The 57671-nt window shown below is 74.4% G+C and carries 46 protein-coding genes (1 of these 46 only partly in view); 21 read left to right on the top strand and 25 right to left on the bottom strand.

Going from position 1 to position 57671, the window contains the following annotated elements:
• From Sru01_RS18510 to Sru01_RS18500, 3 genes are all read left to right on the top strand, one after another.
• On the top strand, nt 1-586 hold the end of the coding sequence (locus Sru01_RS18510) for a hypothetical protein (protein ID WP_203987709.1). 956 nt of this gene lie to the left of the window's left edge; only the last 586 of its 1542 coding nucleotides appear in the window; the start codon falls outside the window, past its left edge; it ends in the stop codon at nt 584-586.
• A gap of 147 nt (nt 587-733) precedes the next feature.
• The gene (locus Sru01_RS18505) at nt 734-2332 is read left to right on the top strand and encodes a Na+/H+ antiporter (protein ID WP_203987706.1); all 1599 of its coding nucleotides are present in this window, start codon (nt 734-736) and stop codon (nt 2330-2332) included.
• Between the two features lie 158 nt (nt 2333-2490).
• Nucleotides 2491-2856 carry a DUF8711 family protein gene (locus Sru01_RS18500; RefSeq protein ID WP_203987703.1) on the top strand — a complete coding sequence of 122 codons (366 nt, stop codon included), beginning with the start codon at nt 2491-2493 and terminating at the stop codon, nt 2854-2856.
• Nucleotides 2857-2883: 27 nt separating this feature from the next.
• Here Sru01_RS18500 and Sru01_RS18495 read toward each other — a convergent pair whose 3' ends face one another.
• The 3 genes from Sru01_RS18495 to Sru01_RS18485 form a co-directional block, all read right to left on the bottom strand.
• A complete protein-coding gene (locus Sru01_RS18495) occupies nt 2884-3240 on the bottom strand; it encodes a DUF202 domain-containing protein (RefSeq protein WP_203987700.1) in 357 nt (118 codons plus the stop codon).
• A 4-nt stretch (nt 3241-3244) separates the two neighbouring features.
• Nucleotides 3245-3586, bottom strand: coding sequence for a YidH family protein (locus tag Sru01_RS18490; RefSeq protein ID WP_203987697.1), 342 nt, complete (start codon nt 3584-3586; stop codon nt 3245-3247).
• A 72-nt stretch (nt 3587-3658) separates the two neighbouring features.
• Entirely contained in the window at nt 3659-4774 is a 1116-nt protein-coding gene (locus Sru01_RS18485; RefSeq protein ID WP_203987959.1) for a ferritin-like domain-containing protein, read from the bottom strand.
• A gap of 94 nt (nt 4775-4868) precedes the next feature.
• Between Sru01_RS18485 and Sru01_RS18480 the strand changes: the two genes are divergently transcribed.
• On the top strand, nt 4869-5537 hold the full coding sequence (locus tag Sru01_RS18480; protein ID WP_203987694.1) for a TetR/AcrR family transcriptional regulator C-terminal domain-containing protein: 669 nt from the start codon (nt 4869-4871) through the stop codon (nt 5535-5537).
• 74 nt (nt 5538-5611) lie between these two features.
• Here Sru01_RS18480 and Sru01_RS35705 read toward each other — a convergent pair whose 3' ends face one another.
• Nucleotides 5612-6721, bottom strand: coding sequence for an aggregation-promoting factor C-terminal-like domain-containing protein (locus Sru01_RS35705; RefSeq protein WP_239137534.1), 1110 nt, complete (start codon nt 6719-6721; stop codon nt 5612-5614).
• A 411-nt stretch (nt 6722-7132) separates the two neighbouring features.
• On the opposite strand from Sru01_RS35705, the gene Sru01_RS18470 reads away from it, so the two are divergent.
• Complete coding sequence (locus Sru01_RS18470; protein WP_203987691.1) at nt 7133-7621, top strand: glutathione peroxidase; 489 nt, start codon at nt 7133-7135, stop codon at nt 7619-7621.
• A 165-nt stretch (nt 7622-7786) separates the two neighbouring features.
• Here Sru01_RS18470 and Sru01_RS18465 read toward each other — a convergent pair whose 3' ends face one another.
• Nucleotides 7787-8782: a LacI family DNA-binding transcriptional regulator gene (locus Sru01_RS18465; protein ID WP_203987688.1), complete on the bottom strand. Its 996-nt coding sequence runs from the start codon at nt 8780-8782 to the stop codon at nt 7787-7789.
• Between the two features lie 167 nt (nt 8783-8949).
• Here Sru01_RS18465 and Sru01_RS18460 point away from each other — a divergent pair, with 167 nt between their 5' ends.
• From Sru01_RS18460 to Sru01_RS18440, 5 genes are all read left to right on the top strand, one after another.
• Complete coding sequence (locus Sru01_RS18460) at nt 8950-10170, top strand: ABC transporter ATP-binding protein (protein WP_203987685.1); 1221 nt, start codon at nt 8950-8952, stop codon at nt 10168-10170.
• A 216-nt stretch (nt 10171-10386) separates the two neighbouring features.
• Nucleotides 10387-11130: a fibronectin type III domain-containing protein gene (locus Sru01_RS18455; RefSeq protein WP_203987682.1), complete on the top strand. Its 744-nt coding sequence runs from the start codon at nt 10387-10389 to the stop codon at nt 11128-11130.
• Nucleotides 11131-11323: 193 nt separating this feature from the next.
• The gene (locus Sru01_RS18450; protein ID WP_203987679.1) at nt 11324-12484 is read left to right on the top strand and encodes a fibronectin type III domain-containing protein; all 1161 of its coding nucleotides are present in this window, start codon (nt 11324-11326) and stop codon (nt 12482-12484) included.
• The gene (locus tag Sru01_RS36255) at nt 12481-14346 is read left to right on the top strand and encodes a DUF4012 domain-containing protein (protein ID WP_203987664.1); all 1866 of its coding nucleotides are present in this window, start codon (nt 12481-12483) and stop codon (nt 14344-14346) included. Before Sru01_RS18450 ends, Sru01_RS36255 begins: the two co-directional genes overlap by 4 nt.
• 123 nt (nt 14347-14469) lie before the next feature.
• On the top strand, nt 14470-15171 hold the full coding sequence (locus Sru01_RS18440; protein WP_203987661.1) for an arsenate reductase/protein-tyrosine-phosphatase family protein: 702 nt from the start codon (nt 14470-14472) through the stop codon (nt 15169-15171).
• Here the strand turns inward: Sru01_RS18440 and Sru01_RS18435 are convergent.
• Genes Sru01_RS18435 through Sru01_RS18415 form a run of 5 tightly spaced genes read right to left on the bottom strand, consistent with a single transcriptional unit; the run spans nt 15137 to nt 20815 of the window.
• Nucleotides 15137-16534, bottom strand: a complete 1398-nt coding sequence (locus Sru01_RS18435) for a tyrosine-protein kinase domain-containing protein (protein ID WP_203987657.1) — start codon at nt 16532-16534, stop codon at nt 15137-15139. The two genes, Sru01_RS18440 and Sru01_RS18435, sit on opposite strands and share 35 nt — an antisense overlap.
• A 3-nt stretch (nt 16535-16537) precedes the next feature.
• Nucleotides 16538-17578 carry an MraY family glycosyltransferase gene (locus Sru01_RS18430; protein WP_203987648.1) on the bottom strand — a complete coding sequence of 347 codons (1041 nt, stop codon included), beginning with the start codon at nt 17576-17578 and terminating at the stop codon, nt 16538-16540.
• On the bottom strand, nt 17575-18573 hold the full coding sequence (locus tag Sru01_RS18425; protein WP_203987645.1) for an NAD-dependent epimerase/dehydratase family protein: 999 nt from the start codon (nt 18571-18573) through the stop codon (nt 17575-17577). Before Sru01_RS18425 ends, Sru01_RS18430 begins: the two co-directional genes overlap by 4 nt.
• 47 nt (nt 18574-18620) lie before the next feature.
• Nucleotides 18621-19586 (bottom strand): NAD-dependent epimerase/dehydratase family protein, encoded by a 966-nt coding sequence (locus Sru01_RS18420; protein ID WP_203987642.1) that lies wholly within the window; start codon nt 19584-19586, stop codon nt 18621-18623.
• Nucleotides 19583-20815, bottom strand: a complete 1233-nt coding sequence (locus Sru01_RS18415) for a glycosyltransferase (RefSeq protein ID WP_239137533.1) — start codon at nt 20813-20815, stop codon at nt 19583-19585. Before Sru01_RS18415 ends, Sru01_RS18420 begins: the two co-directional genes overlap by 4 nt.
• A gap of 421 nt (nt 20816-21236) precedes the next feature.
• Between Sru01_RS18415 and Sru01_RS18410 the strand changes: the two genes are divergently transcribed.
• Both Sru01_RS18410 and Sru01_RS18405 read left to right on the top strand, forming a co-directional pair.
• Nucleotides 21237-22508 (top strand): hypothetical protein, encoded by a 1272-nt coding sequence (locus Sru01_RS18410; protein ID WP_203987639.1) that lies wholly within the window; start codon nt 21237-21239, stop codon nt 22506-22508.
• Nucleotides 22505-23836, top strand: a complete 1332-nt coding sequence (locus tag Sru01_RS18405; RefSeq protein ID WP_203987636.1) for an MATE family efflux transporter — start codon at nt 22505-22507, stop codon at nt 23834-23836. The genes Sru01_RS18410 and Sru01_RS18405 overlap by 4 nt, the downstream gene beginning before the upstream one ends.
• Nucleotides 23837-23852: 16 nt before the next feature.
• On the opposite strand, the gene Sru01_RS18400 is transcribed toward Sru01_RS18405, so the two are convergent.
• Genes Sru01_RS18400 through Sru01_RS18385 form a run of 4 tightly spaced genes read right to left on the bottom strand, consistent with a single transcriptional unit; the run spans nt 23853 to nt 28545 of the window.
• The gene (locus Sru01_RS18400; protein WP_203987633.1) at nt 23853-24950 is read right to left on the bottom strand and encodes a glycosyltransferase; all 1098 of its coding nucleotides are present in this window, start codon (nt 24948-24950) and stop codon (nt 23853-23855) included.
• Nucleotides 24932-26881 (bottom strand): asparagine synthase (glutamine-hydrolyzing), encoded by a 1950-nt coding sequence (gene asnB / locus Sru01_RS18395; RefSeq protein ID WP_275412185.1) that lies wholly within the window; start codon nt 26879-26881, stop codon nt 24932-24934. Before asnB ends, Sru01_RS18400 begins: the two co-directional genes overlap by 19 nt.
• A gap of 27 nt (nt 26882-26908) precedes the next feature.
• A complete protein-coding gene (locus Sru01_RS18390) occupies nt 26909-27823 on the bottom strand; it encodes a sulfotransferase family protein (RefSeq protein WP_203987627.1) in 915 nt (304 codons plus the stop codon).
• A 23-nt stretch (nt 27824-27846) separates the two neighbouring features.
• A complete protein-coding gene (locus Sru01_RS18385) occupies nt 27847-28545 on the bottom strand; it encodes a class I SAM-dependent methyltransferase (RefSeq protein WP_203987624.1) in 699 nt (232 codons plus the stop codon).
• A gap of 336 nt (nt 28546-28881) precedes the next feature.
• On the opposite strand from Sru01_RS18385, the gene rffA reads away from it, so the two are divergent.
• Nucleotides 28882-30036: a dTDP-4-amino-4,6-dideoxygalactose transaminase gene (gene rffA / locus Sru01_RS18380; RefSeq protein WP_239137532.1), complete on the top strand. Its 1155-nt coding sequence runs from the start codon at nt 28882-28884 to the stop codon at nt 30034-30036.
• Nucleotides 30036-30806 carry an N-acetyltransferase gene (locus tag Sru01_RS18375; protein WP_203987621.1) on the top strand — a complete coding sequence of 257 codons (771 nt, stop codon included), beginning with the start codon at nt 30036-30038 and terminating at the stop codon, nt 30804-30806. Before rffA ends, Sru01_RS18375 begins: the two co-directional genes overlap by 1 nt.
• A gap of 47 nt (nt 30807-30853) precedes the next feature.
• On the opposite strand, the gene Sru01_RS18370 is transcribed toward Sru01_RS18375, so the two are convergent.
• Nucleotides 30854-31822 carry a glycosyltransferase family 2 protein gene (locus Sru01_RS18370; protein ID WP_239137531.1) on the bottom strand — a complete coding sequence of 323 codons (969 nt, stop codon included), beginning with the start codon at nt 31820-31822 and terminating at the stop codon, nt 30854-30856.
• 107 nt (nt 31823-31929) lie between these two features.
• Between Sru01_RS18370 and Sru01_RS18365 the strand changes: the two genes are divergently transcribed.
• From Sru01_RS18365 to rfbB, 3 genes are read left to right on the top strand one after another with little or no spacing between them, the layout of a single operon-like run.
• Nucleotides 31930-32361, top strand: coding sequence for a GtrA family protein (locus Sru01_RS18365; protein ID WP_203987618.1), 432 nt, complete (start codon nt 31930-31932; stop codon nt 32359-32361).
• Nucleotides 32358-33425 carry a glucose-1-phosphate thymidylyltransferase gene (locus tag Sru01_RS18360; RefSeq protein ID WP_203987615.1) on the top strand — a complete coding sequence of 356 codons (1068 nt, stop codon included), beginning with the start codon at nt 32358-32360 and terminating at the stop codon, nt 33423-33425. The genes Sru01_RS18365 and Sru01_RS18360 overlap by 4 nt, the downstream gene beginning before the upstream one ends.
• Complete coding sequence (rfbB, locus tag Sru01_RS18355; RefSeq protein WP_203987612.1) at nt 33422-34396, top strand: dTDP-glucose 4,6-dehydratase; 975 nt, start codon at nt 33422-33424, stop codon at nt 34394-34396. The genes Sru01_RS18360 and rfbB overlap by 4 nt, the downstream gene beginning before the upstream one ends.
• Nucleotides 34397-34649: 253 nt before the next feature.
• Here the strand turns inward: rfbB and Sru01_RS18350 are convergent, their stop codons facing one another.
• The 5 genes from Sru01_RS18350 to Sru01_RS18330 form a co-directional block, all read right to left on the bottom strand.
• The gene (locus tag Sru01_RS18350; protein WP_203987609.1) at nt 34650-36890 is read right to left on the bottom strand and encodes a hypothetical protein; all 2241 of its coding nucleotides are present in this window, start codon (nt 36888-36890) and stop codon (nt 34650-34652) included.
• 438 nt (nt 36891-37328) lie between these two features.
• A complete protein-coding gene (locus Sru01_RS18345) occupies nt 37329-39545 on the bottom strand; it encodes a hypothetical protein (RefSeq protein WP_203987607.1) in 2217 nt (738 codons plus the stop codon).
• Between the two features lie 164 nt (nt 39546-39709).
• Nucleotides 39710-42043: a hypothetical protein gene (locus Sru01_RS18340; protein ID WP_203987604.1), complete on the bottom strand. Its 2334-nt coding sequence runs from the start codon at nt 42041-42043 to the stop codon at nt 39710-39712.
• Between the two features lie 79 nt (nt 42044-42122).
• Nucleotides 42123-44468: a hypothetical protein gene (locus Sru01_RS18335; protein ID WP_203987601.1), complete on the bottom strand. Its 2346-nt coding sequence runs from the start codon at nt 44466-44468 to the stop codon at nt 42123-42125.
• Between the two features lie 98 nt (nt 44469-44566).
• Nucleotides 44567-45823 (bottom strand): nucleotide sugar dehydrogenase, encoded by a 1257-nt coding sequence (locus tag Sru01_RS18330; RefSeq protein WP_203987598.1) that lies wholly within the window; start codon nt 45821-45823, stop codon nt 44567-44569.
• A 511-nt stretch (nt 45824-46334) separates the two neighbouring features.
• Here Sru01_RS18330 and Sru01_RS18325 point away from each other — a divergent pair.
• Entirely contained in the window at nt 46335-47777 is a 1443-nt protein-coding gene (locus Sru01_RS18325; protein WP_203987580.1) for a hypothetical protein, read from the top strand.
• Nucleotides 47778-47831: 54 nt separating this feature from the next.
• Here Sru01_RS18325 and Sru01_RS18320 read toward each other — a convergent pair whose 3' ends face one another.
• The 4 genes from Sru01_RS18320 to Sru01_RS18305 all read right to left on the bottom strand — a co-directional run bounded on the left by Sru01_RS18320 (nt 47832) and on the right by Sru01_RS18305 (nt 50591).
• Complete coding sequence (locus Sru01_RS18320) at nt 47832-48260, bottom strand: type II toxin-antitoxin system VapC family toxin (RefSeq protein ID WP_203987578.1); 429 nt, start codon at nt 48258-48260, stop codon at nt 47832-47834.
• The gene (locus tag Sru01_RS18315; protein WP_203987575.1) at nt 48229-48510 is read right to left on the bottom strand and encodes a type II toxin-antitoxin system Phd/YefM family antitoxin; all 282 of its coding nucleotides are present in this window, start codon (nt 48508-48510) and stop codon (nt 48229-48231) included. The genes Sru01_RS18320 and Sru01_RS18315 overlap by 32 nt, the downstream gene beginning before the upstream one ends.
• 78 nt (nt 48511-48588) lie before the next feature.
• Nucleotides 48589-49338, bottom strand: a complete 750-nt coding sequence (locus Sru01_RS18310; protein ID WP_203987572.1) for an SDR family NAD(P)-dependent oxidoreductase — start codon at nt 49336-49338, stop codon at nt 48589-48591.
• A 260-nt stretch (nt 49339-49598) separates the two neighbouring features.
• Nucleotides 49599-50591 carry a pirin family protein gene (locus Sru01_RS18305; protein ID WP_203987556.1) on the bottom strand — a complete coding sequence of 331 codons (993 nt, stop codon included), beginning with the start codon at nt 50589-50591 and terminating at the stop codon, nt 49599-49601.
• Nucleotides 50592-50860: 269 nt separating this feature from the next.
• Here Sru01_RS18305 and Sru01_RS18300 point away from each other — a divergent pair, with 269 nt between their 5' ends.
• Together Sru01_RS18300 and Sru01_RS18295 are read left to right on the top strand one after the other, a co-directional pair.
• Nucleotides 50861-51538, top strand: a complete 678-nt coding sequence (locus tag Sru01_RS18300) for a hypothetical protein (RefSeq protein WP_203987553.1) — start codon at nt 50861-50863, stop codon at nt 51536-51538.
• 25 nt (nt 51539-51563) lie between these two features.
• A complete protein-coding gene (locus Sru01_RS18295) occupies nt 51564-54545 on the top strand; it encodes an AAA family ATPase (protein ID WP_203987550.1) in 2982 nt (993 codons plus the stop codon).
• Between the two features lie 3 nt (nt 54546-54548).
• On the opposite strand, the gene Sru01_RS18290 is transcribed toward Sru01_RS18295, so the two are convergent.
• A complete protein-coding gene (locus tag Sru01_RS18290) occupies nt 54549-56090 on the bottom strand; it encodes an aldehyde dehydrogenase family protein (protein ID WP_203987535.1) in 1542 nt (513 codons plus the stop codon).
• A gap of 487 nt (nt 56091-56577) precedes the next feature.
• Between Sru01_RS18290 and Sru01_RS18285 the strand changes: the two genes are divergently transcribed.
• Nucleotides 56578-57495 carry a TNT domain-containing protein gene (locus tag Sru01_RS18285; RefSeq protein ID WP_203987506.1) on the top strand — a complete coding sequence of 306 codons (918 nt, stop codon included), beginning with the start codon at nt 56578-56580 and terminating at the stop codon, nt 57493-57495.
• Nucleotides 57496-57671: the final 176 nt, after the last annotated feature.

The following is a 57671-nucleotide window of genomic DNA, read 5'->3' as shown; positions in this document are numbered from 1 at the left end:
CTACGGGGTCACCGCCGAGTACGGCCGCGGCGGCGCGGGTCTCGGGGGCGCGGACTACGCCTCCGGCGGGGACCACGGCGTCACCGCCGACTACACCGCGCCGGCCGGCTACGGGCCCGCCGGACCCGGCCGCGAATCCTACGGGCGGGCCGACACCGATCCGAGCCTGCGGCGGCCGGACGACCGGTACGCCGCCGGCGACTACGGCACCCCGCCGCTTGACTACTCCGCCCAGCCGGCCTACGGCGCCGGGCAGGACTACCCGCCGGCCGGCGGGTACGGCGCGGGCGACGGGTACGGCAACGGCCACCGGGACGCGGTGCCCCGGGAGAACCTCATCGTGAACGACTCCCTGCCCTACGGCCAGCAGCCCGACACCGGCTACCGCGAGTCCGACACCTACGACTGGGCGGCCCGCACCGCCCCGCCGTCGGGGGTCGACCCGGCCGACCCGCTCGGCCTGGGTGCCCGCGCGCCGCAGCCCGGCGCGCCCGACCCGATGTACAGCACCGGCGAGCGGGTGCGCCCGGAGGGCGGCGGCCGTCGTGCCCGCCCGCGCCGGAGGTCCGACGACCCCGACTGGTGACCCCTCCGGGGTTCCGCCGCCGGTGGTGAGCGGGGCCGATGGTCAGGCAGGGCCGGTGATTGCCGATGGCGTTCGGCCGGGACGTATCCTCGTGTCGTTCCGCCCGCCCGGGCCGCCGGCCGGCCCGCCGCCCACGTTCGGGGTTAGATGCACCTGACCACCGTCATCCAGTTCGTCCTGCTGCCCGCCGTCGCGCTGGCGATCGCCGCGCTCGCCCGCGCGCGGGGCTGGCCGGCGCCGCTGCTGCTGGTGGTGGCCGGGCTCGCCATCGGGCTGGTGTCCGCCCGGATGCCCGGCATGCCCTCCTACGAGCTGGACCCCGAGCTGGTCCTGCTCGTCTTCCTGCCCCCGCTGCTCTACTCGGCGGCGCTGGACAGCTCCTACCTGCGGCTGCGCGAGGTGCGCCGCCCGGTGGGGCTGATGTCGGTCGGCCTGGTGCTGTTCAGCACCGCGGTGGTGGGCCTGCTCGTGCACGCCATGGTGCCGGACCTGCCGCTGGCCGCCGCGTTCGCCCTCGGCGCCATCGTCGCGCCGCCGGACGCGGTGGCGGCGGTGGCGGTCGCCCGCCGGCTGGGCCTGCCGCGCCGGGTGATCACCATCCTGGTGGGGGAGAGCCTGTTCAACGACGCCACCGCGCTGACCGCCTACCGGGTCGCGGTGGCGGCCATGGTGGGGGAGGGCGTCAGCCTGCTCGGCGCGGCCGGGCAGTTCGCCTACGCCGCGGGCGCCGGGCTGGCGATCGGCCTGGCCCTGGCGTACGCCTGCGGGTGGCTGCTGGACCGGCTGACCGACGTGCTGGTCGGCAGCGCGATCTCGCTGCTGATCCCGTTCGTCTCCTACCTGGCCGCCGAGGCGGTGCACGCCTCCGGGGTGCTCTCGGTCGTGGTGGTCGGCGTCTTCCTCGGCCACCGGATGAACCGCACCGGGTACGGCATGCGGGTGGTGTCCCACTCGGTGTGGAAGGTGGTCGACTTCTGCCTGGAGATCGTCGTCTTCGGGCTGATCGGCCTGCAGCTGCCGCTCATCCTGCGCGGGCTGTCCGGCCAGGACCCCTGGCGGGTGGCCGGGTACGCCGTGGCGGTGCTCGTGGCGGTGGTGGTGGCCCGCGCGGTGTGGCTGGTGCCGGGCGCCTACCTGCCCCGCCTGCTGTCCCGGCGGATCCGCGAGCGCGAGCCGCGCCCGCCCGCGGCGCACGTGGCGGTGCTCGGCTGGGCGGGGATGCGCGGGGTGGTGTCGCTGGCGGCGGCCTTCGGCCTGCCCGACGACTTCCCGGCCCGCGATCTGCTGCTGTTCCTGACCTTCGTCGTCGTCATCGGCACCCTGCTGGTGCAGGGGCTGTCGTTCCCGATGCTGATCCGCCGGTTGCGGGTCTCCGGCGACCAGGAGGTGTACGGGGACAACCTGGCCGAGGCGGCGGCCCAGCAGGCGGCGGCCACCGCCGCGCTGGCCCGGCTGGACGAGCTCACCGGCGACGGGGTCATCGAGACGCACGCCGAGGTGGTGGACCGGCTGCGCGACAACGCCGAGCGCCGGGCCATGGGCGCCTGGGAGCGGCTCGGCGGCGGGGTGGGTCCCCAGGGCGAGGAGACGCCGAGCGCGCTGTACCGGCGGCTGCGCCGCGAGATGCTGGCGGCCGAGCGCGAGGTGCTGGTGCGCATGCGCGACGAGCGGCGCATCGACGACGAGGTGCTGCGCCGGGTCACCCGCGAGCTGGACTTCGAGGAGGCCACCCTGGCCCGGGACTGACCGCCGGCGCCCCGCGGCGGCCGGCCGCGGACGCGAGGGCCGCGGGTGGGGGACGGGCGCGGATGCCCGCGCCGGGACCGGGACCTGGACCTGGACAGGAATCTGGGCCGAGACCTTGGCCGGGACCGGGAGCGGAAAATCTTGGCTAGGGTCTGGGCATGCGATTTCTCCCTCTGGCCGCGGCCGGCGTGCTCGGCCTCATCTCCCTGACCGGCTGCAGTACCGCCGACAAGGCGCAGGCCTGCATCGAGGCCAACAACGCGATCAGCGAGACCGGCACCAAGATCACCCAGACGCTGGACGACCCGAAGGCGCTCGAGAAGGCCCTGAACGACGGCGCGGCCAAGCTCAAGGATGTCGGCAAGGAGGTCGGCGACACCTCGCTCAACGAGGCGCTGACCAAGCTCGCCAATGGCTGGGAGTCGCTGGACGTAAAGAACGCCGAGGACGCGGTGAAGGCGGGGCAGCAGGCGGCGCAGGACATGACCGAGGCGGTCACCGCGATCGCCAAGGAGTGCACCTGAGCTGACCGACCGCCCGGGCGGTCGGCCTCAGGCGGTGGCGGCGAAGACCAGGGCGCCGGCTGAGACGGCGAGCACGCCGAGCCAGGCGATCAGGGCGTCGACGTGGTCGTCCAGCGGCCGGCCCGCCCGCAGCGCCCCTTCGGCCCGCCGGTGGCGCAGCCGGCTGCGGGCCAGCAGGATCGCGCCGCACAGCGCGGCGATGACGAACGGGACGGCCGCCCGGCCGTCCCCGGACATCCGCCCGGCGATCCCGGCGGCGCCCAGCCCGCCGGCGGCCAGCGCGGTGGCGGTGCGGATCCAGGCCAGCAGCGTGCGCTCGTTGTGCAGCCCTGGCCGTTCCCCGGGCTCGCCGCCCGTCCCGGCCACGCCGTCCTGCCCGGCCATCCGGTCAGCCGGCCAGCAGGATGGCGACCAGGGCCAGCACGGCGACCAGCGCGACGCCGTACCCGAACAGCGGGGCCAGCGCGAGCGGCGGGATCGGCGCCTCGCGGCGCAGGGCGCGCTGCACCTCCCGCCAGCGCGGGTAGGAGAGCGCGGCGGCCAGCGCCGACAGCAGCACCAGCACCACGGCCAGCAGGGTGCGCACCCAGGGCTCGAAGATGCCGCGCGGGACCGCGGCCATCGCGACGCCGCCCGCGCTGAGCGCGAGCGAGGTGCTGAGCCAGGTCAGGAAGGTGCGTTCGTTGGCCAGGGTGAACCGGGGATCCGGTTCCCTCCCGTCGGTGTCCATGAGGCGAGGCTAAATCAGCGATATTCCCTGGCGGGAAGCCGGGTTGGCGCCCGCCGGGGGGACCGGACGCGGTCAGGCGTCTCGGCCGAGGTCGACGGTCGAGGCGACCTCCTCGGCCCGTTCGGCCTCCTCGGCGGCGAACCGCCGGGTGTCCAGCTTCTCGGCGATCTCCTCGTCCTGCCGCATCAGCGCGTCGAGGTTCTGCCCGGCCATCTCCAGCACGCCCATGTCGGCGTAGGCCTTCTGCAGGCGCTCGCTCCACAGGCCGATGTCCTTGACGCACGGCACGATCCGGCTGAACAGCAGCGAGCGGAACAGCCGCAGGTACTCCGAGCGGTCGACCGCCTCGGTGGCCTCCTTGACCTCCTGCTTGGACAGCCCCTGGGCCTCCCACTGCTCGATGCCGCGCAGCCGGTCGCGCATGAGGTAGCAGCCCTCGATGACGAAGTCCTCGCGCTCGCGCCGCTCGGCGTCGGTGAGGTTCTGGTAGTAGTCGCGCAGCGCCATCCGGCCGAAGGCGACGTGCCGGGCCTCGTCCTGCATCACGTAGGCGAGGATCTGCTTGGGCAGCGGCTTGGTGGTGATGTCGCGCAGCACGCCGAACGCCGCCAGCGCCAGGCCCTCGATCAGCACCTGCATTCCCAGGTAGGGCATGTCCCAGCGCGAGTCGCTGAGGGTGTCGTCCAGCAGGGACTTCAGGTACCGGTTGATCGGGTAGGCGATGCCGACCTTCTCCTGCAGGAAGCGCGCGTAGGTCTCGGCGTGCCGGGCCTCGTCCATCGTCTGGGTGGCCGCGTAGAACTTGGAGTCCAGGTCGGGGACCGACTCGACGATCCGGGCCGAGCAGATCATCGCGCCCTGCTCGCCGTGCAGGAACTGGGAGAACTGCCAGGCGGCGCCGTGCCGGCGGACCTCCTTGCGGCGCTGCTCGTCCATCCGGTGCCACAGCGGGGTGTCATAGATGGCGATCGACTGGTCGGGGATGCCGAGCACGTCGTAGGGGTCCACCTCCAGGCCCCAGTCGATGCGCTTGACCGAGTCCCACTGCTTGTCCTTACCCTTCTGGTACAGCGCGAGCATCCGGTCGCGGCCCTCGTCGTACTCCCAGGTGAACCGTGCGGATCCCGCCATGTCCACATCCCAGGTGGATAGCTCGGCGGGGATCGTATAGAGCTCGTGGGTCGACATGTGGGCCTCCAGCAGGGGGGCGTACACCGTACGTACCTTTGGAGAGTGACACGTACACTGTACGTACGTCAACCGGCCAGGAGAGAATGACCGCATGCCGCCTCTGACCCGCGCCCGCATCGTCGCCGCCGCCATCGAGCTGATCGAACGCGAGGGCGCCGACGCGATCTCCATGCGGCGGATCGCCGCCGACCTCGGGGTCGGGGTGATGTCCCTGTACAACCATGTACCGAGCAAGGCGGCGCTGCTGGACGCGGTGGCCGAGGGCGTGCTGTCGCAGATCGCCTTCACCGACGACCCGGCGGCCGAATGGACCGAGCGGGTGCGCATCCAGGCCCGGGCCTTCCGGCAGATCGCCCACCACTATCCCCGCTCCACCATGCTCGTGGTGTCGCGCCAGCTCCGCTCGCCGGCCGGGCTGCCGCCGGTCGAACGCGCGCTGGCGACGCTGCGCGAGGCCGGGTTCGGCGGCGCCGAGGCGGTGCAGATCCTGCGGACGTTCATCGCCTACATCGTCGGCTCGCTGCTGCGCGAGGTGGGGGTGGCACCGTCGTTCGCGCCGCCGCAGCGCGCCGACGTCCATCCGGCGGCCGCGGACCCCACGCTGTTCCCCCAGGTCGCCGAGCTGGCGCCGCTGCTGGAGGAGGTCGACCACGAGAAGGCCTTCGAGTTCGGCCTGGACATGATGATCAAGGCGATCGAGGTGCGGCTGGCCGGGACGTGCGCCGCCCGCGGCGCCGAACGCGGAGGCGCCCGGGGGTGATGTCCCCCGGGCGCCGGAGTGCGCCCTTCCCCTGGGCACTCCCGCCGCCGGCCGGGCCGGCGCGGTCCGCCGGGTCAGTACCAGTTGTGCGACCGGAAATGGCCCCAGGCGCCGCACGGCGAACCGTAGCGGACCTTGATGTACTTGAGCCCCCAGCGGATCTGGGTCGCGGGGTTGACCCGCCAGTCATGGCCGATGCCGGTCATCTTGCGTCCGGGCAGCGCCTGCGGGATGCCGTAGGCGCCGGAGGACGGGTTCTGCGCCCGGTGGTTCCAGTTGCTCTCCCTGGTCCACAGGCTGTCCAGGCAGCGGAACTGGTGCACCGGCCAGGATCGCTGGGTGACCAGGCGATACGCGATCGCCTTGTTCCTGCCTTTCGGAGTGGTCGGCAGCCAGGTGCGCACCGTGGGCCGGGCGGAGGTCCGCCAGACCCGCAGGTGCACCCGGGCGCCGCGCAGCGCGGACGCCCCCCTCGCCCGGACGGCGCCGGCCGAGCCGGCCCGGCGGACGGCCGTGCGCGCCTCGGCCTTGCGGGCCGCCGTGCGTGCCTTGGCCGTGTGGGCCTCGACCGTGTGGGCGTTGGCCGTGCGGGCCGCCGTGTGGGCCTTGGCCGAGCGGGCCGCGGTACGGGCCGTCCGGCCGGCCCGGCTCGAGGCGAGGCCCTCCGCCCGGCGGGCGGTGCGCCCGGTCCGGGTGCCGCGCGCCGCGCGGTGCGCGGTGACACGGTGCGCGGTGAGATGGCGGGCCCCGGTGCGCCGCGGCGCGCGCGGCGCTTCCGGCTCCCCGGCCTGGGCCGGTGGTAGCGAACCGGCCAGGCCGATCAACCCGGCGGTCCGCGCCGGGCGAACGGTGCGGTGCGGGACCGCCGGTCCGGCGGGCGGGCGGATCGCGCCCCGCCGCTGCCGGCGCGCGGACGCGCGGGTCCGGGCGGTACGCATGGTGGTGCCGGCGGTCGTGCCGGCGGTAGTGCCGGCCACGGTGGCCGTCAGACCGGCGGCCGCTCCGTTCACGATCGTCCCCACCGGACCGGTCCGCCGGTCCGCCGGGCGCGCGAGGCCGGTGCTGCGGGCGTCGGCCGTGGCCTCCGACCCGTTGATGGCCTCGGCCGCCTCGGCCGTCCCGTTGAGGGCGACCGAGGCGATCAGGGCCGCGACTGCGCCACGAAAAGCGCGGTTACTGTCCAAATCGGTCCTATTCTTCGGGCCGCGTGCGGAACGCGGCCGCCCGAGGGCGGCCGCCGCACTTCCGCGCCCGTGGCTCGGGCGCGGGAGGTCCGCGTGGCCGTACCGGATTCTGTTCGGGACCCGAGGGTCCTCCGGACGGCGCCGCGACGTGCTCTAGGGCGGTTTCTAGTGGCCGGTGGGGGCCGCTCCGGCCTACCGCGACACGCCTCGGACAGGTGTTTACCGGTCGGCTGTTACATCTCTCCCGTTTCGCGACCCCGGGCCGACCCGCCCCGGGTGCGCCTTGAGGTGCGGCCGGACCGGAGATGCCGGAGATTTGACGACCGACCGGCAACCACCTCCGCATTTGTGGCGAAACGCACAAACTGGCCGGACGGGCGGTGCCGGATGATGCCTGGTTAGGGTGTCTTCATGAGTCTTCGCGAAATTCAGCTGCGCACCCTGTCCGGCGAGTCGGCCACCCTCGGCGAGTTGGCCGGCGACCGGGCCGTCCTGGTGGTCAACGTCGCCTCCCGGTGCGGGCTCACCCCGCAGTACGCCGGTCTGGTCCGGCTGCAGGAACGCTACGGCGAGCGCGGGTTCACCGTGGTCGGCGTGCCGTGCAACCAGTTCGCGGGACAGGAGCCCGGGTCGGCCGAACAGATCCAGCAGTTCTGCGCGGCGACCTACGGGGTGGACTTCCCGCTGCTGGAGAAGGCGGAGGTGAACGGCGCCGGTCGCCATCCGCTCTACCAGGAGCTGACCGCGGTGCCGGACGCCGAGGGCGAGGCCGGGGACGTGCAGTGGAACTTCGAGAAGTTCCTCATCGGCCGGGACGGTGAGGTCGTCGCGCGGTTCCGCCCGCGCACCGAGCCGGAGGACCCGGCCGTGACCGAGGCCATCGAGAAGGCGGTGGCCTGACCGGGCCCGCATCCCCGCCGGCCAGGGTGCCGGGCGAGGTGGAAAGGCGAGTGCCGCGCGAGGTGGAAAGGCGAGTGCCGGCGAGGTGGCGGCCGGCAGGCCGGTCCGGGGGCGAGCCCGCCGACCGGCGGGCCAGCCGCTCGGCTCGGCGGTGCGGCCTGCCGATCAGCGGCGCGGCCCGCAGCTGGCGCGCACGATGAGTTCGGTGGGCAGCGTGACCGTGCGCGGCCGGCCGCGCTCGCGCAGCACCAGCTCGGCGGCGCGGTAGCCGATGTCGTGGGCGGGCTGGGAGATCACCGTGAGCGGCGGCGAGCACAGCTCGGCCCACGGCACGTCGTCGAACATCACCAGCGAGACGTCCCGGGGGATCCGGATCACCAGCTCGCGGGCGGCCAGCACGGTGGCCTCGCCGAGCATGTTGCCGCCGGCCAGCACGGCGGTGACGTCCGGCCGGCGCTGGAGCAGCCCGGCCGCCGCGGCGTACGCCGAGTCGCGGGTGCCGCGGGCCAGCACGATCAGCTCCTCGTCCACCGGCACGCCCAGCTCGGCCAGCGCCTCGCGGAAGGCGCGGACCCGCTGCTCCTGCCCGTGCCGGGCCAGCAGCGCGATGCGCCGGTGGCCGAGCCCGGCCAGGTACTCGACCGCCGTGCGCACTCCCGCGCGGTCGTCGGCCCGCACCGAGGGCAGGTTCCGCCCGGGCACCTCCCGCTCGGCGAACACCACCCCGAGCCCGGCGCGGAAGGCCGGCCCCCACATCTCGCCGTCCCCGCACGGGACCGCGATCACCCGCTCCACGCTCTCTTCGAGCAGCGAGCCGATCAGCTCCGCCTCCCGCTCCGGGTCGTCCCCGGTGGTCCCGAGGATCACCGGCTCGCCGGCGGACTTCGCGCAGGCCAGCACGCCGTCCGCCAGCCGGGCGTAGAAGGTGTCGGTGATGTCGGGCACCAGCAGCCCGATGCCGCCGGTGTGCCGCCGGCGCAGGTTGCGCCCGAGTGCGCTCGGCCGGTAGTCCAGCCGCGCGGCGGCGGCCAGCACCCGCTCGCGGGTGGCCGCACTGGCCGACCCGGTGCCGGTGAGCACCCGGGAGACGGTGGCCACCCCGACGCCCGCCGCCTCCGCCACGTCCTTCACGGTGACGCGCCGCTGCTCGCTCGCCTTCATGGAAACGATTCCATCATGGATTCCACCGGAAGTCCACGCGGGTCTCGCAGATCTACCGCTGGTGAGAAGGCAATATTCCGCCAGCACTTGACAGACTTGTCCGGTTCCGCTGAGATTCATGAAAACGTATCCATCCCCGGTGGCATCCGGATCCACGAAGGACTGGCATGGCTTCTATCGTTCTGCGCAACGTCGACAAGATCTACGCCGGCGGTGTGAAGGCCGTGAACGGCCTCAACCTGGAGATCAAGGACGGCGAGTTCATGGTGCTCGTCGGTCCGTCCGGATGCGGCAAGTCCACCGCGCTGCGCATGATCGCCGGCCTGGAGGACATCAGCGGCGGCGAGATCGCCATCGGCGACCGGGTGGTCAACCACCTGCCGCCCAAGGACCGTGACATCGCGATGGTCTTCCAGAACTACGCGCTCTACCCGCACATGACGGTCGAGGAGAACCTGGCGTTCGGCCTCAAGCTCCGCAAGATGCCCAAGGCGGAGATCGCCCAGCGCGTGCAGGAGGCCGCCAAGATGCTGGGCCTCGACCAGTACCTCAAGCGCAAGCCGGCCGCGCTGTCCGGTGGCCAGCGCCAGCGTGTCGCGATGGGCCGTGCCATCGTCCGCGAGCCGCAGGCGTTCCTGATGGACGAGCCGCTGTCCAACCTGGACGCCAAGCTCCGCGTCTCCATGCGCGCCTCGCTGAACCAGATGCACGAGCGCCTCGGCGTCACCACCGTCTACGTGACGCACGACCAGGTCGAGGCCATGACCCTGGGCGACCGGGTCTGCGTGCTGCGCGACGGCCTGCTCCAGCAGGTCGACACCCCGCAGAACCTGTTCGACAGCCCGATCAACCTGTTCGTCGCCGGCTTCATGGGCTCGCCGTCGATGAACTTCGTCAACGCCGAGCTGGTACGCGGCGACTCCGGGGTGACGGTGTCGTTCGCCGGCTACCACCTGCCGGTGCCCGAGTCGACGTTCGCCGAGAAGCCGGGCCTGGACCAGTACCTCGGCAAGAAGGTCATCCTCGGCATCCGTCCCTCCGACTTCGAGGACGCCGGCTCCGCCAGCGGCCACTCGGCCGGCTGGGCCCGCATCCCGACCCGCGCCGAGGTCACCGAGGAGCTGGGCAGCGAGATCAACGTCCTCTTCCTCATCGACGCCCCGCCGGTCGAGCACAAGGACACCGTCGCCGCCCAGGACACCGGGGACGACGAGGAGGCGGCGCTCCCGCTGGTCGGCGACAAGTCGCTGTGGACCGCCCGGGTGAACTCCCGCAGCCACGCCCGCCCCGGCCAGAACATCGAGCTGGTGGTGGACACCGGCAACCTGCACTTCTTCGACACCGACTCCGGCCTGTCCATCGGCCACCCGGGCAACGTGGGCCGCTGACCCGCGCTCCCGGCCCCCGGAGCCCCCGCCGCGCGATCCGTCCCGCGGCGGGGGCTTCGGCCTTCTTCCGGCCAAGCGCCGGTGATCTTTCGGTACGTCGGCGCCGCCGGAAGATCTTCCAAACCCCGGTTGCGGTACAACGGCCTGGCGGATAAGCCGCCGGCCCTCACCCGTGGCCGGCGCGGAGACCGCGTCACGTCACCGGGGGTTTGGACAATGAACGTCAAGATCGTGATTCCGGCCGTCCTCGCGGCGGCCGTCGGCGGCGCCGCGCTGACCGGCGCCGCGGCCGCCGCCACGGTGCCGCCGGCCGGCGCGCCGGAGCGGGCCCCGGTCCAGCCGTACCCGCCGGTGCCGGTGCCGGTGGTGATGACCCTCAGCGCCAGCTCCGGTGGTGGTGGCGGTGGGACGGCGGCCTCGGTCGCCGACGACGACGATGGCGAGGCGACGACGACGGCGAACCTGGAATGGACGCCCGGCCCGCCCGGCACCGACTCCTACGACATCTACCGCGCCGCCTCGCCGTTCACCCTGATCGCCACCGTGCCCGGCCGGGTATTGAGCTACCTCGACAGCGGCCTCGCGCCGCGGATCAGGTACCACTACTACATCCTGGCCAGGGACGCGGCCGGCGAGCCGCTGGGCCGCAGCAACGTCGCCGAGCTGACCAAGCCGAACCGGACGTTCGTGATCGTCGAGTCCGGCCACAAGGTCTGGTTCGAGACCGGGGAGGTCGACCGGCGCGGTGGCGGCGGCTACGGCCGGGACGCCTATGGCCGGGACGGCTACGGCTACGGCGGTGGCGACTTCGGCGGCCCGGGCCGGTACCGCGCCGAGGGTGGCCTGCCGTTCACCGGCGCGCCGATCGCGATGTACGCGGGCCTGGGCGGGGTGCTGGTGCTCACCGGCGGTGCCGCCGTCGTCGTCGCCCGCCGCCGCCGGGCCGCCCGCGCCCGCTGACCGGCATATCTCCCATTCCGCACATCCCATGCCGGCTCGCCTGCCGGGCGGGTGATCTGCCGGTGATCTTTTGGTAAGGGCTGGACACCTGCCGGGGCGCCCGGCGGCTCGCGGGCATAGAACCGGATGTCACGGGCGCGCCGGCCGGCGCGCACCGGACCTGCACGGGCCGGCTCGCGGGGGGAGATTCGTCATGATGGTCTTGCGCGGCGTTCCGCTGGCGCTCGCGGTGGCGCTCGCGGCCCTGCCGGCGCTCGGCACCGCCGGGCCGGCGGCCGCGGCCGCCGCGGCGGGCCGGCCGATGGCGGTCCCGGCGCAGCCCTACCCGCCGGTGCCGCCCACGGTGCGGGCGCCGCGGAATCTGACCTGCACCCGCACCTCGCCGACCACGGTGACGGTGGCCTGGCTCGCGCCGCTGGAGACCGCCGGGCTGGCCGGGTACAACATCACCCGCCTGTGGCCGGGCGAGTCGCTGCTGATCACGCTCGGCAACGTGACGTCCTACATCGACACCGTGGACCCGGCCACCGGCTACACCTACTTCGTGCAGTCGCGGTACACCGGCGGCGAGACCTCGACCTGGACCGGCCCGTGCTCGGTGCCGCCGGTGGGCGCGGCGGGGCGGGGGAACGCCGCCGGGACGGCGACGCCCGGCCGGACCACTCCGGCCGGGGCGCCCGGAGCGCAGGCCGCACCGGCCGCCTCGGCCGTCCCGCAGCGGCCGGCAACCGGCGCGGCCGGGACACCCGGACCGGGCGGAGCCGCGCGTGCCGGCGCCCAGGCGGGCCCGGCGGCCACCGGCACCACCGGCTCGGGTACGGCCGTTCCAGGCGCGACCGCGCCTGGCGCCTCCGCTCCGGCGGCCGGCGGGTCCGGCGCGGCGGCGTCGACCTCGACGGCCGCCGGCACCCTGCCGGCGGCGAGCGTGCCGGGAACCGGAATGGCCGGTGTCCCGGCCACGGGTGCCGCCGCCGCGGCCGGCGGTTCGACCGCAAGGCTCCCCGGGAGGGTCGTTCACCGGCTGGACGGCAGCCCCGCCGCCTTCACCGGCGATGCGGCGGCCGGCGACCAGGAAGTGATCCAGGCCGACCGGCTGCTCGGGCAAGAGGAGCAGGCGAGCGGTGGCGGCGGCCGGGCCGGTGAGCGGGCGCCCGGAGGCGGATCCGGTGCGCAGGCGCCCGGCGGGCCTGCGGGGACGTCCCCGGCCGCGCGGAGCACGCCCGGCGCGCGGCTGCCGGTGACCGGCGCCCCGCTGGCGGCGCTGGCCGTTCTCGGCGGCACGCTGCTCATCGCGGGCGGCGTCGCCTTGGCCTCCACCCTGCGCCGCCCGTCCCGCGGCCGGCTGTTCCGGTGACCGGGCCGGGCCGGGAGCACACCGCGGCGGGCGCGCACCCGCCGGCCGCGGACGACACCCTGCCCGGCGCGCCGGTCCCGCCCGGGATCGGGACCCGGGCCCGCACCGGCGGCCGGTGGCGGCGGGTGGTGCTCGGCGGGCTCGCCGCGGCCGGCCTGGCGGCACTCGGCGCGGGCCGGGCGGCGCACCTGGCGGTGGACACCCGCGACCACCTGGAGGCGGCCCGCAGCGACCTGATGCGGATGCGCGTCGCGATGGCGGCCGGCGACACCGAGCGGATGGGCGCCGCGCTGGCGAGCGCCCGCGCGCACGCCACCGAGGCGCGCCGGCTCACCGGCGGGCCGACGTGGTGGCTGCTCGCGCGGGCGCCGGTGGCCGGCGACGCGGCGACGACGGTGCGCGGGCTCGCGGTGGGCTCGGCGGAGCTGACCGGCGTGCTCGCCGACGTGCGGCGGGCCGGCGCGGTGTTCCTCACCACCCGCAGGCACTCGCTCGGCGACGTTCGCCAGCTGCTGGCCCAGCTCGCCGCCGCCGCCCCGGTGCTGGACGCCGGCACCGCCCGGCTGGCCCGCACCGGCGCCGACCTGTCGGAACTGCCCGCCCGCACCGGCGTGGACTCGGTGGACCGGGCGCTGGCCTCGGTGCGCCGCGAGGTGGCCGGGCTGCGCGACCGGCTCGGCGACGCCGCCACCGCCGCGGCGCTGCTGCCGCCGATGCTCGGGCACGCCGGCCCGCGCGGGTACTTCCTGGCGTTCCAGACCAACGCCGAGGCTCGCGGCACCGGCGGGCTGGTGGGCGCCTACGGCATCCTGGCCGCCGACCGGGGGCGGGTCACCGTGCGCGGCCTGGCCGCCGACGACCGGCTGGCCGGCAGCCCGGTGCCGGTCGTCGACCACGGCCCCGCCTTCCAGGCCCGCTACGGGGCGGACGCGACCCGGCTGATGTCCATCTCCAACCTGTCGCCGCACCTGCCGTACGCGGCGCGGACCTGGACGGGACTGTGGGAGCGCACCACCGGCCGCCGGCTGGACGGCGCGGTGGCCATCGACCCGGTCGGACTGTCCTACCTGCTGGAGGTCACCGGCCCGGTGACGCTGCCCGGCGGGGAGAAGGTGACCGCGGGCGGGGTGGTGGACCTCACCGAGCGGGTGGCCTACGAGCGCTATCCCGACCAGCGGGCGCGCAAGCGGTTCCTGCTCACCATCGCCGAGGCCGTCGCCGGCCGGCTGCCCCGGACGTTCGCCCGGCCGTTCCGGATGGTGCCGGTGCTGGCACGGCTGGCGGGGGAGCGCCGCCTGCAGGTCTGGAGCCGGCACGACGCCGAGGAGCGGCGGCTGTCGCCGACCCCGCTGGGCGGGGTGCTGCCGGAGACCCCGGGGCCGTACGCGCAACTGGTGGTGAACAACTCCGCCGGCGGCAAGCTGGACTTCTACCTGGGCCGCACGCTCCACTACCGGCTGCGCCGCTGCGCGGGCGCCGAGCGGCGCACGACCGTGCGGGCCCGGCTGGTCAACGACGTGCCGGCCGGGCCGCTGCCCGGCTATGTCGCCGGCCGGCTGGACGCGCCGGGCCGGGCGCACGTCCCGGGCGCCAACAAGCTGTGGGTGTCGCTGTACGCGGCGGTGGGGGCCCGGCTGCGGGCGGCCCGGCTGGACGGCGTGCCGGTGAATCTCATCGCCGAGACCGAGCGGTCGCATCCGGTGTTCTCGGCGGTGCTGGAGATGGCGCCGCGGCGGGCGCGCATCCTGGAGCTCGACCTGGTCGAGCCGTATTCGGCGGCGGCCCCCGCGGTGCCGGTGCAGCCGCTGGCCCGGCCGCAGCTCACCCGGATCGCCGACGACCGGTCCGGCTGCCCGCGCTGAAACCCCAGCAGGCCGCTCAATGGCGTCATATCTGTCATCTCCGGAATCCGGAGTATGTGCGGAGAGAGTAAACGGCGCGCGTCGCGCCCCGGCCCCCGGCCCGGTCCCGGTTACCGTGACCTCATGGACCGTGCTCCGCTGCCAGGCGAGCCCGGCGGGCCGCCGCCGGGCGGCCGCGCGGCGGGCGGTCCGGCAGGTCCGGCAGGTCCGGCCCCATCGGACGGCGACGGGCCCGCCCGGTTCGGCATCCTGTTCGTCTGCACCGGCAACCTGTGCCGGTCGCCGATCGCCGAGCGCCTCACCCGGGCCGCGCTCGGCCCGGACTCGCCCATCGTCGCGGCCAGCGCGGGCACCGACGCGGTGGACGGGGCGCCGATGAGCACACCCGCGGTCCACGTGCTGCGGCAGGCCGGCGCGGACAGCGACGGCTTCGCCGCGCGGCGGCTCACCGCCGGCATCGTGCGCGAGGCCGACCTGGTGCTGACGGCCGCCCAGTCGCACCGGGCCCGGGTGGCCCGGCTGCATCCGCGTGGCGCCGGCCGCATGTTCACCATCGTGGAGTTCGGCACGCTGGCCGCCGCGGTGGACGCCTCGACGATCACCTGTCACGCCGACCCGGTGGCCCGGGCCGGCGCGCTGCTGGCGGCCGTGCGGGCCCGGCGCGGGCTGGTCCAGGTGGAGCAGCCCGACATCCCGGACCCCTACGGGGCGCCCGCCTTCGCCTACCGGCTGACCGCCCGCCGGCTGACCGACGCGCTGCGGGTGCCGCTGGCCCTGCTCACCGCGCCGGTCACCCGCCGGCGGCCGGCATCGGCTCCTTGCTGAGGTCGGACTCGTACCCGTAACGGGCGCCCGCGCTGTAGCCGTACCGCTCGTCGGCCTTGGGCGGCACGAAGTTCAGCACCGTCCCGACGGTCCGGGCGTGCACCGGGTCGAGCAGCTCGCGGGCGCGGGTCAGGTGCCCGCGCCGGGTCATGCCCATCCGGCAGACCAGCAGCACCTCGTCGCAGATGGCCGACAGGGCGGCGGCGTCGGTGACCGGCAGCAGCGGCGAGCTGTCGAAGATGACCATGTCGTACTGCGCGGTCAGCCGGGTGACGAGCTTTCGCATCGCCTCCGAGCCGAGCAACTCGCTGGGGTTGGCCGGCACCTGGCCGCTCGGCAGCACCGCCACCGGCGGCTCCCCCTCGCCCCACGGCTGGACCACGTCCTCCAGGGCGGCCTCGCCGATCAGCACGTCGGTGAGCCCGGCCGCCCCCTCGATGCCCAGATAGGCGGGCACCCGCGGCCTGCGCAGGTCGGCGTCCACCAGCAGCACCCGCCAGCCGGCCTGCGCGAAGACGATCGCCAGGTTGGTGGCCGTGGAGGTCTTGCCCTCCTCGGGCAGGCAGCTGGTGACCACCAGGGCCCGCGGCCGGCGGTCCACGCCGAGGAACTGCAGGTTGGTGCGCAGCGCGCGGAACGCCTCGGCCCGGGACGAGGCGCCCTCCTGCCGCACGACCAGCGGGTTGCGCTCGGCGTCGCGCTCGCGCGGGATCACCCCGAGCACCGGCGCTCCGGCGACGGCGTGCAACTGCTCAAGCGAGCGGATCCGGGTGTCCAGCCGCTCGCGGAGCAGCAGCGTGCCGTACGCCCCGATCAGGGCGAGCAGCATCCCTACCACCAGGTTGCGCACCGGACGGGGGCTGATCGGCGCCGCCGGCGGCTGGGCGGAGTCCACCACGGTGACCCGCACCCCTGAGCGACCCTTACGGTCGGGATGCTCGATCTCCCCGACGGTGTGGATGAACGTGGTCGCCAGGTCGTTGGCCAGCCGGGCCGCCCGGGCCGGGTCGCCGTCCACCACGGTGACCCGCAGTAGCGAGGTCAGCGGGATCGCCTCGGCCTTGACGCCGGCCACGCCGTGCCCCGGGCCGTCCTTGGCGAGGACCTGGCCGACCACCCGGCGGCTCATCAGCAGGTTGGCGTAGGACTGCACCTTCTGCTGGGACAGCCCGATCGCCTGCAACTCGCTGTAGACGTTCCCCTTGCTCTCCTCCTTCCCCGTTATCAGCAGCGTGAGCGATGCCTGATAGCTGGGCGGGGTGTTGGCGGTCACGACCATCGCGGCGACCGCGCCGATGAGCAGGGCGGGCAGCAGCAGGAACCAGTACCTGCGCGCCAGCCTCACGTGAGAGATCAGGTCCACTGATCATCGCCTTTCGCTGATGTCGAACGTAGGGGTGTGGGAGAGGTCCGGATCCGGGGCGCGCAGCCGCCGCGCCAGGACGACGAGCACCGCCGCGACGCCGATGCCCGCCGCCGTGGTGACCGGCGGGGACAGCCGGCCGGTGACCATCGCGAAGTGCGCCGTCCCCGCGATCGCGGCCGTCCCGGCCAGGGCGAGCGCGACCTGCCGCTCGCCGAACCCGGCCGCGCGCAGCCGGTGGGAGAGGTGGTCGTGACCGCCCTGCAGCTGCGACTGGCCGATCCGGGCCCGGTGCCAGACGACCATGACGGTGTCCACCGTGGCCACGAAGGTGGGCAGCAGCAGCCCGCCGAGCGCCGCGACGGGCGGCTGCCCGTCGGTGAGCAGCACGGCCGAACAACTGAACAGGAAACCGGCGAACAGCGACCCGCAGTCCCCGAGGAAGATCTTCGCCGGCGGCCAGTTGTGCAGCAGGAAGCCCAGGCAGGCGTAGCACAGCGCGGTGAGAAGCAGGCCGGGCCCGGGCCGGCCGGTGGCGAAGGCGGCGGCGGCCAGCAGGGCCGCGCTCACCGTGAGCACCGAGGCCAGGGCGCCGTCCATGTTGTCGAGGAAGTTGAACGAGTTGGTGAGCAGCACCACCCACAGCAGGGTGACCGGGCCGTCGGCCCAGCCACCGGTCAGCGGGACGCTCACCCCGTTGAGCACGACGCCGGTGGCCGCGGCGCCCTGCACCGCCAGCTTGGTCACCGGGGACAGCGGGCGCGCGTCGTCGATCAGGCCCACCAGCCCGACGATCAGCGCGCCGCACACCACCGCGGCGATGCGGCGCTCGGGCAGGCCGGCGACCAGCGGCAGCGGGACCAGGGCGCCGAGCGCGAGGGCCACGCCGCCGAGGTAGGGCACCGGCCGCGGGTGCCGCTTGTGGCCGCCGGTCGGCCGGTCGATCATGCCGAGGCGCCAGGCCAGCCGGCCGAGCGGCCGGACCGCCGCCGCGCTGAGCGCCAGCGCCGCGAGGGCGGCCGCCAGAAGGCTCGCGGTGTTCACCGGGCCGGCGCCTTCAGCTCGTCGCGGGCCTCGGCCAGGGTCTCGGTGAGGATGTCGGGCAGGGTGCGCCGCGGCATCCACCCGGTGAGCGCGCGCAGTTTGGCGGTGTCGGGCACCCTGCGCAGCATGTCCTCGAAGCCGGCCTCGTAGGCCTCGGCGTAAGGGATCTGCTCGATGCCCGCCGTGGTGCCGGTGCGGTCGATGATGCACTTGGCCAGCTCCATGATGCTGACCTCGTGCGAGGACCCCACGTTGAAGGTCTCGCCGACCGCGTCCGGGTGGTCCAGCAGGCGCAGCAGGGCGTCCACCACGTCGGCCACGTGGGCGAAGCAGCGGGTCTGGGTGCCGTCGCCGAACACCGTCAGCGGCTCGCCGCGCAGCGCCTGGCGGACCAGGCGCGGGATCACCATCCCGTAGGCCGGACTCTGCCGCGGGCCCACGGTGTTGAACAACCGCACGATGACCGTCGGCAGGCCGCGCTCCTTGTGGTAGGCGTTGGCGAGGATCTCGTCCACCGCCTTGGAGGTGCTGTACGCCCAGCGGGCCACCGCCGGGCTGCCGAGGATGCGGTCGGCGGTCTCCGGCAGCGGGCCGGTGGAGTTCTTGCCGTAGATCTCGCTGGTGCTGGTGATGAGGATCTTGCGCCGGTAGCGGTGCGCCGCCTCGATGACGATCTCCGAGCCGCGGATGTTGGTGGTCAGCGAGCGCAGCGGCTGCTCGACGATCAGCTTCACCCCGACCGCGGCGGCCAGGTGCACCACGACGTCGCAGCGGTGCACCAGCTCGTCGACCATGAGCTCGTCCAGCACCGACCCGTGCACGAACCGCAGCAGCGGATGTGCCGCGACGTGGTCGATGTTCTCCAGCCGTCCGGTCGACAGGTTGTCCAGGACCACCACCGAGTCACCGCGGGCGAGCAGCGCGTCGGTCAGATGCGACCCGACGAATCCGCTGCCGCCGGTGATGAGATAGGTCTTCCCGGCCGTTGCGTTCACGGCTACTCCTATGGCGTGCGAAGGCGGATGCGGGACGGTAGGCGCGGTCACCGGCCGGCGTTGAGCCGCCGGTCCGGCAACGGCCGGGTGAAGGTCTCGAACCAGGCGACCGTGCGGCGCAGCCCCTCCTCCAGCGGGACGGCCCGCACCTTCGGGAAGAGCTCGCCCAGCCGCCGGGGCGAGGACCTCGACTCGCGGATGTCGCCCGGCCGGGGCGGCCCGAACTCCGCCGCCACCGGCCGGCCGAGGACGGCGGCGAGCGCGTCGCGGACGTCCAGCAGCCGGGCCCGGGTGCCGAAGGCCAGGTTCACCGGGATCGGCGAAGTGACCCGGCGGAGCACCGCGTCGGTGATCACGTCGGTGACCGACGAGACGTAGGTGAAGTCACGCGACTGGGAGCCGTCGCCGTGCACCGGCACCGGCTCGCCTCGCAGCGCGGCGGCCACGAACGCCGGCACCACCGCCGCGTAGGCGTGGTCGGCCGGTTGCAGCGGGCCGTAGACGTTGAAGAACCGGAAGGCCAGCACCGGCAGCCCGAAGGTCGCGGCGTAGGCGAGCGCGTAGCACTCCGCGGCGAGCTTGGCGGCGCCGTACGGGCTCAACGGCCGGGTGGGCAGGTCCTCGTGCTTGTACTCCGCCGCGCTGTCGCCGTACACCGAGGAGGAGGACGCGACGATCAGGTGCGGCATGGTCGTCCGGCACGCCTCCAGCACGTGCAGCGTCCCGGTGGCGTTGGCGGCGTGTGACGCCAGCGGGTCGGCGATCGAGCGCGGCACCGAGGGCCGGGCCGCCAGGTGCACCACGGTGGTGGCGCCGGCGACCAGCTCGGCGAGCGGCCCGGCGTCCAGCACGCTGCCGAACACGAAGTCGGCGTCCACACCGGCCAGGTTGACCAGGTCGCCGCTGCTGAGGTCGTCCAGCACGGTGACCCGCTCGACCTCGGGCCGGGCGGCGAGCGCGCGGCACAGGTTGGCGCCGATGAAACCGGCGCCACCGGTCACCAGTACCCTCATGCCTTCACCTCCGCCCGCCGCCCGGTCCCACGGCGGCCGTCGACGGCCGCGACGGCCCGGTAGAGGGCCTCGGTGTCGGCGACCAGGCGCCTGGTGGAGAACCGCCCGGTCGTGAAGCGGCGGCCCTCCTCGCCGAGCCGGTGGGCCAGGGCCGGGTCGGCGAGCAGCCGGACCACCTGCCGGGCCAGCTCGCCGGCGTCCGTGCCGGCCAGCAGCCCGGTCCGGCCGTCCAGCACGACCTCGGCCACGCTGCCCACCCGGGTGGCGACGACCGGGACGCCGGCCATCCCCGCCTCGATCAAGGTCAGCGGGGTGCCCTCGCTGTCGGAGGTGAGCAGTACCACGTCGGCGGCGGCATAGACGGTGTGGGTGTCGGCCCGCCAGCCGAGGGGGAGAAAGGCGCCGGGCAGCGCGGCGGCGGCTTGGGCCACCAGGCCGGCCAGCTCGCCGCCGCCGCAGACGACGAAGCGGCAGCCGGGCACCTCGGGCAGCACGGCGCGTGCGGTGGCGATCAGCCGGTCCGGGCGCTTGATCCTGGTCAGCCGGCCGACGAACGCCACGACCGGCCCTTCCTGAGGGAGGCCGAGCGTGGCGCGGGCGGCCGACCGGGTGGCGGTCCGGTCGCATCGCACGCCGGGCGGGATCACCACGTACTGCTCCGGCCGGCCGACGCCGGCCGCCAGCAGCTCGTCGCGGACCCGCTCGCCGACGCTGACCAGCCGGTCGGTGACCGAGGCGAGCCGCCGCTCGGTCCAGACGTAGGCGCGTAGCCGGTGCCCGGTGAAGTGACCGTGCAGCAGGTGCCCGTGGAAGGTGTGCACCCGGGCAGGGCGCACGCCGGACAGCAGCGCAGCGATCCGGCCGAGCGCGCCGGCCTTGGCGGTGCGGGTGTGCACGACGTGCGGGCGGAAGCGGCGGATGGCCGCGGTCAGGTGGGCGAGCGCGCGCAGGTCGTCGGTAGGCCGGATGGACCGGCCGAGGCCCGGGACGTGGTGGACGCCGGGCGCGCCCGGACCGGCCGGGGCGCGGCGCAGCAGGAGGTCGTCGAACTCCTCGCCGTCGACCTGGCCGGTGTAGAGCCGGTGGTCGAACTCCTCGCGGTTCAGGCCGCGCAGGATGCCGGAGATCTGTGTCGCCGGGCCCCCCACGTTGAGGCGCGCGATTATCTCCATGACCCGAATGCGGCCGTCCGGCGGCGCGGCGGCTTCTCGGGCATTGTGCCTGGTCACGCCCTCGAACCTAGCCGCCGGATTCTCGTATTCCCCGGTTCCGCCGCGAGCGGCGTGAAAGTGTTTCCTTATTCGGTACTTGGTCATGAGCTTCCCGGTGCCATTTCCCGGACGGGTGGGCGGACCGGAGCGCGTGGCGGCTTTTCCGGGGAGGCGATCCCGATATAAGCGGAATTGTGCGCCGGATATATCGACCGAGGTCACGGATGCGATACCGTCGGCGCGCCGCCGGTCGGCCGAGTCCGGGGGAGCGGCGGGGAAAGAAAGACCAGGCCCGGGTCATCGTCGCGTCAGCCAGGTGTGGTCCCGCGGCCCGGGCGGAATGCGCGGAGGTTAGCGTCTGGCGAGGTGCTCGGCCTGGCCGGAATCCGGCCCCCGGCCGGTCGTGCCGAATTGGCGAGCCGGCGGGAGGCCGAACCCCATGGAAGTGCTGATCGTCATCGTGCTGGCGATCGTCGTGGTGACGGTGGCGCGACGTGGCGTGGACGCGTCCCAGGCCCCCAGGGTGGTGCCGGTGATCCTGGCCGCCTACCTCGCCCGGCTGGCCGCCCTGTACCTGCTGCAGCGCAACCAGCTCCTCGGCTACGGCGGCGACAACCTGGGCTACGAGCGCCTCGGCATGATGGTCGCCGACCGCTGGCAGCGGGAGGGCCTCTCCTTCGTCAGCGCCGACGACATGCCGGAGGTGCTGTCGGTGGCGGTGCCGGCCAACGTGTTCGCGCTGGTCATCACGCTGAACGGCGGCCTGGCCACCCTGGGGTGCACCGCGGTGGTCGCCGCGCTCGCCTGCGTGCTGTGCGTGGTCGTCTACCGCTTCGCCCGGCTGGTCGGCGCGGACGCGCCGGCCGCCTTCCGGCTGCTGGCGGTCACCGCGTTCATGCCGTCCTTCCTGCTGCACACCGCCGACACCTACAAGGACGGCTTCAACGCGCTGTTCACCGTGGGCGCGCTGGCGCTCGGTGTCTCGATGACCCGGCGCTTCGCGCTGTGGAAGCCGCTGGCCATCGCGCCGCTGCTGTGGGCGCTGTGGTACGTGCGCCCGTACATGGTGTTCACCTGCGTGCTGCCGCTCGCGCTCGGCGTCAGCGGGCTGCGGCGCCTGGTCTCGCTGCGCACGACGGTGCTGGCCGTCACGGCCCTGCTCGGCGCGCTCCTGCTGGCCGGGAGCGCCGTACCGGGCCCGGCGGTGCAGAGCATGGAGGCGCAGCTCGACACCGGGCAGTCGGACATCGTGCGCCACAACCACCAGGCCAAGGGGTCGGGTGTCCGCTTCGACGACGGCGGCCGGGCGTGGGGCGAGCTGCACACCAAGGTGCTGTACACGTTGCTGTCCCCGTTCCCGTGGACCCCGGGCAGCCGGGTGCTGCAACTCGGGAAGATCGACACCTGCGTGTGGTACGTGCTGTTGGCCTACGCGGTGGCCGGGGCCCGCCGGCTGTGGCGCCGCGACCGGGCGGTGCTGCTGGTCCTGCTGCTGTTCCTGGTGCCCACCACCGTGGCCTTCGCCACCGGCATGGCCAACATCGGGCTGACCTTCCGCCAGCGAATGCCGATCGTGATGGTCGCCAGCCTGCTGGCCGCCGTCGCCTGGACCAGAGAACGGGACGGGCACCCGGTGCCGCCGGCCGGCCCGCAGGCGCCGCCCGGCGGGCAGGCGCGGCCGTTCGTGCCCCGCCAGGCGGCGGCCCGGTGACGATCCCGGCCCGCGGCGTCGCGCGCACCGTCGCGCGCCGCGCGCTGCGGGTCGTGCTCGCCTCGGCGGCCAACGTCCTGATCGCGCACGCCCTGCGCCCGGACGGGCGCGGGCACTACGCGGTCATCACCACCGTCGCCTTCACCGGGATCGTGATCGGCCACTTCTCGGTGGAACGCACCCAGATATCGCTGTGGGAGCGCGCGGAGCGGCGGCAGGCCCTCAGCGTCAACGCGCCGGCCCTGGGGCTGGCCGCCGGCACCGCCGCCGCCGTGCTCGGCGGGGTGCTCGCCCTGCTCGGCGCGCTGCCCGCCCGCCCGGCGCTGCTACTGGTGGCGTTGCTGGCCGTGCCGTTCGGCGCGGTCACCGTCAACCTCACCGCCATCGCCCTGCTGCGGGCGCGGGTCGAGCTGGTCAACCGCAGCGCCATCGCGGCCGGGGCCGTCCAGTGCGGGTCGGCCGCGGTGCTGGCCGCCACCGGGCGGCTGACCCTGCCCGCCGCGATCCTGTGCTGGACCGTGGCCATGATCGTGCCCGCGCCGTTGCTGGCCCGGGCGCTGCGCCCGCTCCCGCCGCGGGCCTTCGACCCGCGGCTGGCCCGCCACCAGCTCCGGGTCGCGGCCCGCTACCACCCCGGGCTGGTCGCCTTCCACCTGCTGCTGATCATCGACGTGCTGCTGCTGCACGCCCGCCACTCGCCCGCCGCGGCCGGCGTGTACGCCATCGCCGTCGGGTTGCTGGAGCTGACCCGGATCCCCGGCGAGTCGGTGGCCCAGGTCGCGCTGGCCCGCCAGGCCGCCGACGACCTGCCTGCCGCCGCGCTGCTCACCGCGCGGGCGGTGCGGCTCGGCGTGGTGCTGTCCTGCTGCTCGGCCGGGCTGCTGGCCCTGGCCTCCCCGCTGCTGATCCCGCTGGTGTACGGCCGGGCGTTCGCCGGCGCGGTCGCACCGCTGGCCGTACTGGCTCCGGGCATGGTCGCGCTGATCGCGATGCGCCCGCTGGAGCAGCACCTGGTGCGGCTCGGACGGCCGGTGCTGATGACCTCGATCGCGCTGGCCGCGCTGGCCGCCAACGTGCTGCTCAACCTGGCGCTGATCCCGCCGCTCGGCGCGACCGGCGCGGCGCTGGTGTCCTGCGCGACCTACATCTGCATGGCGGTGGCGGAGGCCGCCTGGTTCCTCGGGGCCACCGGGCTGGCCGCCCGGGAGTTGCTGCCCCGCCGCGCCGACCTGGCCTTCGCCGGCCGGGCGGTGCGCGCCGGCCTGCGCCGTGCCGCAGAGCGGCGCGTCCCCCGGCGGGCGGCCGCCGAACGCGACCCGGTGCGCTGACCGGCGGGCCGCCGGATCACCGGCCCCGTGCCCGCCGCGCCCCGGCCAGCTCGTCGTACAGGCGGTCGAACCACCGCGCGGTGTCGGCGATGTCCAGCCCTTCTCCGCTGCGGCGCGCCGCCGCGGCCAGCCGGTCGCGCACCGCGGGCCGCATCGCGCGCAGCACCGCCCCGGCCAGTGCCCCCGGGTCGCCCGGTGGCACCAGCAGACCGTTCTCGCCGTCGGTGACCAGGTCGGGCAGCCCGCCGACCCGGGTCGCCACCACCGGCACGCCCGCGGCGAACGCCTCCATCACCACCACCGGCAGTCCCTCGGAGCAGGAGCTGAGGACCAGCAGGTCCGCGGCCGCCACCAGCCGGGCGGCGTCCGGGACCAGGCCGAGCAGCCGCACCCGGTCCAGCCCGAGCGCGGCGACCCGGCCGCTGATCCGGGGCAGCAGCGGCCCGGTGCCGGCCAGCAGGAACAGCGCCCGCGGGTCGGCCGCCGTCACCCGCGCCGCCGCCTCGACCAGCGTCGCATGATCCTTGACCGGGTGGAAGTTGGCGACGTGCGCGACGAGGCACGCGCCGTCCGGCACGTCCAGCTCCTTGCGGATCACCGCGGCCTCGGCCGCGTGCCGCCGCTGCGCGGCCAGGTCCACCCCGTGCCGGCGGACCGAGACGCCGCGCCGGCGCCGGGCCGTCGCGCACCGGGCGATCTCCTCCGACACCGCGACGGTGTGGTCGTCCAGCCGGCGGGTGGCCCGGTCGGCCAGCAGGACGGACCGCCGGTGGGTCACCAGGTGCACCGTGGACACCAGCGGCGGCCGGCGCCGTCCCGGCGGCAGGCCCAGCCGCAGTACCACCGCCGGCAGCGGGGAGTGGCAGTTCACCACGTCGGGTCGCAGCCGCCGCACCACGCCGGGCAGCAGCGCCAGGCGCAGCGCCCGCGGACGGGCGGTGAGGTCGACGACGGCCACCCCGGCCGCGCGCAGCCGGTCGATCAGTACCGGGGTGGCCGCCTGGAGGCAGACCACGGTGTAGCGCTTGCCGGGCGGGGCGGCGCGCAGCCGGGCGACCAGCAGCGTCTCGGCGCCGCCGATGTCCAGGGTTTTGATCACTTCGCAGACGTGCACGGCGTGCCGGCTCCCGGGTCCGGTGGCGCGGGGAATCCGGGCGGGACGTCACCGGGGGCCGGGCGGCCCGCGTGCGCCCGGTGCCAGAGCTCGAACTGCAGCAGCGTCCACAGCCGTACCGCGTGGTCGGCGCCGGCGGCGTGCGCGTGCAGCATGCCGCGCACCACCTCCGGTCGGAACAGGCCCCGCTCGCGCGCGGTCGCGTCGGTGAGCAGGTCGAAGGCCGGCTCGCGCAGCGGGCCGCGCAGCCAGTCGGCCAGCGGCACGCCGAACCCCTGCTTGGGCAGCCGGAGCACCTCGGCCGGCAGCCAGGGCGCGAGCGCGTGCCGCAGCAGCGCCTTGGTGGTACCGCCGCGGATCTTCCACCGGGGCGGCAGCGCGGCGGCCCACTCCATCAGCCGGTGGTCCAGGAACGGGGACCGCGCCTCCAGGGAGTTGGCCATCGAGGTGATGTCCACCTTGACCAGCAGATCACCCGGCAGGTAGGTGGCCAGGTCCACGCTCAGCGTCCGGTCCAGCGCGGTGCGGGCGCCCGAGCGGTGCGCGGCGTCCTCCAGCAGCCGGTAGCTGTCGACGCCGGCCAGCGCGGCACGCAGCGGACCGGTGTACAGCTCCATCTTCTGCGCCTGGGTGAAGGCGGCCATCAGCCGCGCGTAGCGGCGCGGCGGCGGCTCGGCGGCGAACTGGGCAAGCCGGCCGATCCGCCGGGACCGGGAGGTGCGCTCGCCGCGCGCAGTGATCGCGTCACCGGCCCGGCCGGCCAGCGCGGCCAGCGGTCCGGGCAGCGCGGGCAGCAGGCCGGCCTTCCCCATCAGCACGTAGCGCTGGTAGCCGCCGAACGACTCGTCGCCGCCGTCGCCGTTGAGCACCACGGTGACGTGCTCGCGGCCGAGCCGGGCCACGTAGAAGCTCGGGATCGCCGAGGAGTCGGCGAACGGCTCGTCGAAGTGCCAGGCCAGCCGGGGCACCACGTCCAGCAGGTCGGTGGTGACCACCAGCTCGTGGTGGTCGGTGCCGTACCGGCGGGCCACCAGGCGGGCCTTGTGCCGCTCGTCGTAGCGGCCGTCCTCGAAACCGATGCAGAAGGTGCGGACCGGGCCGGAGACCTGCCGGGCCATCGCGGCGACCACCGCCGAGGAGTCGATCCCCCCCGACAGGAAGGCGCCGACCGGCCGGTCGCTGACCAGCCGGATCCGGGTGGACTCCAGCAGCAGCTCCCGCAGCCGCGCCGCCGCCTCCCGCGGGTCGCCCGGCGGGCGCGGGGTGCGGTCCAGTTCCCAGTAGCGGCGCACCGACACCGCGCCGTCCTGCCAGACCAGCAGGTGGCCGGGCGGCAGTTTGCGCACCCCCCGGTAGATCGACAGCGGCGCCGGGACGTACTGCAGGGTGAGGTAGTGGTGCAGCGCGACCGGGTCGATCTCCCGCCGCAGCTCCGGGTCGCAGGCCAGCGACTTCAGCTCCGAGGCGAACGCGATCGAGCCGCCGCCGGCCCGCCAGTAGAGCGGCTTCTTGCCGACCCGGTCGCGGGCCAGCAGCAGCCGGCCCCGGCCGCGGTCCCACACGGCGAAGGCGAACATGCCGCGCAGCCGGTGCACCAGGTCCGGGCCGTGCTCCTCGTACAGGTGCACCAGGCATTCGGAGTCGCCGGTGCCGCGCAGCCGGTGGCCGCGGCGGGCCAGGTCGGCGCGCAGCTCGGCGAAGTTGTACAGCTCGCCGTTGAACACCGCCACGACCTGGCCGTCCTCGCTGTACACCGGCTGGTCGCCGGCCACCAGGTCCAGCACCGCCAGCCGGCGCATGCCGAGCGCGGCCCGCCCGTCGGTGTGGAAGCCCTCGCCGTCCGGGCCGCGATGCCTGATCACCGCGCACATCCGCCGCACCAGCTCCGGGTCCGGCGGGCCAGCGCCCACGATCCCCGCGATCCCGCACATCGCTTCCCCCTCGTGCCGGGCCGGCGGTCAGGCCGGGTAGCCGAGCTGGCGCAGCCGGTGGCCGAGCGACCGGTCCAGCACCGCGAGCTGGCGCGGGGTGAGATCCCGGCGGAAGGCCTCGGCGCGGCCGGCGGAGATGGGCTGGCGGGCGAAGCGCCGCTCGAAATCGGTGGTCCAGGGCAGGCCGAGGAACTCGGTGATCACGTCCACCTGCTTGCGCGGGTCGGCGAGCAGGTCCTCGTAGCGGACCTCCAGCCACAGCCGCGCCGGGACGCCGGCCCGGCTCATCTCGAAGGCGTCCATCAGGATCTTCCATCCGATGCCGGCCAGGTGCACCAGGCACCGGCCGCCTTCGTGCCACTCCTCGGCATAGGAACGGGGCAGCGGCCCGTAGTCCCAGGACGCCGGGCCCAGATGGCCGCGCCACCAGGACATCTGCAGCCAGGAGTTGGCCACCGCCCGGCCGTCCCGGACGATGTGCACGAACCGCGCCTCGGGGAACACCTCGTGCAGGAACCCGGCCCGGGGCCAGCCGGTGAACTTGTGCAGGTAGTGCCGGACGCCCTCCGCGGCGGCCCGCCCGGCGAAGAACTCGCGCGCCCGCCGGGCCAGCCAGGGGGTGACGTCCTCGGCGAGCAGGTCGCGGAACGGGTCTGAGATCATCGGGGAGATCTCCCGGGCCATCGCGGCCTGCGCCTCGGCCGGCCGCACCCGCCGCGGCGGGAAGCCCGGCGGCAGCCGGCGGTGGGCGGCGGTGCCGAGCCGGCGTAGCGGCGCGGGCACCCGGCGCAGGTGGTCGTCCAGATTGGTGGGGAACCCCGCGTCCGGGTGGCGGGCCAGCACGTCGAACAGCAGCGTGGAGCCGCAGCGCCCGGTGCCCAGCACGAAGCCGAGGCCGGGCCCGCCCGGCGTGCCGGGCGCGGGCGGTGGCGGGTGGTGCATGGCGGTCCCCCTCGAAAGGACGGTCAGTCCGGGCGGTGCGCGCGGACCATGATCGACACGCCGGGCAGCGCGGAGACCGGCAGGTACCGCTCGGCGGCGATCACCGTGCGCAGCGCGGCGTTCAGCAGCGGCGGCACCTCGCCGACGTCGTTGCCCGAGCACCGCCGCCGGCGCCAGGCGACCACCGGCTTCATCAGCACGTTCCAGCTCCACATCCGGTCGATCACCAGCTCGGCGCCGGTGAGCACCTGCCGCAGCGACGGCCGGGTGTAGCGGCGGAAGTGCCCGCTCACCACGTCGTGCTCCGACCACAGCGCCATGTCACACGGCACCGCCAGCAGCAGCCGCCCGCCCGGCCGCAGCACCCGGACCAGCTCGGCGGCGGCGGCCGCGTCGTCCTCGATGTGCTCCAGCACGTCGAACGCCAGCGCCAGGTCGAAGTGCCCGTCCGGTAGCGGCAGGTCGCAGGCGTCGGCGTGGATCGCCCGCAGGCCGCGCTCCTTGGCCAGCTGGACCGCGGTCTCCGAGGCGTCGACGACCAGCGGGTCCCAGCCGTGCCGCACGAATACGCGCGCGTTGCCGCCGCCGGCGCCGCCGAGATCCAGCGCCCGGCCGGGACGGTCCAGCCGGCGCAGCTCGCGCGCGATGATCGCGCGCCGCTCCTGGAACCACCAGTGCCGGTCCTCCAGCTCGACGGTCCGCTCGATCAGCGTCGCCTCCATGGGCCCCACCTCCGAAAGAACACAGGTACACGGGCCGGGCACCGCCCGGAGTCCGGCACCCGGGCCGCTGCCGAACCGGGGCCGGTCGCTGACCGCACCTTTACCGCCCATCGGGCCGCGCATCGGGCCGCCCCCGCCGCTCCCGGATCGCCCGGAACCGCCGCGGCGCCGCCTGCCGCGCGGGCGGCCTGTCCCGCGGGCCGCCGCCATCCCACCGGAGGGCCGCGAGATGGCGCGCGGCGCGGGTATCTGGGCGGCGCCTGCGTTGCGCAAGAACTTGTCCAAGCACGGCCGTCGCGCCCCGTCGTGCCGCGGCGGCTGGTGTTCATTGACGCTGTGACCTCTTCGAACATGACCCAGATCCCCTTCCATCGCCCGTACGTGGCCCGCGACCAGCTCGCCTACGTCACCGACGCCATGCACCGGCCGTGGACCTCCGGGTACGGCCACTACGGGGAACGCGCCGTCCACCTGCTGCGCGAGGTGACCGGCGCGCCGCACATCGTGTTGACCACCTCGGGCACCACCGCGATGGACCTGGCCGCGCTGGCGTTCGACCCGCGGCCGGGCGACGAGGTGATCGTGCCGTCGTTCACCTTCGTGGCGACGGCCAACGCCTTTGTGCTGCGCGGCGCGGTGCCGGTGTTCGTCGACTCCCGGCCGGACACCCTCAACATGGACGAGGACCGGATCGAGGCGGCGATCACCGGCCGCACCCGGGCCATCGCGGTCGTGCACTACGCCGGGGTGGCCTGCGAGATGGACCGGATCATGAAGATCGCCGAGCGGCACGATCTGGCGGTCATCGAGGACAACGCGCACGGCCTCGGCGGCACCTACCACGGCCGGGCGCTCGGCTCGTACGGCCTGCTGGCCGCGCAGAGCTTCCACGCCACCAAGAACATCCAGTGCGGCGAGGGCGGCGCGGTGCTCACCGCCGACGCCGGGCTCGCCGAGCGGGCCGAGATCCTGCACGACAAGGGGACCAACCGCCGCCAGTTCTTCCGCGGCCAGGTGGACATGTACCGCTGGGTGGACCTCGGGACCGCGTTCGCGCCGTCGGAGATCCTCGCCGCGCAGCTGGTCGCCCAGCTGGAGTCCTACGACCTGATCCAGTCGCAGCGCCGGTCGCTGTGGCTGCGATACCACGAGGAGCTGGCCGACTGGGCCGCCGCCCAGGGCGTGGCCCGGCCGGGGGTGCCCGACGGGTGCGAGCATCCGGCGCACATCTACTACCTGCTGCTGCCCGACCTGGCCAACCGGCAGGAGCTGATCGCCCACCTGCGGGCCCGCGGCATCCAGGCGATCTTCCACTACTCACCGCTGCACAGCTCCCCGGCCGGCCAGCGGTTCGGCCGCACCGCGCCCGGCGGCTGCCCGGTCGCCGAGAGCGCCGCCGACCGGCTGATCCGGCTGCCGCTGTACGCGGGGCTGGAGGACGACGCCCAGAGCCGGGTGATCGAGGCGGTCAAGACCTTCCGGGTGACCTGATGGCCTGGCAGGAGGTGATGGCCGCGCCGGAGGTGCGCGCCTGCCCGTCCCCGCACGACACCGCCAGGTTCGGCCGGCCGGTCGAGCGGCTCACCGTGCCGGACGGCAGCGCCCCGGAGGCGTTCGCCCAGGTGCGGGCGGCCGTGCTGGACTCCGCCGCGGACGTGATCATCCTGCGCTACCCGGCGGACCTGGCCGGCTGGGCCGCCGGGCTGGCCGCGCTCGGCCGTACCGTCCTGCTGGCCGACTCGCTGGTCTACTGGCGGCTGCCCGCCGGCCGCGGCCGCGCGCCCGATCCGCTGCCCGGCCTGCGGGTCGCCGAGCCCCGCGACCCCGCGACCGCCGAGCGGCTGGCCGCGGAGATCTTCGCCGGCTACGCCGGTCACTACCTGGCGAACCCGCTGTTCGACCCGGCCGGCGCCGAGGCCGGCTATGCCGAGTGGGCCGGCCGGTCGGCCGCGGCCGGCGACTGCCTGACCGCCGTCGACCGCTCCGGGACGTTCGGGCTCGCCACCGTGGCCGAAGACGGGCCGCGCACCGAGATCCTGCTGGCCGGAGTGGTGCCCGGCCGGCAGGCCCAAGGGCTGTACGCCCACGTGCTGCGCGCGGTGGAGGAGCGCGCGCTCGCCGGCGGCGGCACCGAGGTGGTGATCTCCACCCAGGGCCACCACACCCGGGTGCAGCGGGCCTGGGCCCGCTACGGCTTCGAGCCGGTGAGCACCTTCTACACCCTCCACCTGGTCCGCCCCGGCCTCCTGCCCGCGACCTGACCCGGCCGGGCCGGGACCGGCGCCCGGCCGATCCCGGCCCGGCCGGGTCAGACCGATACCGAGGAGCCGATGCGTTCGCGGATGACGTAGGTGGGGCGGCCCATGCCGCTGGCGTGGATGCGGCCGACGTACTCGCCGAGCAGGCCGACCGCCATCAGCTGGGCCGAGGAGAACAGGGTGATCATCGAGGCCAGGCTGGTGAAGCCGACCACGGTGGTGTTGCCGACCGCGAAGCTCCACAGCACCACCGCGCCCATCACCAGCCCGAACACCCCGACCATGAAGCCCAGGTAGCTGGCCACCCGCAGCGGGATCGTGCTGTAGCCGAACAGCATGTTGGCGGTGTGCCGGACCAGCATGCGCAGCGTGTAGGTGGACCGCCCGTCGCGGCGGCGGTCCATGTGCACGCCGACCGAGCCGACCCGGGTGGTGGCCCAGGACAGTGCCACGTCCACCGAGGCGTGCGGCCCGGCGAACCGGTCGAAGCCGTGCCGCAGGTGGGTGCGGAAGGCGCGGAACGCGCTGATCATCCGGGCGGACCGGATGCCCAGCATGCCGGACATGCCGGCCTTCACGGTCCGGGAGACGAGGCTGCGCACCGCGCCGTGCTCCTCCTCGTGCGGCAGCCCGTAGACCAGGTCCAGCCGGTCGCCGGCCAGCGCGGCCAGCAGCAGCGGGATCTGCTCGGGCGGGTGCTGCAGGTCGTCGTCCATCGTGACGATGACGTCGTGCTCGGCCTCCCGGATGCCGGCCACCAGCGCGTTGTGCTGGCCGTAGTTGCGGGACAGGTGCACGGCGCGGACCGCGGGGAACCGGCGGGCCAGCGCCGCGGCCACGCTCCAGGTGTCGTCCGGACTGCCGTCCACCACCAGGATCACCTCGTGCGGCACGGCCAGCGAGCGCAGCACCGCCACCGATCTGGTCACCAGCTCGTCCAGGGTCCGCGCGGACCGGTAACACGGAATGACGACCGACACCGACATCAGTTCCCCCGCTGTTCGCCGTTCATCCGGCATTGGCCCATTAAGCTATTCGTGAGATGACTGTCCGACCGCGATTCGGGGGAATTCGTATGGTCGAAACCGGTAGTCGGACCGGTCGCGGCCGGAAGACGTATTCGCGAGTGCGGCACCTGACCCCGGCGCTCGGCGGCCACCTCATCACATACCTGGTGAGCGGCGGGGTGACCGCGCTGCTCTACTACGCCATCCTGGCCGCCGGATTGCATATTTTTCGGGATTCGGTTTCCTATCTTTGCGTAGTCGTTGCCAGTCATTTCATCACATTGGTGGCCGTGTATCCCTGGTATCGCCTGGTGGTGTTCCGTGGCGGCCGGAAATCATGGATCGCCGGATATCTGCGTTTCTACGCGGTGGGGCTGGGCTTCCTGGCCTGCTCGCTCGCCGGGCTGCCGCCGCTCGTCGGGGCCGCCCACCTGCCGGTGCTGGCCGCCCAGGCGGTGGTGCTCGTCGGGTTCGTCCCGCTGAACTACCTCACCCACCGGTTCTGGACCTTCCGTGACCGGCGGCGAGACCCTGGAAAGGACATGACGTGAAGGCACTCGTCCTGGCGGGCGGCAAGGGCACGCGGCTGCGGCCCCTGACGCACACCTCCGCCAAGCAACTGGTCCCGGTCGCCAACAAACCGGTGCTCTACTACGGGCTGGAGGCGATCCGGGACGCCGGCATCCGCGAATGCGGCATCGTCGTCGGCGACACCGGCGCCGAGATCCGCGCCGCGGTGGGGGACGGCGCCCGCTTCGGCCTGGAGGTGACCTACATCGAGCAACCGGCCCCGCTCGGCCTGGCGCACTGCGTGCTCATCGCCGGCGACTTCCTGGCCGGCGACCCCTTCGTCATGTATCTGGGCGACAATTTCCTGGTGGGCGGCATCGGCGGCCTGGTGGAGGCGTTCACCCGCGAGGCCTGCGACGCGCGCATCCTGTTGACCCGGGTGGCCGAGCCGCAGTACTACGGGATCGCCGAGCTCGGGCCGGGCGGCGAGATCCGCGCGCTGCAGGAGAAGCCCGAGCACCCGCGCAGCGACCTGGCGATCGTCGGCGTCTACGCCTTCTCCCCGGCCGTGCACCGCGCGGTCCGCGAGATCCGCCCGTCCGCGCGCGGCGAGCTGGAGATCACCGACGCCATCCAGTGGCTCATCGAGAACGGGCACACCGTGCGCTCGCACATGGTGAGCGGCTACTGGAAGGACACCGGCCGCCTCCAGGACATCCTGGAGTGCAACCGCATGGTGCTGGAACGCGTCGAGCCGGGGGTGGCCGGCACCGTCGACCGGCTCAGCGAGATCACCGGGCGGGTGGTGGTCGAACCGGGCGCCGTGGTGGAGAACTCGGTGCTGCGCGGCCCGGTCGTGGTCGGCGCGGACGCCAAGATCATCTCCTCCTACGTGGGGCCGTTCACCTCGATCGGCGCCGGCTGCGTGCTGCAGAACGCCGAGATCGAGTACTCCATCGTGCTGGACGGCTCGTCGGTCGACGGCGTCTCGCGCATCGCGCACTCGCTCATCGGCCGCAACGTCGAGGTCAGCCGGGCGGCGGGCGTGAGCAACACCCACGAGCTCATGGTCGGCGACCACAGCCGGATCCAGGTGAAGGTGTGAAGGTCCTGGTCACCGGCGGCGCCGGTTTCATCGGGTCCAACTACGTGCGCTCGCTGCTGCGCGGCGCCTACCCGGGGTACGAGAACGCGCACGTCACCGTGCTGGACCGCCTCACCTACGCCGGGAACCTCGCCAACCTCGCCCCGGTGGCCCGCCACCCCGGCTACGCGTTCCGCTACGGCGACGTCACCGACGCCGCGCTGCTGGCCGAGACCGTCCCCGGGCACGACGTGGTGGTCAACTTCGCCGCCGAGACGCACGTCGACCGGTCGATCACCGGCGCGGGCGACTTCGTCACCACCAACGTGCTCGGCACCCAGCGGCTGCTGCAGGCCGCGCTGGAGGGCGGGGTGCGCACCTTCGTCCAGGTGTCCACCGACGAGGTGTACGGGTCGATCGCGGCCGGCGCCTGGACCGAGGACGAGCCGCTGCTGCCGAACTCGCCCTACTCGGCGGCCAAGGCCGGCGCCGACCTGCTGTGCCGCGCCTACCACCGCACCCACGGCCTGGACGTGCGGATCACCCGCTGCTCCAACAACTACGGGCCCTACCAGTACCCAGAGAAGCTGATCCCGCTGTTCGTCACCCGGCTGCTGGACGGCGAGCGGGTCCCGCTGTACGGCGACGGGATGAACGTCCGCGAGTGGCTTCACGTCGACGACCACTGCCGGGGCATCCAGCTGGTGCTGGAGAAGGGGGAGCCGGGGCAGGTGTACAACATCGGCGGCGGCGTCGAGCTGACCAACCGGGAGCTGGTCGATCGGCTGCTGGCCGCGGTGGGCGCCGGCTGGGACAGGGTGGACATGGTGCCCGACCGGCCCGGCCACGACCGCCGGTACGCGGTGGACAGCGGCCGGCTGCGCGCCATCGGGTTCCTGCCCGCCGTCGGCTTCGACCGGGGACTGGCCGAGGTGGTCGGCTGGTACCGCGACCACCAGGCCTGGTGGCGGCCCCTTAAGCGCGGCCGCTGAGTCCGTCCGCTGAGTCCGTCCGCTGGGCCCGGCCGCCGGGGTCCGGCCGACGAGGGCCGGCTCCCGGTCCCGGCCACACTCCGGCGGCCCTGGTCCGGCGGACCGGTCGTGGCGCCCGCGGGTCCGGTCGTCCCGCCCGCCGGCCCGGGGCCGGTGTCCGGCCTGGGGTCCGGGTCCGTAATCGCGGCCCGGCGGTCCCGGTCCGGTGGTCACCGGGACCGGGCCGCCGGCGCGGCCGGTCCGGTGACCACCTTCAGGACGCCGGACCGGGTACCTGGTAGACCGCCCAGTCGCCGGCCCGGAGCCGGAAGCCGGCCACGTCGCCCAGGTGGACGCCGGGCGGCAGGTAGCGCTCGTCGGCCACCAGCCAGCGCACCCGGTACTCCTGGCGCAGCCGGTCCACCGCGGCCGGGGTGGGGTCGGCGAAGACCGTGTCGTTCAGCGCGATCCGCTGCCGGTCCCAGTGCGGCCGGTGCTCCAGGATCTCCCCGGGTCGCCAGCGGGCGAGGTTCGGCGTGGCGTACGTCCAGCCCTCCACCAGCACCCGGCGCTCGGCCAGCGCCGACAGCCAGTACTGCCGGCTGTCGCAGGGGTTCTCCACCCCCCACCGGCAGTACACGTTGGTCGCCACCACATCGCCCGGACCCGAATGGGCGCGCAGCCAGCGCGCCACGGCGAGCGCGCCGCCCGGCACCAGCTCGGGCGGCGGCCGGTGGTCCTGGTACATCCGCGGCTCGGCGCCGGGGTGGGCGAGCAGCCACACCCGGGCCTGCCAGGCGCCGAGCGAGCCCGCGCCGACCGCCGCCGCCACCAGCAGCGCCCACGGGCGCGGCCGCTCGCGCAGCGCGAGCATCCCGCCGGCGGCGAGGGCCGCGACGGCGGCCAGCACCAGGTACGGCAGGAACACCAGGCCGCCCTGGCCGGGCGGCACCGGCACCCGCACCCCGCAGATCACCCGGATCCCCACCGCCGCCGCCAGCCCGCCGGCCGCCGCGCACGCCGCCGCGACCGCCGGGATCCGCTCGCGGCGCAGCAGCACGCCGAACCCCAGCGCGGTCATGATCGCCAGGTACGGGGTCACCGCGTGGTAGAAGTACGCCTGGTTGAACGCGCCGGTCGCGGTGCCGAGGAGCAGCGTCGCCGCCACCCCGGCGGCCCCCATGCCGAGCAGCAGCACCACCTCGGGCCGGCGGGCCACGGCCGGCCGGCGCAGCAGGCCGAGGACGCCGCACCAGGCCATCGCGCACCCGGCGGCGAAGATCAGCGTGACGCCGAGCACCGGCGCCGACAGCGGCAGGTCGGTCCGGCCGCCGAGCCCGGCGAGCATGCCCCAGGTCCGCCGGGCCACCGACAGCGGGACGACCACCAGCCCGTTGCGCGTGCCGCCGAACAGCACCAGCTGGGCGAACAGCAGGCCGCCGGCGGTCATGCCCAGCGCGCCGAGCACCGCCCGGGACGGCGGCCGGCGCCGGAGCAGGTCCAATCCGGCCACCGCGGCCAGTCCGGCGGCCAGCACCGGCAGGTAGGTCGCCTTGGCTCCCATGACGGCGGCCAGGAACGCCGCGAGCAGCACCCAGCAGGCCCGGCCGGCGCACCGGCCGGCGAGCAGGTCGGTCACCAGGAGCACGACCGGGACGAACAGCATCGCGCCGAACGTCGTGCTCGGGCTCGGGAACGGCAGGTAGGGAACGCCGGTGAACATGACCAGGCCGTTGGCGTTGGCGTACAGGCTGGGCAGCGCCAGGAAGAGCGCGCCGAGCACGCCGAGCGCCCCGCCGGCCCGCGAGCCGGTCACCCGCCGGGCGAGCAGGCCGAGCAGCAGCACGTACACCGCCGCCACCGGCAGCATGCCGAGCCGGGCCAGCAGCACCAGCGGCTCGGTCCCGGTCAGCCAGCTCGCCGCGCCCAGGTGCGCGGCGAAGAACCAGTGGTAGAGCAGCGGCTCGCCGGCCACCGTCGGGGTCTGCGGCGGCAGGTGATGCTTCAGTTCGGCGACCAGCCCCAGGTTGAAGGGCAGGTCGAACTGCGCGGTGCCGAGCGCCGGCCAGGTGAGCGGAGTCGACCGGAAGGACAGCAGCGCGGTGCTCGCCAGCAGGTAGAGCAGGATCGCGGCCAGGAACCACGACCAGCGGGCCGGGGCCCGGCGGGCCGGCGCGGCGCGCCAGTGCCGGCGCAGCCCGGGCACCAGCAGGAACACGGCGCAGGTGAGCAGCGGCCAGCCGGCGACCAGCATCGGCGCCCCGGCGGCCCGCGCGGCGGCGTAGACCGGCAGCTCGACCGCGTAGCCGAGCGCGGTGCCGAGCGCGATCTCCTCGCCGAGGGTGCGCCGGCCCCGGTACAGGGCGCGCACCAGCAGCGTGCCCGGCAGCGCCAGCCCGAGGATGGCGTACCCGGCGAACGCCGCGATGTCCCGGGGCGGGGTGCCGTAGCGGAGCAGCACCGCGACCGTCGCGGCGAGCACCACCGCCGCCGGTGTCCAGCCCGAGCCGAGCATCCGCCGGCCGGTCCCGGACGGCCACCGTCTTCCGGACGGCCACCGTCTTCCGAACGGCCACCATGTCCCGGGCGGCCGTCGTGTCCCGGGTGCCGGCGCGGCGGTGCCCGGCGGACGGTCGGGTGCGGCGGTGGTGCCGGTCGCGGCGGCGGTGGGTTCGCCCATCGGCGGAGTACTGGCCATGCGCGTAGTGTGATCATCGGGTCGCCGCCGTCCCAGGTCACCGCTCCGCCGCAGGCCAGGTCCTTACCCGGCCTTGTGCCGCCACAAAGATGCGGCGCGGCGCACGCGCGGCCTCCGCCCGCCGGGTGCCGGCCCTCACCGGGCGACCGGCCGGCGGCCGGCCACCCGAGTGCGGCCGGCTCCCGTCCGCGCCACCCGGCGAGCCGCCGGCAGGGTGCGGCCGCGATTGCCGGCGCGCGCCCCGGCGGGCTCCGGTCAGCGGGCCGGACGGAGCCGGTAGACGGCGTACCCGCCGGTGCGGAACGACAGCCGCGCGTGCTCGGCGAGGGGCGCGCCGGGGGCGGTCCGCCGCTCGTCCACCAGCAGCCAGCGCACGCCGTGCCGGTCACGAAGCTCGGCGAGCGCGGCGGCCGATCCGGCGACGGTCGCCGCGTCGTTGACGGCCAGCAGCCGGCGGTCCCAGAACGGGTCGCCGTTGTAGGGCCGGCCGGGCCGCCAGCCGGTGATGCCGGTGGGGGAGTAGGCCCACCCCTCCAGCAGCATGCGGCGCTCGGCCAGCCCCGACAGCCAGAACTGGTTGCTCTGGCACGGGTTTTCGTGCCCCCACCGGCAGTGGGTGTTGGTCGCGACCAGGTCGCCGGGCGCCGAGTGGTCGCGCAGCCAGCGGGCGGCCGGCGCCGCGCCCGGCGGGACCGGGTCGGCCGGCGGCCTGGTGCCGGGCGGTACCGCCGGGGCGCGGTCGGCCGTCCGGCCGGCGGCGAAGGTCAGCAGCCGGCCGGGCAGGCAGCCCAGCAGACCGGCGCCGGCGCAGCAGGCCAGCGTGAGCGCGGCCGCCCGCCGCGGGCCGGCGGCCAGGGTCACGGCCAGGCCGCCCGCGGCGATCGCCAGGCAGAGCAGCAGGTAGGGCAGGAACACCAGGTATCCGGACGAGCCGGCCGGCAGCGGTACCCGCACGCGGCACGCGGCGGCGATGGCCAGGACCAGCAGCGGCCCGGCGGCCAGGGCGCATCCGGCCTGCCGCCGCGGCGTCCCCGAGCGCAGGCACCGGCGCCGCACGCCGTGCACGCACAGGATGGCCAGGTAGGGATAGGCGGAGAACAGGAAGAAGTACTGGCTCGCTCCCGGATGGGTGACCAGCAGCAGGCAGGCGTACCCGGCGCCGGCCATGCCGAGGACGAGCGGCACCACCGGCCGGGCGAGTTCCCGCCGGTCGCCGATCAGGCCCGCGGCCCCGCAGCAGGTCAAGGCGCAGCACAGCAGGAACAGCGCGCCCAGGCCGCCACTGGCCGCCAGGCCGGCCAGTGGCGGCCGGCCGCCGAGCTTTTCCGGTGTCTCGGTGACGAACGAGAACAGCGCGGGCACGATCCCTTGCCGGCCGCCGCCGAAGAGCACCAGATGGGCGAACAGCAGCAGGGCGGCGCACAGGCCGGCCGCGACCAGGGCCGGCCGATGTGTTCCGCGTCCGGCGAGCGCGGCGGCCGCGAGCACCGCGAGCAGCCCGGCCAGCAGCACCGGCAGGAAGGTGGACTTCGCCCCCATCACGGCCACCAGCAGCGCGCCGAGTAGCAGCCACGGGCGGGCACCGGACCGGCGGCCGTCCAGCAGGTCCAGCAGTATGAGGAACGCCGGGGCGAACAGCAGCGCGGCGTAGGTCTGGGTGGGGCTGGTCCAGGCCTCCCCGGGGATGCCGCCCCAACCGAAGATCATTCGAGTGGTCAGGTACATGCCGGGCGTGCCGATGAAGACCGCGCCGAGCAGCGCGGCACCCGCGCCGGTCCAGGTGCCGACGATCCGCCGCGCGGTGGCCGCGAGCAGCACGAGCAGCGCGGCGACCATGGGGAGCGCGTCCAGGCGGGTGAGCAGGACCAGCGGTTCGACGCCGGTCGCCCAGGAGGCCGCGGCCAGGTGGGCGTGGGCGAACCAGTGGTAGGAGAGGGGTTCGCCGGCGACGCCGGGCATGCCGGGCGGCAGATGGTGGCGCAGCTCGCCGGCCAGCGCGAGGTGGAAGGGAACGTCGGTGGGAATGCGCGCGAGCGCGGGCCAGGCGAGCGGCGTGGCGCCGAAGTACCCCGTGGCGCTGGTCAGCAGCAAGACGATCATGATCGCGGCCGGCCAGTACGGCCACCATCCGGGGACGGCGGGCCGTGGCCCGCCCCGCCAGTGCCGGCGCAGCCGGGGCACGGCGAGGAAGGCCAGTACGGTCGCGGCCGGCCAGATCAGGATCAGCCGCGGCGCGCCGAGGGCGCGGGCCGGGAGGTAGACCAGCAGCTCGGCGGCGTGGCCGATGGCGAGGCCGAGCGCGGCGTCCTCGGCCCGGGTCCGCCGGCCCGGATACAGCGCGCGGGCCAGCAGGGTGCCGGGCAACGCCAGGTATAGGACGACATATCCGGAGAACAGCGCCATGTCGTGCACCGGAGTGCCGTGGCGCAGCAGGACGGCCACCGTGCCGCCGAGCGCCGTGACCCCGGGCACCCACGGCGGCGGCCACCGGGTGAGCCGCCGGGTGGGCCGCCGAGCGGACCTCCGGGCAGGCCGCCGGGCGGGCGCGGGTTCCGCGCGGCGGGGCGGCGGGACCGGCCCGCGGACCGGCGCGACCGGTGGCAGCAGCCCGGGTGAGGGCGAAGTGTCGGCCATGGTCAGCGGGCCGGAGCCGCGGGCAGCCGGTAGACGGCGATGTCGCCGGCCCGGAACAGCGGGCCGGTGACACCGGCCGGCGGGGTGCCCGGCGCCAGGCGGCGCTCGTCGGCGACCAGCCAGCGGACGCCGTAGCCGTCGCGCAGCCGGGCCACCGCGGCCGGGCTCGGCGCGGTGAAGGCGGCGTCGTTGGCCGCCAGCCGGGCCGGATCCCAGAACGGCCGCAGCTGCAGGATCTCACCCGGCCGCCACCGGGCGTGGTTGACCGGGGTGAACGCCCAGCCCTCCACCAGCACCCGGCGCTCGGCCAGCGCCGCCAGCCAGTACTGGCGGGTGTCGCACGGCAACTCGTGGCCCCAGCGGCAGTGCACGTTGGTGGCCAGCACATCGCCGGGCGCCGAGTGGTCCCGCAGCCAGCGCGCGGCGGCCGCCAGCCCGCGCGGCACGTCGGCCGGCGCGACCCGCTGGTCGTTCTCCAGCCCGGCCCGGCCGTCCGGCCGCACCATCAGCATCGCCCGGGCCGGCCAGGCCCCGGCCGGCCCGACCCCCACCACCAGCGCGACCAGCAGAGCCCACGGGCGCGGCCGCCGGCGCGCCGCCCACAGCCCGGCGGCCGCCAGGGCCACCACGGCGGCCACCACGGCGTACGGCAGCAGCAGGGCCCGCCACGGCGTGCCGGGCGGCAGCGGCACCCGCACCCCGCAGGCCGCCCGCACCGCCACCGCCACCACCACCCCGGCCGCCAGCGCGCCGCAGCAGGCCTTGGCGCCGAGTCCCTGCCGCCGCGCCAGGACGAGGAACCCGTGTACGGCGAGCACCGACAGCAGCGGCGCGGCACAGATCAGGAAGTACCCCTGGTTGAGGGTGGTGGTGCTGCCGAGCAGCAGCGCCGCGCCCACCGCGACGACCCCCGTGCCGGCGGTGAAGGCGGTGAACGGGGTACCGGGCGTGCCGCGCAGCAGCCAGAGGGAGCCGCACCAACCGGCCGCCCAGCCCAGCAGGAACAGCACCGCGCACGCCAGCAGTGCCGCCGTGGTGACCTCGGGTTCGGGGACGCCGGCCAGCGCCGCCCACGTCTTGCGCGCCGCCGCCAGCGGCTGGACGAACAGCCCGAGCCGGGCCCCGCCCAGCAGCACGAACTGCGCGTAGCACAGGCAGGCGGCGGCCAGGGCGAACGCCGCGAGCGCCCGCCACGGCGGCCGGCGGCGGGCCGCCTGGGCGGCGGCGACGGCCGCCAGCCCGGCCAGGGCCAGCGGCAGGTAGACGGCCTTGGCGCCCATGATCACCACGATGAGCAGGACCAGCAGCGCCCAGGTCGCCCGGCCGGTGCGCCGGCCGTCCAGCAGGTCGAGCAGCACCAGCACGAACGGCACGAACAGCATCATCGCGAACGTGGTGGTCGGGCCGCGCCACGGCGGTTGCTGGACCCCCGTCCAGATGAGCAGCCCGTTGGCATTGGCGTACAGGCTGGGCAGCGCCATGGCGAAGGTGGCCGTCACGCACAGCGCCGCGCCGCCGAACGAGCCGGTGATCCGCCGGCCGAGCGCCGCGAGCAGGACGACGAAGACTCCGACCAGCGGCAACGCGGCCAGCCGGAACATCAGCACCATCGGCTCCACGCCGGTGATCCAGCTCGCCGCGGCCAGGTGCGCGAAGGCGAACCAGTGGTAGTAGAGCGGCTCACCCGCCACGATGGGCAGCTGCGGGGGCAGATGGTGACGCAGCTCGCCCAGCATGCCGAGCGCGTACGGCAGGTCGAAGTGCATCGTCCCGGCGGCCGGCCAGCGCAGCGGCGCGGTGCGGAAGAACTCGGCGGCGCTGGAGGCGAGCACGTAGCAGGCGACCAGCGCCAGGAACCACGCCCACCACCGCGGCGCCCGCTGCGGGCGGGTGCCGCGCCAGTGCCGGCGCAGCCGGGGGATCAGCAGGAACGCGGCGTAGGTGGCGGCCGGCCAGCCGAGGACCAGTAGCGGCGCGCCGGCGGCGCGGGCGGCCAGGTAGGCGAGGACCTCGATCGCGTACCCCACCGCCAGGCCGAACGCCACCTCCTCCAGCCGGGTGCGCCGGCCGGGATGCAGCGCCCGCACCAGCAGCGTGCCCGGCACCGCCACGCACCCGGCCAGGTAACCGGCGAACGCCGCCAGGTCGCGGATCGGAGTCCCGTAGTGCCGCAGCACCGCCACCGCGAGCGCGGCGACCAGCACGGCGGGCGGCCAGGGCGAGCGGGCCACCGAGCGCAGGCCGCGCGGCGCCCGGTGGCGCGGGCCGGCCGGCCGGCCCGCGGCGCCGTCCCGGACCGCCAGTGCCGGATCACCGGCGGGTGGAGTCGTCGTCATGGCCGTAGTCTGGCGACCGGCCTCCCGGCCGCCGGGCCGGACGCCCGCGGCCCGATGATCTTCTTGCCGGTCCTTGTCCCTATCGCGACCCTGTCCCGGGACCGGGGATCACCCGGTGGACGGCGAAGACCCCGGAGCGGTACGCGAGCGGGGCCAGCTGGGCGAGCCGGTCCGGCGCGGTGACCCGCCGGGTGTCGGCCAGCAGCCAGCGCACCCCGTACCGGTCGCGCAGCCGGGCGAGCGAGGCGGCGTCCGCCCGCTCGATGGCCGCGTCGTTCAGCCGCAGCAGCGCCGGGTCCCAGAACGCCGGGGTGTTGGCCGCCCAATCCGGGCGCCACAGCTTGATGGCGGCCGGCGCGTAGGACCAGCCCTCGACCAGCATGCGGCGCTCCGACAGCCCGGTGCCCCAGAACTGCTGGGGGTCGCACGGGTCCGCGTCCTGCGTCCAATGGCAGTGGGAGTTGGTGGCGACCAGGTCGCCGGGGGCGGAGTGGTCGCGCAGCCACCGGGCGGCCGCCATGAGACCCACCGGGACCACGGCGGCCTGCGCGACCGACGCCTTGCCGACCCCGTCCACCCCCTTGGCGGCGATCTTGCCCGGCAGGGCCTGTGCGATGGCCGAGGCGCAGGCCACCAGGCCGATGCCGGTCACCGCGGCCGTGGTCAGCGCCACCGCGCGGCGCCGGCCCGCGGTAAGGGCGAGGACCGCGGCGGCCAGGACGGTGACGGCCACCAGCACCGCGTAGGGCAGGAAGATCAGCGCGCCCGGCCGTCCCAGCGCCAGCGGCACCCGCACCCCGCAGGTCAGCGCGATCACCCCGGCCACCGCCACCCCGGCGACCCCGGCGGCGAGCGCCGTCCGGCCACCGAGCCCGGCCCGGTGGCACAGGATCCAGACGCCGTACGCCGACAGGATGACCAGGTAGGGGTAGGCGGCGTCCAGGAAGAAGAACTGGCTGCGGCCGGGGTGCTGGAACAGCACCACCATCACATGTCCGGCGGCGACCATGGTGAGCATCAGCACCACCGGCGGCCGGAGCGCCAGCCGGGGCGCGGCCAGCAGCCCGACCAGCCCGCAGGCGGGGATGGCCCAGCACAGCAGGTGCAGCGCGACGACGCCGGCGGTTCCGGCGGCCGAGCGGCCGGGCCCGGCCAGGTCGTGCCAGGCGCTCGGCGCGAAGCCGAACGGCGCGAGCACCATGCCCTGCCGGCCGCCGCCGAACAGCACCAACTGGGCGAACGCCACGCAACCGGCGGTGAGCGCGGCCAGGGCGAGCACCGGCGCGCCGGGCGTGCGGCGGCGCAGCAGCCCCACGGCGACCACGGCCGCCAGGCCGGCCAGCAGCAGCGGCAGGAAGACCGCCTTTGCCCCCATGACGGTGACGGTGAACAGCACCAGCAGCACCCAGTGCCCGGCCGGCACCCGGCGCCGGGTGAGCAGGTCGGCCAGCAGGATGACGAGCGCGGCGAACAGCAGCCCGGCGAACATCTGGGTGGGGCTGCGCCAGGCGAGGAACTGCACGCCGCCCCAGCCGAACACCATGTTGGCGGTCACGTACAGGCTGGGGGTGCTGACCAGGACGCTGCCGGCCAGCACCGGCACGGTCAGCGCCCAGGTACCGGCCAGCCGCCGGGCGGTCATCACGATCAGGACCAGGAAGGCGGCGTTCACCGGGAGCATCCCGAGGCGCAGCAGCAGCACCAGCGGCTCCACGCCGGTGATCCAGCTGGCCGCGGCGGAGTGCGCGTAGACGAACCAGTGATAGAGCAGCGGCTGGCCGGCCACGCTGGGCATGGCCGGCGGCATGTGGTGGCGCAGCTCGCTGATCAGTGCCAGGTGGAACGGCATGTCGTACCCGCCCGCGCCGGCCGCCGGCCAGGTCAGCGGGTTGTTGCGGAAGTGGGTGGCCCCGGTGTAGGCGACCAGACCGGTGACGGTGGCGGCGATGGCCCAGGCGCACCACCCGGGCGTGCGCGCGGTGACCTGGTGCCGCCAGTACCGCCGCAGCCGGGGGACGCCGAGGAAGGCGAGGTAGGTCAGCGCGGGCCAGGCCAGCACGGCCAGCGGCGCGCCGAGCGCCCGGGCCGGGATGTAGGCGAGCACCTCGGCGGCGTACCCGGCGGCGGTGCCCAGCGCGATCTCCTCGGTGAACGTGCGCGGGCCGCGGTACAGGGCGCGCACCAGCAGCGTGCCGGGGGCGGCCACGCACAGCACCAGGTAGGCGGCGAACTTCCCGATGTCGCCGGCCGGGGTGCCGGTCCAGCGGAACACCGCGACCGCGGCGCCCGCGGCGCAGAGCAGGGGCAGCCACCGCGCCGCCGCCCGCCACCCCCCGCCCGCCGGGGCGGCGGTGATGGGCGGCCGGGTGGCGGGAACGGTCGCGGCCGGGCCGCCGGATCCGGACTGTGACTGCGTGTTGGCCATGCCGGCCAGTCTCGCCGGGAGATCATCAGGTGTCCGGGCGCCGCCCGGCCGGGTGACGGTCTCCTTACCCGTTCCTCACCGGGTCTTCGGCCGCCGGCTCACAGCCGCTCGACGTTGGGGCCGCGGCAGCGGTTGCGGGTGTCGAAGACCAGACCCGCCGCGCGCTGGACGAGCCCGTAGTCGAACGCGTCGTGGTCGGTCAGCACGACGGTGATGTCGGCGGCGGCCAGCTCGCGTTCGGTGGCGGCCACCATGGTGACGTCGAGCGGCACCTGGTCGGCCAGGTGCGGGTCGGCGGCGCGCACCTCGGCGCCCAGCTTGCGCAGCGACTTGGCCACCTCGACCGCGGGTGATTCGCGGACGTCGCCGGTGTTCTTCTTGTAGGCCAGGCCGAGCAGCAGCACGGTGCTGCCGTTGACCGGCCGGCCGCGCCGGTTGAGCGCCAGGGTCAGCCGGTGCACGACGTGCGCGGGCATGTGGTCGTTTATGTCGTTGGCCAGCTCCACGAAGCGGAAGTTGTGCCCGAGGCTGCGCTTCACCTTCCACGACAGGTAGGACGGGTCGATCGGCAGGCAGTGCCCGCCCACCCCCGGGCCGGGGGTGAACCGCAGGTAGCCGAACGGCTTGGTGGAGGCGGCGTCGATGGCCTCCCACACGTCGATGCCGAGCTGCCCGGCGAAGATCGACAGCTCGTTGACCAGCGCGACGTTGACGTGCCGGAAGGTGTTCTCCAGCAGCTTGCACAGCTCGGCGACCTGGGTGGAGGACACCGGCACCGTCCGTTCGACGATCCGCCGGTAGAACGCCTCGACGCGGGCCAGCGACGCGGGGTCGAGGCCGGAGACCACCTTGGGGGTGTTGTCCAGCCGCCAGCGGGTGTTGCCCGGGTCGATGCGCTCGGGGCTGTAGCCGAGGAAGAAGTCCTCGGGGGTGCGCAGCCCGGAACCATCCTCCAGCAGCGGGCGCAGGTACTCCTCGGTGGTGCCCGGGTAGGTGGTCGACTCCAGGATCACGGTGCCGCCCGGGCGGATCAGCGGGGCGATCCGCCGGGCGGCGTCGGCGACGTGCCGCAGGTCGGGCGCGCCCTCGCGCAGCGGGGTCGGCACGGTGATCACGCACAGGTCGAAGTCGCGGGCGGCGGCGTAGTCGGTGGTGGCCCGGTACCGGCCGGACCGGTGCGCGGCGGCGAGCACGGTGTCGGCGACGTCCTCCACGTAGGACTCGGCGGCGTCCAGCCGCTTGACCCGCCAATCGTCCACGTCGACCCCCACGACGTCGAACCCGGCGGCGATTGCCCGCATGGCCAGCGGCAGGCCGACATATCCCTGCCCGACCACGACCAGTTTCTCGCCCATATCGCGCCTCCCTGTCTTCGACAGGCCCGACTTTAGACCGCCCGTGACGAACGGCCTTTCACCGCCTGCGGGACCAGCGTGTCGCCACACTGAAATATCAGTCGAAGCGCTGATTGGTGGGCATTTAACGGCGTGAGTAGCGGTGAAGAAAAGCGGGGATTTCCGATGATTCGTCGCATCGATCATGCTCTTCCGCAGGAAGGCGGCCTTCGCGCCGCCGGCCGGGTACGGTCCGGTTCGTTTACTCGGCCTAGAGGGGCCCAGCGGGATAAACGGCCGTCCGTGGTTTATCGCACCGTTCGCGTAAATCTCTGGTCCGGGCCGGGCGCGCCGGGAGAACGGCGGGACGTCGCTCGAATAGGAATGGGGTCGGAACCCCCGGACGTCCCATTCCAGGAAACGAGGTGGCGCAGTGCGCCTGATCAGACAACCGGCCGGACGCTCCGGCCGCGGACTCCGGCGAACCAGGTCGGCCGTTACCCTGGCCGCCGCGATCCTGCTGTCATCGCCGGTGGCGAGCCCGGTCCACGCCGACACCACGCCTGGCCCCGGCCGGGACCCGGTGCCCGGGGCCGACGTCCCGGCCGCCCGCGGCGGGCTGCGACCGGCGCCGGGCATCCAGATCCCGGCCTGGCACAAGCCCACCCGGGCCCCGGTCAAGCTGCCGAAGAAGTTCCGGCGCGGCATGCCGTCGCAGGGCATCCACTCCAACATCGACTCCTTCGCGCCGCTGCTGTTCATGCAGAGCGGCCCGAACCCCGGCCTGCAGGCCTGGTCGATCGCGCACCACGCGTTCGCCCCGCCGGCCGCAGCCAAGATCACCTGCGTGAACATCGCGGACGGCACGCACTGCACCGACCCGGCCGGCCAGCCGACCGCCTGGCCCAAGACGCTGAACACCCAGCCGTCCGCGCTCGGCACCCTGCCGTCGGCGCTGGACGCCAAGATCGGTGACATCTCGACCACCGAGGTGCCGCAGTACATCACCAACCCGCTGGACACCTCGCTGATCCTGTACCCGGCGGTCACCTCGACCCCGTTCGCCGGATACCCGAAGGGCTCGGTGGGGGTCGGCTGCCTGCTGCTGGCCACCCAGTACAACTGCGGCTACCAGCCGCTGGCGCCGCTGACCAACAACCCCGGCAAGAGCAACACCAACGGACTGACCGGCTTCATCCAGGTCGGAGATGAGATCTACGGGGCCAGCACCGACGGCCAGGTGCTCTGCTACAACACCCTCAACCTGCTGCGCTGCGACGGCCAGCCGTACAAGAACACCGGCATCATCCCCAACAACGACAAGGCCGGCATCGGGCCGCAGGACTTCCTCGGCAACACCGAGACGGTGAACGGCCGGGTTTACATCTCGTCGAACAACGAGTCGGGGTTCAGCACCACCCCGCACCCGCCCACCGTCACCTGCTTCGACCCGGCCGCCAAGGCGCCGTGCGCCGGCTGGACGCCGCAGGCGGACGGCGGGCCGGACGCCATGCGCATCCTGGCGATCTTCACCGAGCGGGACGCGCAGAACAACGCGGTGGGAGTGTGCACCGTGGCCGGACAGAAGACCAAGAAGGCCCCGGTGGTCACCTGTCACGACTTCAACGGCGGGATCCGGCCCACACCGCCCGGCCTGCAGGAGATCTTCCCCGCGGACGGTGCCAAGAGCGTGGTCTTCCAGCCCACCCAGATCGCCTACAGCCAGCAGCAGCGGTCGTACTTCCCCTTCTACACCGAGGACGGGAAGTACAAGGGCGACACCCTCTGCTACAACTGGACCACCCGGGCGGCCTGCGAGGGCTTCCCGGAGCCGTCCGGCCACCCGCTGGTCAACAACGGGTTCACCCTCGACTACGGCTACGCCTTCTACCAGCCCACCGGCTGCCTGGTCGGCTCGGGCCACAAGGGCTGGATCTTCGGCATCCACCCGGAGAACGGCACCAGCATCTGCTGATCCCACCTCACCCGCCGCCGGCCCACCCAAGGGCCGGCGGCGGGCACCGCCTTGTCATAGCGGGATGACGTCGACGACCGATTCCAGCCCTTTGAAGTCAGCGGCATTGCGTGTGTAAAGCGGCAGGTTCCGGGTCGACGCGACTGCCGCGATCATGAGGTCCATCCGGCGGGGGCGAGGATCACGGCCCGCCCCGATGGCGAGTGCCACCAGAGTCCCGTATCGTGCCGCCGCGTCACCGTCGAACGGCAGCGCGGCGAAATCGGTGACGGCCGCGCCCAGCTTCTCCATGCGCGCGGCTCTTGACGCGGCATCCTTCGCCATGGCGACCCCCTGATGGAGTTCGGCGAGGGTGATGGTCGTTATCTCCGGATAATCGGGCAGCAGGCGCGGGTCGAGTACATCCAGATCGATGTATGTGCAGGTGTCCAGCACTCCTGAACCGGCGGGGTCAGCCACCGGAACGCCGCCACGGGTCGTCATGCTCGGAGACGCGGTCGTCGGTGCCGAAGAACTCGTCCGCCTCCTGCCGCATGCGACCATGGTCGACCCGCGGCAACCGGCGGTGCCGGGCGACCAGCTCTTCCGCGGTCAGGCGGCGCCGCCGGGCGAGCGGCCGCAGCTCGGCCACTTCCACGCCGTTACGGGTGATGTGGTAGACCTCGCCGGCCTCGACCGCGTCCATGACCGCTGCGGAGTTGTTGCGGAACTCGCGCTGCGTTATCACCTTCATGCAACCAGTGTAGCTCCGCGTGTCTCGCTGTGTCTCGATTGCGAGCCGCATGCTCGCAAGAGGAGACGGGTGCGGCGCTCAGCGGCCGAGGCGGGTGGCGACGAGGTCGACGACGCGGTGCGGGACGTGGCGGCCGACCGCGGAGATGACCTTGTAGCGCGGGTCGGGGACGCTGACCGTGCGGCCGCGGGCCAGGTCGCGCAGCGCGGCGTCCACCACCCGGCCGGCGTCCAGCCACAGGTAGCCGGGGATGCCGGCGGTGTCGATCTCGGCGCGCCGGTGGAACTCGGTGCGCACGAACCCCGGGCACAGCGCCATGACCCGCACGTTCTTCTCCGGGATCTGGCCGGCCAGCGACTCGCTGAAGTTCACCACCCAGGCCTTGCTCGCGCTGTAGGTGCCGTGCGCGAAGAACGCCGCCACCGAGGCGACGTTCACCACCGCGCCCCGGCCACGGGCGCGCATGCCCGGCAGCGCGGCCAGGGTGAGACGCAGCACCGCCTCGCAGTGCAGGCGCAGCATGGTCACCTCGTCGGCCACCGGCACCTCCAGCGCCGCGCCGGGATGACCGAAGCCCGCGTTGTTGACCAGCAGATCCACCCCCTGGCCCACCTGCTCGGCCACCGCCGCGATGCCGTCCTCGGCGGACAGGTCGGCGGGCAACGCCTCGGCGGCCACCCCGTAGCGGCGGTACAGCTCGGCGGCCGACTCGGCCAGGCGCCCGGCGTCCCGGGCCACCAGGACCAGGGAGAACCCGTCGGCGGCCAGCCGGCGGGCGAACGCGGCGCCCAGCCCGGCGGTGGCTCCGGTGATCAGTGCGGTAGGCATGCGTGGCAGCCTAACGCCCGCCGGGAGGCCGGCCGAGCAGGCCCGGCCTGGCCCGGACCGCCGTCACGCACGCCGGGCCGCCGGCCGCACGGGGATGCCGGCCGATCGCGGATGGCGGCCGCCGGGATCGCGGGCCGGCGGGAATGGCGGTCGCGCGGGGATGGTCCCCGGTGGCGGGGATCAGGGAATCCCCGCCGCCGGGGGCCGCGTGACGTGCGAGCCCGTGGAACGGCCTCACCCATCACTTCGGGCCGGACCGGTCAGATGGTTTCGTCCTGGCTGGACCGGTGCGGAATCTTCTCGGCCGGGACGACGCCCATCCGGCCCGCCTGGAAGTCCTCGAAGGCCTGCACGATCTCCTCGCGGTTGTTCATCACGAACGGGCCGTAGCGGGCGATCGGCTCGCGGATCGGCCGGCCGCCGAGCACCAGGATCTCCCAGCCCTGCGCCGAGGCCTGCGGCTGGGTGTCCGCGGCCCGCACGGTCAGCGCGTCGCCGTTCGGCCCGAACGCCGCGAGCTGCCCCTCATCCAGCGCCACGCCGTCCGGCCCGGCGGTGCCGCGCCCGCTGAGCACGTACACCAGCGCGTTGAACCCGGCCGGCCAGGGCAGGTCGAGCCGGGCACCGGGCGCCACCGTCGCGTGCAGGTAGGTGATCGGCGTGTAGGTCAGGCCCGGCCCGTCGTGCCCGTCCAGCGAGCCGGCGATGATCCGGACCAGCGAGGAGCCGTCCGCGCTGGACAGCAGCTTCACGTCCCGCCGGCTGATGTCCTGGTAGCGCGGCGCGACCCACTTCTGCGCACGCGGCAGGTTGACCCACAGCTGGACGCCGTGGAACAGGCCGCCGGAGGCGACCAGCTCGGGCGGCGGCTGCTCTATATGTTGCAGTCCAGAGCCGGCCGTCATCCACTGGGTGTCTCCGTCGGAGATCAGCCCGCCGCCGCCGGTGGTGTCCTGGTGCCGGAAGGCGCCGTCGATGATGTAGGTGACGGTCTCGAAACCGCGGTGCGGGTGCCACGGGGTGCCCTTGGCCTCGCCGGGCGCGTACTCCACCGCGCCCATGTGGTCCAGCAGCAGGAACGGGTCGGCCAGCGACAGGTCCACGCCGGGGAAGGGGCGGCGCACCGCGAAGCCCTCGCCCTCCAGGTGGCGCTTGGCGGTGACGACCCGGCCCACCCGCCGCCAGGCCGTCGCGCCCTCGGGCAGCTGGGGGAGGCGGGGCAGGGTGAGGGTGTCGGCGGTGACGGCAGGCATGGTGCTCTCCTTCTCGACGCGGCCGGGGCGCCGCGCTCCAACATTACTCCGCACAACAGAAGTTGACGGTTCAACTATTCCGCGACGGCGATCCACCCCGGTCCCGGGAAGGCAACCCCCTTCGGGTCACAAGTAGAGCCAACGTTCCGGAAAGATTTGGTCAAGACTTCGAGCGTCGAATGGTTGGAATCCGGGCACAAAGCCGATGTCGGCCCGCAAAGCGGAGGTAACGCCCGGTGGAGCGAGCACGGGTGTGGTCACGGCCGGCCGTGACCCTGACAGCGGCCCTGGTCATGGGCGCGACCATCGCGGCGGCCGGGTGCGGCGGCGCCGCCTTCACCTACGTCACCGGCGGCGACGGGCAGAGCTACTTCAAGGTGCCCGCGTCCTGGCGCAAGGTCGACCAGCGTTCGCTGGAAGGGTATGTGTTCGGCGACCTCACCTCGGCCACCGCCCAGGCGCGCAAGCGGCTCAGCTGGACCGCCGGCTACGACGCCTTCGGCCCGCCGTCCGCCGACCACCTGTACATCGCCGGCGGGGACGCCGACCGGCCGTTCGCGTTCGCCATGGTGTCCCGGCTGACCGAGGCCGAGCGGGACAAGGTCTCGCTGGACTGGCTGCGCAACGCCGCGCTGCTGCCGGTCGTGCTGCCCGAGGAGACCCGGCAGAAGCTGGAAGAGGCCCCCGGCTACCCCTTCAAGGGCTTCGAGCTGGTAGAGGACGAGGTGCTGCCGCCGGCCGACGGGGTGCGCGGCGTGCACGTCGTCTACAACCTGCGGGTGCTGGGCGGGCCGGTGCAGACGTTCGACCAGACCGCCTACCTGGCCGCCGACGGCGGCTCGGTGTCGGTGCTGCTGGTCCGCTGCTCGGCCGCCTGCTACCGGGAGCGGGCGGCCGAGATCGGCACGGTGGTCGGTTCGTTCAAGGTCAAGCGGCTGCCCGGCTGACCGGCCGGGGTCTTGAGGAGAGCCCATGACACAGGAGGCACCCGCGGGCCTGCGCCCGCCCGGCTCCGGCCCCAGCGAAGCCGGCCGCGGCCGGCTGCCGCTGTGGGACCGGACCAGGATCCTGCTGGTGCTCGGCCTGGCCTTCCTGGTGCTGGCCTGGCACCAGATGGCGTCCTTCGAGGGCATCATGCCGTTCGGCGACGCGCTGCGCACCACCGCCGCCGGCCGCGGCGGGTCGATCATCCTCATCCTGCTGGCCGCCGAGGCGGTGCGGCAGGTCCACTTCCTGGTCAGCGAGCGGTCCGCTCGCTACCACCGGTTCTGGACCGCCCGGGTGTTCGGCGGGTTCGACCGGTGGAGCCGGCGCCGGTTCAGCGACTGGAACCGCTACCGGATCGCCCGGGCGCTGAAATGGCTGTTCTGGATCGGGGTGCTGGCCCTGGTGCTCGGCCAGATCCTGGACGTCCCGCCGGCCCTCGCCCTGTTCCAGGCGCCCGCGCTGCTCTGGCAGGTGCTGCCGTACGGGCTGCAGCTGGCCTTCGGGTTCTTCTTCGTCATCGTGCAGTTCGTCGGGTTGTTCTGGTTCATGTCCCGCGGCGGCGTGGAGACCTACTTCCCCGACGACATCAAGACCCGGTTCACCGATGTGTGGGGCCAGGACCACGTGGTGGAGCGGGTCAAGGAGAACATCGTCTTCCTGGAGAAGCCGGACGAGATCGAGGCCAAGGGCGGCTACGTGCCGAGCGGCCTGCTGCTGTGGGGGCCGCCGGGCACCGGCAAGACACTGATGGCCGAGGCGGTCGCCGGCGAGACCGGCCGGCCGTACGTCTTCGTGGACCCCGGCGCCTTCATCAACATGTTCATGGGCATCGGCATCCTGAAGGTGAAGTCGCTGTTCCGCAAGCTGCGCAAGCTCGCGCTGCGCTACGGCGGGGTGATCGTCTTCTTCGACGAGGCCGACTCGCTCGGCCGGCGCGGCGCGCTGGCCCAGCAGGGGCCGCCCGGCGGCGGCCACGCCACCCCCTTCCAGGCGCCCGGCTGCCACGGGTTCGGCTACCTGTCGCCGGACGCCCGGTCGGCGCTGCTGCGGAGCACCGCCGGGCCGGACGCCCCGGCCGAGCAGCGCGACCGGGTGATGATGGGCGGCATGGGGATGGGCGGCAGCGGCGACATGGGCACGCTGCAGGCCCTGCTCACCGAGCTGTCCGGGCTGAAGAAGCCGCGCGGCCTGGTCAACCGGTACGTGCGCCGGCTGTTCGGCATGCGCCCCAAGCCGCCGCCCAAGTACCGCATCCTGGTCATGATGGCCACCAACATGCCGAACTCGCTGGACGAGGCGCTGCTGCGGCCCGGCCGGATCGACCGCATCTACAAGGTCGGCTACCCCTCCAAGGCCGGCCGGGTGCGCACCTACCAGGGCTACTTCGGAAAGGTGCGCCATGAGCTGACCGCCGAGCAGCTGGACAAGCTCGCCACCATCACCCCCTACGCCACCGGCGCCACCATCAAGGACCTGGTCAACGAGTCGCTGATCACCGCGATCCGGGCCGGCCGCGAGGTCATCACCTGGGCGGACGTGATGGTCGCCAAGCGCCTCAAGCAGCTCGGCCCGCCCGAGGACGTGGAGTACATCGAGCGCGAGCGGCACGCCGTCGCGGTACACGAGGCCTGCCACGCGGTGGCCGCCTACCGCACCCGGCGGCACCTGGAGATCGACATCGCCACCATCGAGAAGGGCGCCGACTACCTCGGCATGGTCTCCAGCATCAAGCCCGAGGACCAGTTCACCCGGTGGCGGAGCGAGTACGAGTCCGACATCATCGTCTCGCTCGCCTCGCTGGCCGGCGAGCGGATGTTCTTCGGCGAGGACAACTCCTCCGGGGTGAGCGGCGACCTGGAGAGCGCCACTATGGTCACCGGCATGATGGAGGCCCACTGGGGGATGGGCGTCGGCGTCGCCTCCCTGCCCGCGCTGCAATTGCTCGGCATCCGGGACGGCAAGGCGTCCCTGCGGCCGGGCGCCGCCGGGCAGGTACCCGAGCCTCGTGACCCGGTCACCCCGGAGATGCTGGCCGAGCGCATCGAGTACAACCTCACCCGGCTGCTGGCCCGCACCGAGGAGCTGCTCCGGGAGAGCCGCCGCGAGGTGCTGAGCCTGGCGCACGCCCTGGAGCGGCACAAGACGCTAGCCGGCGACGACGTGGTCGCGGTGATCGAGCGGCGGCCCGGCCCGCTGGTCGACGGGTCGGGATACGCCTCCGACGACTTCTACCGGCGGCTGGAGGAGTACCACGAGCTGGCCGCCGAGGCGCACCGCACGCACAGCCGGGTGACCGCGGCGCTGCCCGAGCCCGTGCCGGCCGGCGCCCCGGTGCCGGCGATGACCGGCGAGCTTCCTCCCGCCCTCGGCCACGTCTCCTACGTTCCGGGCTTCGCGCCGCATGCTTTCGCCGGCGGCGGCCCGGACGCGGAGCCGGGCCGCTCGAACGGGGCGCCGGTCGTGGGACGCCCGGCCAACGGCGGGCGATCCGGCGACGCGAGACCGCCGGACGGTGAGGGGAACGGCGCGCCGCACTTCATCCCGTGGCGCGAGGAACGGCCCGCCGTAGCGGGACCGGCTGGAGCGCCGCCCGCCGCCGTCCCGGACCGGGCCGCCGCCCGCCGCCGGGTCTGGCCGCTCGGCGTCGCGGTGGCCGGCGTGCTCGCGCTGGTGCTGCTGGTGCTGCTCGCGGTGGCCGCGTTCGGTGGCACCCGGGGCACGCCCGGGCCGGGCCAGGGGCCCTCGCCCGGCGGGGTGCTGGCGGTGGCGGCGGCGCTGGTACTGCTGGTCACCGGGGGCGCCGCCGCGCTGGTGGCGGTGCGCGGCCAGCATGTGCGGCGCGTCCGGGCCGAGCAGGCCCGGGACCGGGCCGTCGAGCGCGCCCAGCTGCTCGCCGCGGCGCTGGACCCGGAGACCGCCATGCGGGTGCTCGGATACGACCCGCCCGGTGCCCGGCCGCCGGGCTAGAGCTCAGAGGCGGAACTCCAGGTCGGGGATGATTTCGGCCACGTCCATCTGCGCCTTCTGTAGCCGCCCGGAGTAGTCCCAGTTCAGCGCCTGCCACCGGGTGAACTGGTCGAGCACCCACATACCGGACTGCCGGCTGCCGTTGCCGGACCGGCCGTTGCCGCCGAAGGGCAGGTGCGCCTCGGCACCGGAGGTCGAGTTGTTCACGCTGACCATCCCCGCGCCGACCCCCTCCCGGAACCGGAACGCGGCCGCCGGGTCGGTGGTGTAGATCGAGGCCGACAGGCCGTACCCGGGGCGGTTGGCCAGCTCGACGGCCTCGGCGAGCTCGCCGAACGAGGTGACGCCGACGATCGGGCCGAAGGTCTCCTCCAGGAACAGCCGGTCGTCGGGGCGCACGCCGTCCACCACCACCGGGTGGTAGTAGAGGCCGCCGGCGCCGTCGAAGCCGCCCCGCGGATTCTCCGGCGAGATGCGCCCGCTCGAGCCGGTGACCACCGTGTGGTGCGGCCGGATCCAGCCCAGGTACTCCTCGTAGCGCTCGGCGAACCGGTGGTCCAGCATCGGCCCGTACAGCACGGCGCCCGCCGGGTCGCCGACGGCGGCGTCGCGGACGGCCGCGGCGTACCTGGTGACGAACTCGTCGTGCACCGACTCGTGCACCAGCACGGTGCCCAGCGAGGTGCACCGCTGGCCGGCGGTGCCGAACCCGGAGAACAGCGCGCCCTCCACCGCCAGGTCCAGGTCGGCGTCCGGCATGACGACCATCGGGTTCTTGCCGCCGAGCTCCAGGCAGGGCGACTGCAGGTGCCGCCCGCACAGCTCGCCGATCTCCCGGCCGACCGCGGTGGACCCGGTGAAGCCGACCTTGTGCACCGTGCCCTCGCCGAGCGCGGCCGACAGCCCGGCGAAGGTCGCCGGCCCGTCGGCGAACACCAGGTTGAGCACGCCCTCGGGCAGCCCGGCCGCCGCGAACAGCCGGTACAGCGCGTGCGCGGAGGCGGCGGCGTACTCGGCGGGCTTCCACACCACGGCGTTGCCGCACAGCAGCGCGGGCACCAGGTACCAGCTCGGCACCGCGACCGGGAAGTTGCCGGCGGTGATCACCGCCGCCACGCCGACCGGGACCCGGAAGGTGAACAGGCTCTTGTCCGGCATCTCCGACGGCACGGTCTGGCCGTACAGCCGGCGGCCCTCGCCGAGGAAGAAGTCGCAGGTGTCGACGATCTCCCGCACCTCGCCGAGCGCCTCGGCGTACGGCTTGCCGATCTCCTCGGTGACCAGCCGGGCCAGCGTCTCGGCGTTGGCCTCCACCAGCCGGCCGATCGAGGCGATCACCCGGCCGCGCACCGGCGCGGGCACCTGCGCCCACTCTCGCTGCGCGGCGGCGGCCGCCCCGCACGCCCAGGCGAAGGTGTCGGCGCCGGCGAGCCGGACCCGGGCCACCACCCGCTCGGTGCGGGCCGGATCGACCGAGTCGTAGGTCGCGGCGTTGGCGTCGTCGGCGGGCTTGCCACCGACGACGGAGACGAGCTGGCGGGTCACCGTTGACCTCCTCGTTCGGGCGCTTTCCTGCATTGTTCCGCGCCGCCGACCGATTTCCCAGCCGGCCCCGCTTGCTCGCGGCCGGTTCCGTCCGGGATCCGGCCCTCCCGCCCGGCCGGTCGATATCCGGTCGGCTGCCGGGCCCGCGCGGGCCTCGTACCGCCATGGCGGTAAATGCGTGGCGGGTCGGGATATCGCAGTCGTGCGGATTGACCGGTGCTTCACGGTGTTTGTCATTCGGGTTTTGTGCATTCCTTGCCGGGACTGCCCAGCTCATGATCAAGAAGCGGGTAATCACGCAGCGATCGTCCTCCTCCATCGGGAATCGGGCTCGTGCCCGGCCCGGCGCGGCCGGAGCGTCCGGCCGCGGTAATCGCGTCGGACCGGCCGCCGGAAAAGGGCGATCCCCGTAATTGCTCCAGTTATCCGCCATGTCCGGCTATCGAGCGATATTCCGGTTCAGGCGGCCGGTGTTCAGGAGGATCCTGTGCGAAATCTTCGCCGGCGCGCGCCGCTGGCCGCCGCCGGGCTCGGCATCGCGGCCCTCTCTCTGTCCGCCGTGCCGGCGCTGGCCGGTACCGTCACCCCGGATCCGGCACGTGCCGTGCCGGCCGGCGCGCCACCCGCCCGGCCCGCCGTCTCCGCCGTGTCCCTCGGCACCGCCGGCTCGACCGCCGCCGGCTCGACCAATGCCGGTTCGACCATTGCCGGTTCGACCATTGCCGGTTCGACCGTTGGCGGTTCGACCGTTGGCGGCTCGGCCGCCGCCGGTGCGGCCGGTCCAGGCGTCCAGGCTCCGGCCCGTCCGGCCGCCGCGGCCGGCGACGGTACCCGGCCGGTCTGCACCGCGCCCTTCATCAACCTGGATCCGCGGCTCGGCCCCAAGTACCTGCCAAAGAAGGGCCTGCTCGGCCGGATCCTCAAGCCCTACGTGCCGCTCGGCGGCCTTTCACCGCAGCGGTTCCTCAACCGTTACTGGGACTTCGCCACCAACTTCTACCGCTTCCCGCCGGACGCCGGCTTCGCCCATGCGGGCGGTTACCCGAACGGGAAGGTGCTGGCCGCCGGGATGACGCTGCGGGCCGGGGAGAAGCTGGACCGGTTCGGCGGGGAGGGCGGCTCGTTCATGGCGCCGCTCGGCATGCCGTTCCCGCAGCGGGCACTGCCGCCCACCAACCTGGACACCAACCCGCAGTCGCCGCAATACCCGTGCAACTACCACCAGTACGAGGTGATCCGCGACTTCGCGGTGGACGGCGGCCCGGCCGCGCCGGCGTTCCAGCAGCCCGGCGGCGGAACCCAGTACCACCTGGTCAGCAGGTTCATCCCCGAGGCGCCGCCGGTCCCCGAGGAGGTGCCGGTGAGCTGGCTCATCGCCAACGGATTCCTGCGCCGGCTCAACTGACCGCCTCCGGTCGCCCGGCGGATGCCGCTGCCGGACATCCCCGGCCACGGCCGCGCGTGGCCGCACGCGCAGGTGCCGGCCAGGAAAGTCGAGCACCCGCCGCCGCGGGCTCAGGCACGGGCCGTGGCCCGCGGCGTGCAGTGTGGTGCGGACCTGGCGGAGTCGTTCCGCCGCCT

This window comes from Sphaerisporangium rufum, from assembly GCF_016863395.1.
GTDB classification, from domain to species: domain Bacteria; phylum Actinomycetota; class Actinomycetes; order Streptosporangiales; family Streptosporangiaceae; genus Sphaerisporangium; species Sphaerisporangium rufum.
The sequence above is the reverse complement of the archived record's forward strand: the minus strand, read 5'-3'. Positions and strand labels throughout refer to the sequence as shown.

Bases quoted from the DNA above. Each gene is read 5' to 3' on its own strand.
- Sru01_RS18505 (WP_203987706.1), top strand. From the start codon at position 734: ATGCACCTGACCACCGTCATCCAGTTCGTCCTGCTGCCCGCCGTCGCG.
- Sru01_RS18500 (WP_203987703.1), top strand. From the start codon at position 2,491: ATGCGATTTCTCCCTCTGGCCGCGGCCGGCGTGCTCGGCCTCATCTCC.
- Sru01_RS18495 (WP_203987700.1), bottom strand. From the start codon at position 3,240: ATGGCCGGGCAGGACGGCGTGGCCGGGACGGGCGGCGAGCCCGGGGAA.
- Sru01_RS18490 (WP_203987697.1), bottom strand. From the start codon at position 3,586: ATGGACACCGACGGGAGGGAACCGGATCCCCGGTTCACCCTGGCCAAC.
- Sru01_RS18485 (WP_203987959.1), bottom strand. From the start codon at position 4,774: ATGTCGACCCACGAGCTCTATACGATCCCCGCCGAGCTATCCACCTGG.
- Sru01_RS18480 (WP_203987694.1), top strand. From the start codon at position 4,869: ATGCCGCCTCTGACCCGCGCCCGCATCGTCGCCGCCGCCATCGAGCTG.
- Sru01_RS18470 (WP_203987691.1), top strand. From the start codon at position 7,133: ATGAGTCTTCGCGAAATTCAGCTGCGCACCCTGTCCGGCGAGTCGGCC.
- Sru01_RS18465 (WP_203987688.1), bottom strand. From the start codon at position 8,782: ATGAAGGCGAGCGAGCAGCGGCGCGTCACCGTGAAGGACGTGGCGGAG.
- Sru01_RS18460 (WP_203987685.1), top strand. From the start codon at position 8,950: ATGGCTTCTATCGTTCTGCGCAACGTCGACAAGATCTACGCCGGCGGT.
- Sru01_RS18455 (WP_203987682.1), top strand. From the start codon at position 10,387: ATGAACGTCAAGATCGTGATTCCGGCCGTCCTCGCGGCGGCCGTCGGC.
- Sru01_RS18450 (WP_203987679.1), top strand. From the start codon at position 11,324: ATGATGGTCTTGCGCGGCGTTCCGCTGGCGCTCGCGGTGGCGCTCGCG.
- Sru01_RS18440 (WP_203987661.1), top strand. From the start codon at position 14,470: ATGGACCGTGCTCCGCTGCCAGGCGAGCCCGGCGGGCCGCCGCCGGGC.
- Sru01_RS18420 (WP_203987642.1), bottom strand. From the start codon at position 19,586: ATGAGGGTACTGGTGACCGGTGGCGCCGGTTTCATCGGCGCCAACCTG.
- Sru01_RS18410 (WP_203987639.1), top strand. From the start codon at position 21,237: ATGGAAGTGCTGATCGTCATCGTGCTGGCGATCGTCGTGGTGACGGTG.
- asnB (WP_275412185.1), bottom strand. From the start codon at position 26,881: ATGTGCGGGATCGCGGGGATCGTGGGCGCTGGCCCGCCGGACCCGGAG.
- Sru01_RS18390 (WP_203987627.1), bottom strand. From the start codon at position 27,823: ATGCACCACCCGCCACCGCCCGCGCCCGGCACGCCGGGCGGGCCCGGC.
- Sru01_RS18385 (WP_203987624.1), bottom strand. From the start codon at position 28,545: ATGGAGGCGACGCTGATCGAGCGGACCGTCGAGCTGGAGGACCGGCAC.
- Sru01_RS18375 (WP_203987621.1), top strand. From the start codon at position 30,036: ATGGCCTGGCAGGAGGTGATGGCCGCGCCGGAGGTGCGCGCCTGCCCG.
- Sru01_RS18370 (WP_239137531.1), bottom strand. From the start codon at position 31,822: ATGCCGGATGAACGGCGAACAGCGGGGGAACTGATGTCGGTGTCGGTC.
- Sru01_RS18350 (WP_203987609.1), bottom strand. From the start codon at position 36,890: ATGCTCGGCTCGGGCTGGACACCGGCGGCGGTGGTGCTCGCCGCGACG.
- Sru01_RS18340 (WP_203987604.1), bottom strand. From the start codon at position 42,043: ATGACGACGACTCCACCCGCCGGTGATCCGGCACTGGCGGTCCGGGAC.
- Sru01_RS18335 (WP_203987601.1), bottom strand. From the start codon at position 44,468: ATGGCCAACACGCAGTCACAGTCCGGATCCGGCGGCCCGGCCGCGACC.
- Sru01_RS18330 (WP_203987598.1), bottom strand. From the start codon at position 45,823: ATGGGCGAGAAACTGGTCGTGGTCGGGCAGGGATATGTCGGCCTGCCG.
- Sru01_RS18320 (WP_203987578.1), bottom strand. From the start codon at position 48,260: ATGACGACCCGTGGCGGCGTTCCGGTGGCTGACCCCGCCGGTTCAGGA.
- Sru01_RS18315 (WP_203987575.1), bottom strand. From the start codon at position 48,510: ATGAAGGTGATAACGCAGCGCGAGTTCCGCAACAACTCCGCAGCGGTC.
- Sru01_RS18310 (WP_203987572.1), bottom strand. From the start codon at position 49,338: ATGCCTACCGCACTGATCACCGGAGCCACCGCCGGGCTGGGCGCCGCG.
- Sru01_RS18305 (WP_203987556.1), bottom strand. From the start codon at position 50,591: ATGCCTGCCGTCACCGCCGACACCCTCACCCTGCCCCGCCTCCCCCAG.
- Sru01_RS18295 (WP_203987550.1), top strand. From the start codon at position 51,564: ATGACACAGGAGGCACCCGCGGGCCTGCGCCCGCCCGGCTCCGGCCCC.